The sequence below is a fragment of the Pseudomonas sp. HPB0071 genome, from assembly GCF_000478505.2.
Taxonomy (GTDB): Bacteria; Pseudomonadota; Gammaproteobacteria; order Pseudomonadales; family Pseudomonadaceae; genus Chryseomonas; species Chryseomonas luteola.
In genome coordinates this window covers 1-56,559 of sequence record NZ_KI517369.1, presented here as the reverse complement: position 1 = coordinate 56,559, position 56,559 = coordinate 1, and the positions used below count along the sequence as shown (strand labels likewise).

The following is a 56,559-nucleotide window of genomic DNA, read 5'->3' as shown; positions in this document are numbered from 1 at the left end:
ACTGCTCACTTGGCCGACATCGAGTTCGAGCGCAGCGGCTTTACCGCCGGCTTGCTCGATACTGCCTACGACTTCTGCCGCCGCTTGAGCATTGCTGTTGTAGGTCAGGATGACACCCGTGCCTCGCTGGGCAATGTGCCGTGCCGTAGTGGCACCGATCCCACGGCTGCCGCCGGTGATAACGATAACGCTCATGTGATGCTCCGCTGTCGTTGAAATGAGTCACCACAGTAGCGACGCACCACCACGCTGGCGTAGCCGTTCCTACCTCAAACTTGCCTGTTTCTGCTTTTCCCTTGTGTGGCTCATCGGTTAACGGTCAATATTTCCATCATGAAAAATCAACTGAATGAACTGCGCACCTTAACGGCCAAGGCCGAAAATCGCCGCACCGAGACAGGCATCCCTCGAGTGGCCATGGTTCAGGGCAAGATTCCCGAGCACATGCTGGCAGCCGTCTACGACCCGATGGTCAACCTGATTCTGCAAGGCAGCAAAACGATGACGGTGGGCGACCGCACCCTTCGGTATGACCCTGCGACGTACTTCGTCATGTCTATCGACTTGCCTGCAGTAGGGGCTGTCCACGCCGCTGAAACCGGCGAACCCTATCTAGCCGTTAGCCTAACGCTAGACCCGACAGTGCTCGCTACTTTGCTGGCTGACCTTCCGAAACCTATAGGGCGGTATGAAAACGACCCCGGCTTTTCGGTGGCGGCCGTCACGCCAGAACTGATGGATGCCTGGGTGCGCATGCTTCGGCTCATGGGCAACCCAGATGCTATTGCTGCGCTCGCTCCTGCGTACGAGCGCGAAATACTATTTCGCGTTTTACAAGGCCCGCATGGCTGGATGTTGCGAGAGATCGCCGCACCAGATACCGCTATGGCACGCGTGAACCTGGCCATTCAGTGGATTCGACGCGACTTTGCTGAACCCATCAGAGTGGAAAGCCTGGCGCAAAAAGCGGCCATGAGCGTCTCGGCGTTTCACCGGCATTTCAAAGCCGTCACTACGCTAAGCCCATTGCAGTACCAGAAACGGGTTCGCCTGCTCCAGGCCCGAACGCTCATGGTCGCCAATGCTAAAAGCGTCACGGCCGCCGCGTTTGAGGTGGGCTATGAAAGCGCCACGCAATTCACGCGGGATTATGCACGGGTATTTGGCCTGCCCCCAGCGCGGGATGCTGCGAGAATCCTGAGCGAAACTAGATCCGATAAGTGACGTTGGCGAGATCCGGCACCGGTAAGCGGGCTGTGTACAGCGGTGGTATCGGCGGTCCTCCTTGAGCCCCGACTAAATTACGTGCCAGTGTCCGCTTTTGGCCGGTATCAGCGTAGTTACAGGTTGTCCAAACAAATTAATTGGACACGATCAAGGCTCTACGTAGCGGCTCTTGTGATCACGGCTTTCCTGCCTCAGCTCCCTGAGGGTGAAGTAAAGGCATGGCTGGTTGGCCTATAGCCAAAACATGTAGCCCGCGCAGGGTTGGCTCTGGCAATGACTGAGAAACTTCATCTAGCTCTATCCAATAGCCTTTAGATAAAGGCTCTACTCTTCATCAAACAGCTTGCCTTGGAGATAGATCTTCTCAAGAAACCGAGTCCTCTCGGACGTCATCTCGCCTAGACACACCTCCCGATCTTCATTGCGCGATAGGCCTCCACTCATCAAGGTGTAATAGGCCTCGCAATTGGCGTCTCTAAACTTCAACCATGCTCGTTGGCTTTGCCTTAAACTCTTGCTTAGCTCTTCTCTGGGTACAAGTCCGTCATCAAAGCCGCCTGATTCAATCTTGTGCATGATGTCGAGGTTCTATTGAGTTTCGCGTCAAGGTCAGACGTGACACAGGGCTCCTTGCAGTGCCCCTGCGCTTGAGCCTGAAAGACAATGCCTGCCATAGCGATCATTGCCATAAGGGCCTTCTTTGCCCGTATGGATCGATGCTTTGTTACTTACAGTTTCCTGCCTTACGGTACCCGGCCGCCTGCGCCTCAGCCTCGGAGCTGAACGGTACCTGATTCTTGGTCAAGACCTTGGTATAGCTTGGGCATCCCTGAGGCAGGTGATAGATATGACTGTTCTTGTTACCAATAATGGTTTCAGACGATACAGAGCTGCTAGTAGTAGCCGACTGGGCAGATTTCTGATTTCGTGCCGGAATCGGATTGACGATCCCCTCCCCTACCGGCTTGTACCCCAGGGTTCACTGGCGCTCACCGGTTACGAACGGATTGTGGTGGCCCATCACTGCAGCAATACGGTTGTCCCGCTCCTTTTCCCAGGCGGTAACGGGATACTGCCTGTCCCAGGCCATGAGGAGCTGCTGTTGCTGGCGCGACATGGACAGGTCATCAGTCTTGCGCCAGATACCCCGTACTTCTAGTGCGGGGAGGGATAGCGCGGCGCGCAAAGCGTGCCCTTTTATCGCTTCCTGCTGATGATCAATTTCTATCTCACATCAAGTTTTGTATGTTGTAAAGCATGACTAACGCGCCTACAGATACCGGTTCTACCCAACGCCTGAACAGGCAGAGCTGCTTGCAAAGACGTTTGGCTGCGTACGTTTGGTCTATAACACCCTGCTGCGCTGGCGCACCGATGCGCTCCATAAGGAGCAGCAGAAAATCGGCTACTCTGCGGCTAGTGCCTATCTGACCGCACTCAAGAAACAGCCGGAACTGGCATTCCTGAATGAGGTTTCCTGCGTCCCTCTTCAACAGTCCCTGCGCCACCAGCAGACTGCGTTCAAGAACTTTTTTGAAGGACGAGCCAGGTACCCGGTATTCAAGAAAAAGCGAAACCATCAATCGGCAGAGTTTACGGCATCAGCATTCAAGTATCAGGATGGCAAATTATACTTGGCCAAGAGCACCGAGCCATTGGCGATCAGATGGAGTCGTGCCCTGCCGTCTGCCCCTTCTACCGTGACGGTTTCAAGGGATGCAGCCGGGCGCTACTTCGTCTCGTGCCTGTGTGAATTCGAACCTCAAGCCTTGCCCGTTACGCTGAAAATGATCGGTATCGACATGGGCTTGAAAGAGCTGTTTGTACCCTCCGAAGGCGAGCCGGTTGCCAATGCTCGCCATACCGCTAAATATGCCTCCCGGCTGGCACTGGCACAACGCCGTCTGAGCCGTAAGGAGTTTGGCTCTGCCAATCGAGCCAGGGCCCGCCAGAAGGTTGCGAGGATTCACGCCAGGATCTCCGATTGCCGACTCGACGGCTTGCACAAGCTGTCACGCAGACTGATTAACGAAAACCAAGTGGTCTGTGTTGAAAACCTTACTGTAAAAAACATGATCAGAAATCCCAGACTGAGCAAAGCCATCGCCGACGCGGGTTGGGGTGAACTGGTCCGCCAGCTGCAATACAAGGGCGCCTGGGCAGGCTGGCAAGTGGTCGCCATAGACCGCTGGTTTCCCAGCTCAAAGCGTTGTTCTGGCTGTGGGTTTGTGATGGACCTGATGCCGCTTAGTGTCCGCTCTTGGGTTTGCCCTCAATGCAAGGCAGAGCATGACCGCGACGTGAATGCCGCACTTAATATCAAAGCGGCCGCGGGCTGGCCGTGTTAGCCCCTGGAGCGAATGTAAGCGGCAGAGGTCAAGTACCTGTGTCCTGTTCGCAGTGAATTGGGAATCCTCGTGGAGCAGTCAAGAGTCGTCTTGCAATACAGGCAATCCTCGTGGCTACAAGGGATGTCCCTAAGCTCATGGATAAGCTCACGGACACGAGGAAACTGATGACGTACCCAAGGAGCCAGTGCCGAGTTGCCACCCGACACACGAAGCCAGGCGAGCGCGTAGGCCAAAGGCCAGCGAAGTGTTGGATCCCCAAGCTCTGTACTGATCAAGCGCTTCAGTCGAGTCCCGCAAACCTTGAGGTCGCGCTCAAGCGTTGGATCGTTTTCACGCAGCAGATCTGGAAGTAGCGTTTGAAGTTCGGTAAGGGGTAAAGGCCTATCTCCAGTAATCGCCTGGAAGAGCTGCCCTAAGGCGCCTTGCTCGTCTCCTAGCAGGATCTGATAGCACAGCAGCTCCTTTGGATTTAGAGTTTTGAGACGCTCTAGTGCCTCCTGCTGATCCTGAAACAAGGTCAGAGTTGACCGGCAATCCGAGAGGGGCGAATTCAGGCTATCGCGTACCAGCTTGTAGTCCTTGATCAGCCGGTGATATGGATTTTGCGGAAAGGTAATAGGCGACAGGTGCAATGTGTCTATAGAAGGCAGATCCAGCAGTCTGAGTGAAAGCTGAGTAGCCTTAAGTATGCGGAGATCGTGCTCAACAATGTTGTGACCAAGCACAAATTCGGCGCCATCGCCTAGGACATCAAGCTGCTCTAGTGCAGGGCGTGGATCCTGCCGTACATCCAGCTCAATTGTACTACCGGTATCTGCTCGAAGTGCTCCGAGCTTGTATATCTGCTCAGGCTTTCCATCCTGACTGGGTATGACTTCCAGATCAAAAACTAGGCAACCTGGCTTGGGAAAAAGCACCGCCATCTGTAAAACATCCTTGCCTACATCAAACCAGCGTAATCATAGCTCAGCTTGGCCATGCATTTTTATCCTGCGGCCAAGCTCTAAAGAGGTTTTTCTTTCTGCAGGGCAATCCAGCCGTAAATGTAATCTAAGACCTGTTTAGCCCCTTCCTCAGTATCTACCAGATCTATCGGGCAATTTCCGTCTAGGTATTCATTAGGGCTGTTCATCCACTTGAACGCATTGCCTTCACCTCCCCTGATTGGAATGGCTAAATTCAATACCTGCCGTAACAGGTCAGGACGGGCATACCATGACTCAGGCTTGATGGTAGGTCTACGGCCTTGAATGACCCGAGGTAACTGGCACGCTGCCAGCTCAGCATGCGTAATATGAGTTCTGACCCAGTGCGCTAGCTCTGCCAGACTCGTATTGGGGATTCGCTGATGGTCCGAAGTGGGAACGACGACTCCTATCTTTACGTCGGTATGTTCTCGGATCATTCTTAAGGCAGGGACAATATCCGTGTCGTTGGTGACAATAACCGCATGGTCAATGACGCCTGTCAGTGCATCGTGGTAGGCATGAAGCGCAAGATTCACATCGCTCTGCTTCTCTTCTACTTTCCAGGCCTGGATTTCCTGGCAATGCCGAGGAGGCTGATCAGGATTTTCGGCATCAACAATACGAACCTTCATCTTGTTGACTGCATAGTAGCCTTCTATTACCTCTACCCTCTCCTTATAGTATTTCGCCAGGGCTGTATGATATCTGGCCTGAGAAGAAACAGAGTCTGGCGTCTTGGCAACCTTTTCAAGAATTTTGGCAGTAAAAAATTTAAGGCCTGGGTTAACAAGAAGAGAGCCGTAAGGTGTGTTACCAGACTCATTCTTGAGCAAAGCAGACGGCAAGATTTGCTTTTCGAAAAGGGCAAGCAGGTCAAGCCACTTATAAGCCGTACCCTTCAGGCAGCCATAATAAAAATTATAGCCATCAACATAAACCCGAGTACGTAGAGGCCCTGAGGGAGGAAGCAATCCCGGCATGTTCATACTCCATAAACGAAAAAACCGGCTAAAGCCGGCTTTTTCCCCCTCAAATCAGATGGTCAAGCCACACCGATCATGAGGGTTAGTTGTTAAACTGATTATGCCATTCTGATTACAGAATACAAGGACTTTTTAGGGACTATTTAGGGCCTCGGACTGCCAACGAAGGCAGCGCTCAATTAGAGAAATCCCCCGCTATGGTCAATCTGGTGGCATAACGTACTGTTAAAGTCCAGCTAGATGCTTCGACCTCTAAATGAAGTTTTCATCCCTATTAAGCGTTAGGGCGTCTCATGATGAGACACACCAAAATTTTACCTTTAGCAGCGGCTACTTCTGGTCAAACCTGTGTCAGTAAATGGGCGAAGCGCTGCAGACGCTCGCTGGCCAGCTGCATATCCTATGGTCCATAGCCAGCGGCGGCCAGATTGGCTGTCACCTTGTCGATCTCTGTCTGACTGGCCTTTATGAATCGCCTGGCTCCCTCGGGTCCGAAACTGGCCAGACAAACCTAGCCGCATAAGAAAATCTCGAAGTGGCGCCGGGTACAAAGCACATGCGTCGTAAACAGCTGTAAAGGGGGAATGCCTCATTCTTAACCCATGCCTAGCTTTTGGGACTGCTGGGCAAGTTCGGCCATCGCCTGCTCACTGGCACGCTCACGCGTTTCCTTGTAGTGCATCAGGTCGGCAAACCTCACCCTACGGTGCTTGCCGGTCCGATGATAGGCTAAGACGCCCTCTTCAAGCAGCTTGACTAAATGAGGGCGGGACACATTAAGTAGATCCGCAGCCTCTTGAGTTGTCATTTCCGCATGAACAGGTACCACCTTCACGGCGTTTCCATCAGCGAGTTCTGCCAGAATGTCTACCAGCAGGCGCAGCGCCGAAGTAGGCAGCTCGACCTGATGCGCCTGTTTCTGATCATCAAAGATCTGAATGTGTTGCGTCTCGAACTGGATTGCCAGGTAGGGCGCCAAGGCATGATGACCCTGCACGGCCGCCCTTACCTCGCCCTCGGTGGGCATAGTCATCTTGGATTGAGCTATAGTGACCATAAATGGCTCCTCTACAAAAGCATTCTGCACACTTCAGATTAAACGAGATAATCAAGGCAAAGGATGCGCTTGGGCATATGCCTACTACTTGCATACCTGCAACTACAGGTACGCAACCGACGTGTTGTCGTATAGCACTACTATCCGCTTTACGAGGAGATAACCTCGAGAAGCAGTAGCGAACCTATAAAACCCTCAGCCTAAGATGTTGTGGCCCTTTCCAACTGTCTCTGACCGGTTTTCCAAATGAGCATAGAAACCCATATATTCCCTCAAGCCTGGGAGGAGCACCTAACTGAAGAGGCTCCTGTTAGCAGACAAAACACCACTCTGCCTACCGGCGCACATACGCTGGGCTTCAAAGACATGTCCTTCGAGCAGTTTGAGCAGTTCTGCTGGTGGCTTTTGAGAAGAGATCACGATCTGGTTGGCTGTCAGCGCCTAGGGCCGATGGGAGCTAAATCTCAACAGGGTATTGATCTCTTTGCCTTTGAGCGTAGCCGTCCGGATCAGCTTCATGTTTTTGAATGTAAATGCAGACGTAATTTTTCAGGTAAAGAGCTTCTGTCTGCGGTTGACACTTTTTTAGCAGGCGAGTGGGCGAATCGTGCCCGTAAATATATCCTAATACTGGCGCAAGACGGTCTCCAATCGCTTTCTGATTACTGGCTAGAGGCTAATCGGAAACTTCATGGAAAAGGCATCGAGGGTGATATCTGGACGGCCGAACACCTTACAGAAAGACTTCAGGATGCACCTGACGTACTATTGAAGTTTTTCCCTGGAGCAGATAGTCAGCAATTTGGTAACGCCTGGATGGCAAAGGTGGGCTTCGCAGAAAAACTTCTAAAAGCCATCACAGATCCAAGGCCTGAAATTGCAAATCTGGCAAATGATTATCTAGTTCACGCTAACCTAAAATCGAGCGAGCTTGAGACACACTATTCTGATGAAAAGCACTGGTCTATCAAGCAACCCTTTATAGATCTGTCGTCGTTTCTCCCAGCACCCGATCAGTATCCAGGCTCAGCTGCAGTCTCCATTAAGCTCCCTAGTACCGGAGGCGTGACAGTAGTTCTTGATCAAAAATGGCTTCTTACTCATTTCTTGGGTAACAATGGCGAGCCGGTCTCTACCAAGACGAGACCCTTTTACCGAGGGACCTACGGGCTGGGTCAGTTCAAGCACATTGTTGATCTCAACAATTGTCAGTTTCATGTTTCAGATCAGGTGCTTCAAGAGATAGTAGGGGTAGCTGATCGACTTTCTGATACCTATCTCAATTCTCTTCGCAACCTTGAAGCTGAGTTGAAAGCAAACAATTTCCCCGTGGTGCAAAGACATGGCACCCAGTTTGTACTATGCGTTGTTGAGAAGGACGTATGGGATGTACTCATAAGCTTCGCTAATGCTCATGACACAGACAACGGCAACACCACATGGCATATATTTCACAGGGCCTTTAACCGGATAATGCCCTACTCTCCCTCAGGGTACAGGGCCATGTTATTTGGAGAGTCCGTTGATGAGCTGTGTGATGACCATGAGATAGCGATACTTTGGAACGCGTCCAGCTACCATTCCTCTTCTGACAACGTTACCTGGTCCTGCCAGGAATGCTATCGCTGGTTGACACAGTCTCTGCTTCCCGCTGCAGGGCATTGGCATGCGAAGCGAAGCCTGAAATGGCGAAGAGCCTGTTTTAGCCCAATCAAAACCTATCTGAACTTTAAGGAAACTGTTTCCTATTACAGCGGGCCCGAAGCATTTAAAACGGTGCAGCATACGGCCTTGCTCGACAATCACCGCTATAGAGAGATTGGTCTTGTCGCAACGGTGAGTATCTTGCAGGCGTTTTTTAACAGTAGCTGGGTTAGCGATCGAGCCTATTTCGATGCGGGCCAATTATCTGCCTTGTATGGGACACTACTGATCCTCTTGCCAGCACAGCGTGGACATCCCAGCTATATCTGCGCAAAATTAAATCTCAGCGCAAACTATCCTAATCATCTAGAGCTGGCACAGGCTGTCGAAGCGCTAATGGTTGAAGTCAAACCCTGTACCGATACTCACCTCATCGATAATGTGATGCGCGCTATGCTAGAAACACTTGATGGTGACGCCAGTTGGGTGTCTGCAGCTGATCAAGAACATATCTTTGGAGCTTTGTTTCCCTTCATGATCTTTCATGACCAGAAGCAGTTGATTAATCGCCACAGCCTTTATCTTTAAGCGATACGGCAAATCTCCTTCGATGAATTAAAGTGTCTCATCCTGAGACACTTTTTAGATCAAGTGCTAGCCACCAGCATCTTTCTCACAAATGGCGTTTGGCCTCGCTTTCAAGATGACGCCTAGCCTTCCTACAGTGGTCTCGTCTGCTGCTCACATCATTGCCTTTACTGCTGAAAACCGGCGCCTCCCCAGTGCCTGCAAAATAGCCGAGGCTCCATAGGGCATCATGTTGACAGGCGGTGGCGATTGGCTCAGAGCGCAAGTGCTTAATGTGCCTACTCGAAGTCCCATTTCCGGAGCGTAAAGCGGAGAGAGTGAGCAGGTCAAACACAAAGGCCGCTGTTTCAAGGAGTGGGACAGCCACGGTCTGGCAGGATACAAATTCCGCTCTGCCTCGCTCCTTTAGGACGCCCGCGAACGCTGGTACTTCAATGTAGTGGTTGATGCCGATAGCAAGCCAGGGCTTGGACAGGGTTAGGTAGGCGTCGACCTTGGTCTTAAACAGATTGCGAAAATTCAGCGATGGCAGCAACCTTGAGAATCGGCAGTTCTAGTGTGATCTAGGGCCAAAGCTTGCCTCGCCCAACACAGCCAAAACAGGAAACGTATCCATACTATTCACGCCAGGATCACCACCCGACGCAATAATGCGCTGCACCAGTTCAGCCGCAAGTTGGTAAACAGCTACGGCACCATCATCGTGGGCGACGTAAGCCCTTCGAAACTCGCCAAAACCAAGATGCCAAGTCAGTGCTGGATGCTGGCTGGACAATGCTGGAATGCAAGTGCGCTCACGCAGGTATTGTTTTCAAGGAAATAGCCGAGGCATACACCACTTTACATGCTCAGCTGGCGGCATCCCGACAGGGGTCAAAGAGCGTCTATAAGAGAATAGGTTTGCAGCAAGTACAGTATCGGTTACGACCGCGATATCAACGCAGCCAGGATTATTTCTGCGCTCGGGCAGAAGCGCCTATCAGCGGGATACCTGTCTTTTTAGAGCACCGAGGATACCACCCGACCTATAAGAATCGGACTCATGATAGTCCGTTACTATCATAGCTATGCCCTTCATTTCTTCAACTCAGCAGCGAGACTTCTAAAATCTCACAAGGCTGCCTCAGAAATTTCCAAAAGTATTCTAGTATTGATACCAATAGAAGAATTAAGCATCACATCGTAAGCCTTGTAGTTTTAGCGGCCTTTACACAGAGTGTCTCATCATGAGACACCAACGATGTCATTCCCCTTGAGCATAATTGAGAGCGCAGCCTAGCTACTACATATGTGAGGTTTTCTACAGTCGTTCATGTGTCTCATGATGAGACACTTAGACTTCATATAGACCTGACCCCAGGATGGAAGGAACAGAGCTGCGGTGGCTACGCCAAATACGAGATTAGGCGTAAGGGGACTAGGAACCATGCAAGTGTCTCATCATGAAACACTTGCATGCCAAGGCGGAAAACGATACTCAACCCGCCCGCAATAAACGATCTGCTCTAAAAAATACCACATCGCCTAAATTTTTTAGCTGATCATAAGTATACTTAAGCCGCTTAGGCCTATGAGAAAGGCATAAATGTCTCATCATGAGACACCTATTTTCAGCTTCATTCTGAAGCGAAGGGGGGATGGAAGACGATGGATTCATCAAAAGCGACCGTAATTGCTGTAGCCAATCACAAGGGCGGGTGTGGCAAAACAACGACCTGTATAAACCTGGCCGATAATCTAGCCCAGATGGGTAAGACCGTTCTGGTTATCGACATGGATCCACAGGCCAACTCAAGCCTGCATATCGGAATGAACCACCCAGCCGAGATACGCTATACGGCCGCTGAGATGCTGCTAAATCTTGAGCTCCCACTTCAGGCTTTCATTCATACCGATACTCGCGTTGAAGGCGTAGCGCTGATCTATGGGTCAATGGGATTAGAGACTATTGGGGACACGCTTAAGAATAGTCATCCACGTCCGAATGAGGTGTTGCGGGCCCGGCTTGAGCCGCTGCTGGAGCACGTCGACTACATCATTATCGACTGCCCTCCTTCGCTACAGATTCTCACCATGAATGCGTTGGCTGCATCGACTCATTATCTAGTCCCGCTGGAATCAGGTGCGCCTTATGGAGCCTATGGGCTAAGTGACCTTAACAAGCGGGTAGGGCAGATCAAGCTGATTAATCCCACGCTCGAATTCTTGGGCGCCCTGCTTATCTGGCATGACGACAGGTTAAGCCTGTGTCGCCAGAACGAAGAAGATGCAGCCAAGATGTTTGGCAAAGTCATCCCGATCAAGATCGGGACATCCTCAAAGATCAACCAGTCAGCTGCCGTCAAGGTACCGCTGCGCCTCATCGACAAGAACAACCACATTGCAAAGCAGTACAAGGAACTGGCTGAGCATATTGATAGTGTTGTAACCAAGGAGTATGCATGATGCCCGCACAAAATAAGCAAAAGGAACAGAAGCCGACCGAGGCCAAGGCCGGTAATGCCAAGCCGGGGCGCTTGAATGCTTTCATGGTCCAAAATGCTTTCTCAGCCAATTTCCAGGAGCATCAGCAAAAGCAGCTTGTAGGCAATCCCCTGTCGGGCCGTACTATCAGGTCTATTGAGGTTGATCAGATCACCTCTAGCCCTTATCAGCCCCGCCTGGAATTCGATGAGACCTATATTGAAGAGCTGGCTCGATCCATTGAAGAAAATGGCCTAATCGAGGTCATCAAGGTTCGCCCCGTGCCCACCGGGTACGAGCTGGTTGCAGGTGAGTGCCGGCTTCTCGCCCATAAGAAGCTGGGCCTTAAAACCATTGATGCAGAAATAGTACAGATCTCTGACGCCGAATCTGCTGTCCAGGCACTGGCAGAAAATATCCACCGCAAAAATCTTAGCGACCTGGAAATCTATCTCTCGCTTGATCGCTTTGAAGGCGCCTTTTCTACCGCCAAGCAGGTCGCATCACTGCTTGAAATGAGCCGTGCCCATTTCTATCGGATCAAGGCGTTTGAAAAGCTTCCCAAGCCTGTTATTGATCTTCTCAAGACCAAACCCAGATTAGTCTCTGCGCTTTCGGCTGCCACTGTTGCCAAAACCATCGGTACACTGTCCGACGAAGGTGTGTCCAAGGCTGAAATTGAAAAGGCGCTGATTGTGGGGGTGCGGGACATGATCAGTGATGAAAAGAAAGTACCCAACCTCTCAGCGTTTCTGACCAAAAAACTGGCTCAGAAACCTCAAAAGCCCGCCGCAGAAAAGGAAGAGATCATTGTAGGTCACAAGCCTGTTGCGGTATTCGAGCGCAAGGACAAGTACCTGCAGGTACGCTTGGACAGCCAGACGTACAGTCCCGAGAAGGAAGAAAAGCTTAAGGCATTCCTCGAGCAGCTAGCACTGGAGGCGTAGATGACTGAGGAGGGCAAAAAGCGAGGCAGGGGCCTGGCCAATATCAAGGCCAGAGCTGAGGCGGTCGAGGCACAGAAATCGTTGCAGCTACCGCTTTGGGCAGAGCCCCTACGCAGTGCTCCAAATGAAATCCTACGTACCGCGCTGTTTACTGCGCGCAATAAAAAGCACCCCAGAGTCTATATCTCCAACCAGATTCTCTCCTATGGACAGACGGCTGTGTTCTATAAGGGTGAGGAGCTGCGTCAGGATGATCTGGACGTATGGCTTCAGATCCTGCACATGAGCAGAGGAAAGGAGCTGGGCAAACCGATCGAGTTTACCTTTTCCGAAATCAAGAAGGCGCTTGGCTGGGGATACGGTAAGTACTATACGCAGCGCCTGATCGAAATCCTGGATCGACTCTCCGCTACCACTGTCCGGATCGAATCCACGCGGCTCAAATCAGGTAAAGGGATGTCGCTGGTTAGAAGCTTTATCTATCAGACCCCTGACAACGAGGTTTCAGATGTCTGGTCCGTCGAAATCGAACCGGAGATGGGCGTGCTGTTTGGTATAGACGGTGCCTACAGTACCCGACTGGAATGGCAGCAACGGTTGAACCTGGGGCCATTGGCAAAGTGGCTGCACGGCTTTTACAACTCCCACAGGGACCCGTATCCGCTGCACTTTGAGATGCTGCTTGAGGTATCTGGGAGCAGTGCAGCGCAAAAGTCCAAGGCCAAGCAGATGGTCAAGGATGCCCTTGAGGAACTGATAGAAGTTGGCTTTCTCAAGGAGATGAAGATTGACGCCAAGGGAATGGTCACTGTGGTCAAGGCAAAGGGCGCTGCTACGGTTTAGCTACTTCCCTCGTTGTAGATCAGGCGGCGTTGTAGCCGCTTTTTTGCCTGTGTATCAGCACCTGAAAATGAGGTATAGCCAAAAAGAGCCTCTACCTCATTTTTAGGTTTTGTCGCTTTATCACCGATACCGCTAGCCAACCCTGGGATAGATATCACCAAAGGGCGGGCCCTCCTACCTAAAAATGAGGTATGGACGAGCCGTTTAGAGCAGCTATTAGAAAGACCTTGTGGGGAGACACAACAGCTCTACCTGCTGCACCTGAAAATGAGGTATTTCTCTGCCAATGGTTAAAACAAAAGTTCTCCGCCTAAAAATGAGGTATTGGCTTCGCGCTTATGCGTGGTTGTATTAAAAGCAGCGAAAATCCTTAAAAAGAGGTCTTCGACCTAAAAATGAGGTATGCACGTTTGTAGTGCACCGCCTTCTACCACTGACCTAAAAATGAGGTAGGGAAGAAAACGGATGGAAAAGGGCAAGGTAAGAACAGATTTGAAATCACAGCTCGATGACAGCCTGAAAGGGGAGGGGAGACCTAAGTCGATTTGATTTTCAGGCGTACCTCATTTTTAGGTGCAAGAAGAGGGGCTAGCAAGACGCGAAAATCTACTATGGTCATAAACCAATAAATACATATATATCAGTAACTTAAGTTTGTTTTATACCTCATATTGAGATCAGATACCTCATTTTCAGGTCGTGCTACCTCATTTTCAGGTCTGCTCAAAAGTGGCATTTGGCAGCATTTTTCCTCTCTGTAAGCCTTGAAAATCAAGGATTTAGGAAAAAAGGAGCTAAAACAGGCCCGCCACGTACCTCATTTTGAGGAACAAATACCTCATTTTGAGGCGGATATACCTCATTTTGAGGAATGGATACCTCAAATTGAGGTACAGCCTCATCCAAAAATATTGTTTGAAATCAGTAACTTAAAGCATTTAATCACAGGCCTTAACCGTTCTTTAACCATCTTTAACCGCTCTTTAACCTACAAAGGGTTCTCTAAAGGAAAAGCTTAAAGCAGTACGTACTGTGCTAACACGATCTAACGCCTCCCCCTAAAGCGCCGATGTTTTAGCTATAAAACACCGGCGATCCATTTGAGTGGCACGTTACATCAGCGCCGAGGCTAACCGCTGTTTTAGTTCATCTTCGGAAAATCTGGAGACCACATCGCTTGGAAACAAGATCTGCACGGCTCCCTTGGTTGTTCGCCTGAGCGAAAATATTTTGCTTCCTGTCTCATTAAAAAAAACAGCCGATCCGGTGTTTCGAGTATACGGATTACGGGCTTTGGCAACGGCTCTCACCAGTTTCTTCGCACCCATCTCACCTGAGGCGATTTTTGGGGCAAGCGCAATGAGGGGCTCATAATTGTTCTTGTCTTCTGACAGGCTCAATAGAGCACGAGCTGTATGAATGCCAACCTTTGTAAACGTACCAATGGCCTGGGAGACAGGCTCAGGAATTCGGGTATAGACAAGAATATTGGTGAGTGCCGAACGATCAATCCCCAGATGAATAGCCAGCGAGGCCTGGCTGGGAAAGATACCTCTATCCAATACCTTTTTGTAACTGAGGGCTTTGGCCCAACTGGAGATATCCTGGCGGTGTTCGTTCTCGATCACCATCTGCTGATACGCATCCTGATCATTCAGGTCGCGTACAAAGGCCTTCACCTGTATTCCAAGGTCCTTACATATTTTCAAGCGTCTGCGCCCGTAGATCAGCTCGAAGCGTCCTGCAGGGGCCTGACGAACCAGAATCGGGATGGATTGCCCATGATGGCCGATGCTATTCATGAGTTCGGACAGGTCTCCAAACTCTTCTACTGGTCGATCGACCAGCTCCCATTCATCGATGAGATCCGGATCCAAATCAATGACCTGGTTAAGCGAAATGGAATCTTTCTTTATCTCCAGAAGAGGGGAGGGCGCCTGTGTAGTGCCCAGGTGTTGCTCTCGGCTCTTTGCAAGAAAAGAAACGTGGCCTTCGGATTTCGATGTCATGGTGCCTCCTGGCATGGAGATACAGATCAGCTGTCAGAAACAAGGCCTACAATGAGCGACCCTAAAGCACGAGGATCTCCCACGTCGGCAACTGAAGTTATGTGCCAGAAGACTTTAACGCAGGTTATAGGCGAGCTAGGGCCGTGGTTGCTACCCGCGCGGGTAGGGAGTAGCCGGATTGACCCTACTTATTTGTCTTGACAACGATTGATAGATCTGAATTAAACGCTTGATGCCTCATTTGTTATACTACCTACGATAATCTGGACATCTATCCTGGAGGACGGAAGACACTTTGCGATTTATTGATGCAGTCCTGTCACTGGCACTCATAGCGGAAATACATGGTACAGACCGGGCGGTAGCTGAGGCAGCCAAACGCTTCTCCAAACAACTGCCCAGACGTTACCGGCAGTACATGTTTGAAGTCATGAACAGTCCTTCGCCGCTTCGCCATGTAAGGCTATTCATTTCAACCCTGCCAGAGGATGTCTTTGATTCGCCAAGCCAGATCAGAGGTGAAGAATAAGGAATTAGGTCCGTTACAAACCTGTTGGGAAATTGGCCTGCACATTATTGAATTCGATCCTGGCCAAGTCGCTCCACGCGTATTTGCCAAGGACTTTGACGAGCATAAGCTGCAAGTTTCTTATCAGGAATTTTCAATTTGGAACGCAGTGCGTACCGAATTGAGCTGGACTTATTTTCTGCTTACAAAAAATCGCGTCGGCTGTGAGTTGTCCCATCCTCAATGGGAATGAGCAGCTCTTTGCCAGCAAATACAAATTGTTGCTTCCTAATGAAGATAAATCACGAGCAGAGCTTGACCGGTGTAGCAGTGGTAGTGGGGTTGAAAGGGGGAAAAGGAAGCCTTTCCTTTGCCTTATCTTGATAGGCGGCTTATCTCCATTGGTTTTATATGCAATGGCAGCAGGGGAGTGCATCCTCTATAGACTTCAATATTGCCAATATCTAGGCGACCCTGAACACGTTTTGTAGGGGTAGCGGGTAGGCTGGAGGGAACGAGCGAAGAACCAGACTACGATGTACAGTCTGTACATCGATCGTTCCGATGTCTTTTGAGAAAGTACATTCTGTACATTGTAATACCAGCCCGCATAAACCTATATCTCATTAGCCTCTTTCTGACGCACCCCCTTACGAGCCTTTTTCCTTCCTTTTTTCCTTTTCTTTTCCTTGATCTTTCCTTCTTTAGGGGTGGCTGGTTGGGGAGGGATTTTTTTGATGTATAAGATGTACGGCTGGTATTATGGATGTATAGAATGTACAAAGTGGCCAGACTTCAATACTACTGCCTTACCCGCTATAGATTCTGGTTCATCCTGCACATCCTTTTATACGAGTTTTGAAATAGCTCGCGCGCGGGGGTTTTGTGCTAAACAACAGGTGTTTAAAGTACGAAAATGACCCTACGCATGTCATACCCCACGATAATGCTATTTCATGTGACCTCGATTGAAAGGGCGCGAAGTATTATTGCCTCCCAGCAGTTCAAGCCGGCAGACCATGCACCTCATTTATCCGATTCAGGCTTGAACGCAGGCATTGTTGGCGAACTGCTAGCAAGCCAGCAATACGAGCACTATGGTGCAAAATTGATAATGGAATGGTCAGGCCCCGTTATTAATGGTGCAATCAGTGACAACCCATTCCCTTTGCCTATAGATACCTTGTACAACGCTCTACCATGGCGTGTTGTTGTTTCTCAGGGTACAACTCAATACCTAAGAGCAGTCGACATCCAGTGTTCTGATCAGGCACTGATGGAAGACGCAAGACATCCCTGGTATTGCCTTACCGAGGGGATGCAGGAGCGATGGAGGCTTAGTGAACTCAAAAAGCGCAGAGATAGCATCAAGCGGCTGGTCAAAGATAAACCCAGCATCTGCGTCAAACCCTAGCGCAAAGGATAACGACTTATGGGTCTATCATTAAGCAAGCGTATCGCACTCTCTCGCGACCTACGCAAAGTAGGCGTAGCGGGCATTTCCATTGGCATCATCAGTCCGTTGTTTGCCAGCCAGCTTGCTGAAGTCGGTCTTGGCTCGTATTGGATCTCGGGCCTGGCACTGGCCTTAGGACTGGTGGCATGGATAGCGGGGTTAGCACTCACGCCTTCTACGGAACAGGTCTGAACAGAACGGCTAAAGCTTCGTAAGCGCTCCATGAACCACACATTCAAAGCGGTTAGCTGATCCCCGATGCTGTGCTCCCGATTTATTTCTGGAGCCCGCACGCCATGATGCGTCCCGACGCCAAAGTCGAAAAAGTCTACCTTTACCCCAAGCCAGTCGACTTCCGAAAGTCCATTGACGGTCTGGCCGCGCTGGTCGAACTGGACATCAAAGTGGCGGTGTTCGACCCCGTGCTCTTCGTGTTTCTCAACAAAACGCGCAACCGCGTGAAGATTCTGTACTGGGAGCGAAACGGCTTCTGTCTTTGGCTCAAGCGTCTCGACTCGGAGCGTTTCAAAACATCGCCTGACCCCACTGACGAGGCCATTATCCTGACCGCTCAGGAACTCAATTGGCTACTCGACGGCTTCGACCTCTGGCGCAACCGCCCCCATCAAGTTCTGACGCCTCGCTACGTCGCCTGATTCGGTATAATCCGCGGCATGATTTCCATGCCCGAGACCCTTCCTGACGATCCGGTTTTGCTCAAGCAGCTGCTTGAGCAAATGATCAATGAGCGCGCGTCTGATAAGGGCAAGATCGTTCATCTGGAGGAAGAGGTGGCACTGCTCCGCCAGCGGTTATTTGGCCGCAAGACCGAGCAGACCAAGGATTCGGCTACGCCCCAACTCCCTCTCTTTGACGAAGCAGAAAGCCTGGCAGAGCCGGCGGATGAGGCTTCGGATGAGGAAATAGTTGCACCGAGCAAGCGCCGTGGTAAACGCAAGCCGCTGCCCAGTGATCTACCGCGTGTCGAAGTCATTCATGAACTGCCTGAGCACGAGCTGACGTGTGCGTGCGGCTGCCGCAAGCACGCCATTGGCGAAGAAGTCAGCGAGCAGCTTGAAATCGTCCCGATGCAGATCCGGGTCATCAAGCATATCCGCAAGGTTTATGGCTGCCGCGACTGCGAATCAGCACCGTTGACAGCAGATAAGCCCGCTCAGATGATCGAAAAAAGCATGGCCAGTCCCAGCGTGCTGGCGATGTTGCTGACCACCAAATACGTCGACGGCCTGCCACTTCATCGCTTCGAAAAGTGCTGGGACGTCACGGCATTGATATCTCACGTCAAACCCTGGCACGCTGGGTCATCCAGTGCGGCGAGCACTTCCAACCCCTGCTGAATCTGATGCGCGACAGCCTGTTGAATAGCCGCATCATTCATTGCGATGAAACCCGAGTCCAGGTTCTGAAAGAGCCTGATCGAGAAGCGCATTGGCTGGCACGGAGTATCGAAGATGTCCATGCCGGCCATGCGGCCAAAAACCTGAATCCGGGTGAGAGCGCGACAACAATCTTGCCCGCTTGGGCATTCGACCAGGTTGATAGCCCTAAGACCATGCGAGCGCCCTCGCTCCGGCGGGATCACCTGTAGCGTTCAAGCCAATGGGCATAGGGAGCGGGCAGGGTCCAGGCAGCACGCTCTACACCCAGCGCCTGGGCGGCTGAATAGGACCAGTTAGGATTGCCCAGGTGCGCCCGGCCAATCATCGCCAGGTCCAGTTGACCACTCCTCACCGCCTCTTCGGCGACGCTCGGTGTGCCGAACCCCCATGCCGAGGCCACCGCAATACCCGCCTCGCGCCGTACCCGCTGGGTAACTTCGCCCATGAAACCGGGGGCCCAAGGAATGTTGGATTCAGGGATGGTGAACCCGATACTGACGCTGAGCAAGTCCAATCCACCGTCCTTGAAACGACGCGTCAGTTCGATAGCCTCTGACAAGGTCTGTTCATCCCGACCGTCGTATTCGATGACACCCAGACGAGCGGTCAGCGGCAAGTGCTCTGGCCATACTTCGCGAACCGCCGCCAGTGTTTCTAGCAGAAAGTGGCTACGGTTATCGAAGTTTCCGCCATAGGCGTCGTCACGAAGGTTGGAGTGTTCAGAGAGGAATGTCTGGGCCAGATAGCCATGGGCGAAATGTAACTCTAACCACTCAAAGCCAGCTTCACGTGCACGGCGAGCGGCTGAGACAAAATCCTCGCGCACTCGGGCGATATCTTCCAGCGTCATGGCTTTCGGCTGCTTGGCGAGATGAGCGCCAAAGGCTACAGCCGATGGGGCGATGGTCTGCCAGCCACGCGAATCATCTCCGCCGATATGATCGTCACCTTCCCAGGGACGGTTCGCACTGGCCTTGCGTCCCGCGTGGGCAATTTGGATACCTGGCACTGCGCCGGCAGCCTTGATCGATTGCACCACCGGCACGAACGCAAGAGCGAGCTCATCATTCCAGATACCCGCACAACCAGGCGTGATCCGTCCTTCGGGTGCCACGGCGGTTGCCTCGACGACCACTAGTCCTGCTCCGCCACGCGCGAGGGTGGCATAGTGCACGGTGTGCCAATCGTTGATCAGGCCATCATTAGCCGAGTACATGCACATGGGGGGAATCGCGATCCGGTTGCGAAGGGAGACATCCTTGAGCGTGAAAGGTTGGAACAGCGCAGACATTAGGTTTTTCTCCGAAGGCTAGTATTTCTCTTGTTCGGTAATATTCGAACTATTGGCATAGAGCAAACCCGTGTATGATTCGCTCATGCGCCCCTTCAAACATCTTCCTCTCAGCGAATTCGTTCTTGAGCGTCTGTTTTACGCCTTGAGCGACCCTGTACGCCTGGAGATTGTCCGGCTCCTCGCCGAGCTGGGAGAGGCCAGCTGTGGCGAGCTGGACGGTGGCCGTGCGAAGTCCACCATGTCCCACCATTTTCGGGTGCTGCGAGATGCCGGCCTGGTTCAAACCCAGACCATCGGCACGACCCACATGAACTCGTTGCGTAGGGAAGACTTGAGTAATCGTTTTCCGGGCCTGCTGGAAACGATCCTGTCCCAGCGCGAATAATGTTTCTGCGGGTCATCCAGTGATGCAATCCCGAAGGGACAGCGTAGTACTCCCCCCAAACAAGCCCTTGTTCAGAACTGTTTCAGCGCTTGCTCTGCGCAAAAATACGCGGGTCGGAGAAACAGTTGACCAGGTGGTCGTACACCAGCCTCACTCGCGACGCCACGGGCCCTGATTGCGGACGATACATGATCAGTTCCGAAGGCGGCGGGGCATCGTGTTGCATGACCTCGACCAGTCGCCCTTCAGACAGGTAGGGTTCTGCCAGATAATCGGGCATTTGCCCAAAGGCGATGCCGGCCAGGACAATCTCTCGCTCGGTTTCTGGGTCGTCGCAGGTAAATGCTGGGGAGGCAGGCAGGAACGCTTGCCCCTCGGCAAGCACCCACGGCCAAGGGCGGCCGTTGTTGCGATCAATCAGCATCGACAGGGGCAGACGTTTCAGATCCTCGATGTTGCCAGGGCGCTGTACGGTGTCGAGGAGTGGCGGCGCCGCAACGATTTTCAGGGCGACATGGGCCACCGTTCTGGCGATATAACGCCGATCCTGCACGGCGCCGACACGAATGCCGATGTCGATCTTGTTGGCCACCGCGTCGGTGAGCTGGTCATCCAGACTCAGGTCGATGCTCAGGCCCGGATTCTCCCGCATCAGCGGTTTCAGAAACTCGATCAGATACAGCTTGCCAATGGCGTGCGGCGCCGTAATGCCGACGATGCCTTTTGCCTCCTGTGTACTGTGGGCGATAAACAACTGATCCACCAGCTCCAGGGTTTCCCGGGCTTGCAAAGCGAGTTTGGCACCAAACGCGGTGACATGAATCTGCCGCGTGCTTCGGTGGAACAACAGCTCCCCAAGTGTGCGCTCCAGTTCTTTGATGGCTCGTGTCACGGTCTGCGGAGAGGTGCCGAGGCGGGTGGCGGCATCGCGAAACGTGGTCGATTGCGCTGCCACAGAAAAGATCCGAATCAGTTCCATGCGATTGAGCATTGCCGTCAACTCCCGTTCCAGAAAATGGAATTCTCAAATCCGAACTCTTCCATTTTCTGACAAATAAAACCAGCGCAGACTGCACCCATCAACCCAAGCAGGTCTCAACAGGAGCGCTGAACATGAGTAAAAATATCCAGGGTAAAGTGGTCGTCATCACCGGTGCGAGTAGCGGTCTGGGCGAAGCAACGGCGCGTCATTTGGCTGCGCTCGGCGCCCATGTGGTACTTGGCGCCCGTCGCCAGGATCGTCTGGATGCAATTGTCCGGGAGATCGTCGTAGCAGGCGGCAAGGCGATTGCCCATCCGATCGATGTCACACGCAAAGAGGACTTGTCTGCGCTGGTCGTCAAGGCTGTCGAGGCATTCGGTCGCATCGATGTGATGATCAACAATGCAGGGCTGATGGCGATCTCACCGATTTCGCAGCTGCGCGTCGAAGAGTGGGATCGCATGATCGACATCAACATCAAGGGCGTGTTGTATGGCATCGCGGCCGCGTTGCCGCTTTTCGAACAACAGGCCAGCGGTCACTTCATCAACATCTCGTCGGTTGCCGGCATCAAGGTATTCAGCCCCGGTGGCTCGGTGTACAGCGGCACCAAGTTCGCGGTGCGCGCCATTTCCGATGGCCTGCGTCATGAAGTCGGCGGGAATATTCGCACTACGACCATCGAACCGGGCGCGGTGGATTCCGAGCTCAAGTTCGGCAGCGGGCACCAGCCGAGCGCCGAGGTCGTTGGCGAGTTTTACAAGATGGCCATCCCGGCTGATTCGGTTGCACGGGCCATCGCATACGCGATCGAGCAACCTGCCGATGTCGACATCAACGAAATCGTTCTGCGTCCCACTGCGCAAGACTTCTGATAGGTACCCTTTGCCGTTTGCGCCCTTGCACAAAGGCACGGGCGTGAGCGACTAAGCTTTAGCGCTATTGAAATACTTCAAATGTCTAGCCTGGAGCCAAACTCACACGCAAGCCAACCGATTCGGTGATATCAGCGCGTTTGTCTTTGCTGTGAAGGCGGGAAGCTTTATCGCTGAGGCGACTGCACTGGGCCTGACCCGTTCGGCGGTGGGTAAAAGCGTTGTTTGCCTATAAGACCGGATGGGCGCACGATTGCTCAATCGCACGACGCGCAAACTGAGCCTGACGGACGAGGGGCAGATAGCCTGCGCTTGAAAGGCAAAATGAACTTAAAGTGCCAGTAAGCTGCGTAAACGGCGCGCCATTGCGCAGTGCTCCGGGTTTGCGTTCGAGGAGCGGGATGTAATGCTGTCAGTCATAACTGACCTGGTCTCGATCAAAGTGGCGCTCGTGGCTGGCAGTCATCGTGTCATCGGCGATGACAACCACCCGCGTGGGATACAGACGAATGCTGATCCACTGGCCGACCCGCTCACACGGCACCGAGTAGCGATTTCGCGCCACGCTGATCAGGCAGGTGCTGGAGACCCGCACAGTGCGTTCGACATAGCCATCAAATTCGGTCCGCATCCATTTCGACCCGCTCCAGCGGCACGAAAACATTAACCCGGCGAACCGAGGACATAAAAAATGGCGGTGTTAATTTTTGACAGTTCGGAAAATTCAATAGTCGAAGCCCGTGTTCTGGTCGAGGCGCTGAATGAATGGTTGGCGGAACAGCAGCCCAGTTGCCCGCTAAAGTCCGCCCATGCGCAACTTTGCTATCGGCCCGATGGCACGCTGGATTCTGTATTGACCGTACTAATAGACGTGGCGGTGGACTAATGACAGCCCGGATTGGAGCGGCGCTTCGTGCTGATATGCACTTGACCGTAGAACTCCCGCCGTGACGCGAATTTCGAGTCAGTCATCAAGGTGTTGTGCTGGAAAATTTACTAAATCTAGCGGAGTTTTGCTGTTGATCACCTCGTAGATCAGATCTCTGTAACCTCGTGGCATTATCCAATTGGCTAGCTGCCCTGCAATATTCGCCAGCGATCCTGCGCGCATATGTCCCGCACTCGCCATTCGACCTCATACAGGCCGCCGATCGTTTGCAGCCGAAGTTCGCAGGGTCATCAGCGGTGAAGTCCGGGTAAACCTGCTGGTCTCAGCTGGTAGCTCTCGACCATAAGCAAACGCTCAAGAAGTTAACAGCACAAGATTCGTATTGCGTAGGCTTACGTACGTTTGGACACGTCAATAGGTGCCATATTGAAAACAGGAACCACTGCCCGAGAATCGGGCAATACCTATAGCGGAAATGCCCAAATGAAATTCAACGAAGATTTTCGTTTCAATGCGCACAAACGTTTGCTCGACCTCGACGCGACTACAAATCACCTCATGATGTTGGTAGTCGCCGATGAGTTGTCAGGCTTCCGGTGGGATGAAGCAGTATCTTGTCAAAAACTCGCCAGTGAGGCGTGGACGGTTCTTCTTGCCGAAGTCCAAACTGATCCAATGCCCGCACTTGATGGAAGGCCGCCAGGCGAATCACTATCGATTACTGATTGATAGCTTGGGCTTCGATCATGCAACTCGATATTTTTCAGAATGCCCCACCTGAATGGCATTTGACCTGAGTGATTCCGCCTACTCAAGCAATGACGGGATTTGAGAGCCTCAAGCGTTTACCCATCGACAAGATCAAGATCGACCGCTCGTTCATCCGGGAAATCGCCACCGACCCTCACGATGCAGCGATCACCGAAGGCATTATTTCCATGGCCCATCACCTGCGCCTGACGGTGGCCGTCGAAGGCGTGGAAACGACATCTCAGATGGAATTTCTGAAGGGCAGTCGCTGCGATGTTTTTCAGGGGTATTATTTTGCCAAACCGATGCCCTATGCAGAAATCGAGGCTTTTCCGGAGCCATCCCGCGTCCCATCCCTGACCGGCAACTCTGTCGGGCCCCAGACCTGAAAATCAGACGCTAAGGCAAATTTTCAGACCCCAGCGCAGAACTCCCTTTCTCCAGGCAAGGCGCTCCCTGCGCCTTTCTCACACACTCGGCTCTAACGCTATCGCGCTGCATAACAACAAGAGCCGCGAAAAAAATGACTAGTTTCCAACCTGCTACCGAAAGCCAGACCGGCCACATCGGTGCCCGTCAGACCCGTATCGAGGACGCCGCATTGTTGCGCGGCCTTGGCTGCTATGCCGATGACGCTGCGATCCCTCCTGGAACGCTACACGCGGCGATCATCCGATCACCCCACGCTCATGCCCGGATAACGTCGGTGGATTTTTCCGCAGCGTTGCTGATGAAAGGCGTGCACGGCGTGCTGGTCGGCGAAGACGTCAAACGCTGGGCGCTGCCGTTTCCGGTGGGTGTGCGTCAGCCGATGGAGCACTGGTGCGTTGCCGTCGACAAGGTGCGTTACGTCGGAGAGCCGGTGGCCGTGGTGATCGCTGAGAGTCGCTATCTGGCCGAAGACGCCATCGAAGGTGTGCGCGTTGAATACGAGCCGCTGCCCCCGATCATCGATCCTGAACTGGCCACTGCCGACCAGGCGCCGATCCTGCACGAAGCAGTCGGTAGCAACGTGGTCAACGAACGGCACTTTCGTTATGGCGAACCGGAGCAGGCGTTCGAGCAGGCGCCGCACAAGGTCTCGCTCAAAGTGAAGTTTCCGCGCAGTTCCTGCACACCCATCGAATGCTATGTGGTGCTGGCTCAGTACGAGCGCGCCACTGGCATTTATGACGTGCTGGCAAATTTCCAGGGCCCCTATGCGTTACACACGGTCATGGCCCGGGCACTGAATGTGCCCGGCAACCGCTTGCGTTTGCGCACACCGAAAGATTCCGGTGGCAGCTTTGGCATCAAGCAAGGTGTGTTCCCTTACGTGGTGATGATGGGCCTAGCGTCACGCAAGGTCGGGGCACCGGTGAAGTGGGTCGAGGACCGCCTGGAACATCTTCAGGGGGCTTCTTCGGCGACCAATCGGGTGACCGAAATTGAAGCGGCGGTAGAAGCCGATGGCCGAATCACCGCTTTGCGTTATGACCAGATCGAAGATTGTGGCGCCTACCTGAGAGCGCCGGAGCCGGCGACGTTCTACCGCATGCACGGCAACCTAACGGGCGCCTACGCGATCCGCAATGTACAAGTGCGCAACCGGGTGGTGCTGACCAACAAGACCCCTTCCGGCCTGAACCGTGGTTTCGGTGGCCCGCAGGTGTATTTTGCCCTGGAGCGGTTGCTGCAACATATCGCCGTGCAGTTGAAGCTCGATCCGTTGGACGTGATCCGCCGCAACCTAGTGCCGACCGATGCCTTTCCTTATCAAGCGGCCGCCGGTGCGTTGCTCGATTCCGGCAATTACCAGGCGGGCATTGCCTTGGCGGCGGCTGATGGCGGTCTCGACGATTTGCTCAGACGCCGTAATCAGGCGCGTGCCGAAGGCCGAATCTATGGCATCGGTTATGCCGCAGTCATCGAGCCATCGATTTCCAACATGGGCTACATCACCACCGCGATGACACCCGAAGAACGGCGCAAGGCCGGTCCGAAAAACGGCGCTGTCGCCACCGCTACCATCAACGTCGGCCCGTTGGGTGACGTCAGCGTGCACGTGTCCTCGACACCGCAAGGGCAAGGCCATCAAACCACCGTGGCGCAGGTCGTCGCCGAAGTGCTGGGGGTTGCGCTGGAATCCATCGTGGTCAACGTCGAACTGGACACTCAGAAAGACGCCTGGTCGATTGCCTCGGGCAACTATTCCAGCCGCTTCGCCGGCGCTGTGGCCGGTGCCGTCTACAAGGCCGCGCTGAAGATCCGCGATCGCCTCGCCGCAATTGCCGCCGAGCAGTTGCAGGCCAGTCCCGAAGATATTCGTTTCGCCGGCGGCAAGATTTTTGTGGTCAATGGCGGGGCGGTGGCGCCATTCCATCGGATTGCCGGTGCGACCCACTGGTCGCCGGGCCTGCTGCCGGGAGGTGAAAGCGGCGGCCTGCGCGAAACCGCCTTCTGGAGTCCGCCGCAACTGGTGGCGCCGGACGACCAGGATCAGGTCAATAGCTCACTGTGCTACGGCTTTATCTTCGACATCTGTGGTCTGGAAATCGACCGCATGACCGGCGAGATCCACATCGATCGCTACGTCACCTGCCATGACGCCGGCCGCCTGCTCAACCCGGCACTGGTCGATGGACAGATTCGTGGTGGCTTCACCCAGGGCCTCGGCGCGGCGCTGATGGAAGAGTTCGCCTATGGCGAGGACGGCAGCTTCCTCTCCGGGACCTTCGCCGATTATCTGGTGCCGACCGCACCGGAAGTGATCGAACCGGTGATCCTGCACATGGACACGCCATCGCCATTTACCCCATTGGGCGCCAAGGGGGTGGGCGAGGGCAACAATATGAGCACGCCGGTGTGCATCGCCAACGCGGTGGCCGACGCTCTCGGTCGCTCGGACATCCGTCTGCCACTGACGCCATCGAAAGTACGCACGCTCATTGGCATCGACGAACCGCCACGGCCCGCCGGTATGGAAGCCGATGACAACCTCGACGCAGCCGCCGGTGGACCGGCACTGCGGGCCAACGACTCGGTGGTGATTCCTGCCTCGCCGCAACAGGTGTTCGATACCTTGCTTGACCCGCAGACGCTGGCGGCGATCATTCCCGGTTGCCACGACCTCGTGCTCGACGGCGAAAACCGTTACCGCGCAGACGTCACCGTTGGCGTCGGCATGATCCGCGCGCGCTTCGAGGCCAAGGTTGCCCTGAGTGATCTGGACCCGCCGCATTCGTTGCGTCTGTCGGGATCCGGCAGCAGCTCCATGGGATCGGCCCAAGGCCAGGCCCAGGTGCGTTTCGTTGAACTGGAAAATGGCCACACACGTCTGGAGTACCAATACCAGGTGGCGGTCAGCGGCAAAGTCGCCGCAGTCGGCGGCCGAATGTTGCAAGGGGCCTCGAAAGTGATCATCGGACAAATATTTACTCGCCTTTCGCAACGGGTCAGCGGCCAAGCCATCTCCACCGGCTGGTGGGCGCGACTGCGGGCCTCTCTTGGCGCGTTGTTTGGCAAGGGAGGTGCGCAATGAAACCGGCTGCTTTCGATTACGTTCGGGCTGACACCCGGCGTCAGGTGGTTGAGCTGCTCGCCGAGTACGGCCAGGAAGCTCGCATCATCGCCGGTGGCCAATCGCTGATGGCGGTGCTGAACATGCGCCTGGCTCAACCCAAGTTGCTGATCGATATCAATCATGTGGCCGAGCTGGCCTATATCGAGCTGCGCAAGGATTGCCTGGCGGTAGGTGCCGGGGTGCGACAGGCGCAGTTGCTGGCGCGTTCGACCCTGATGGACGAGGTGCCTTTATTGGCACTGGCGATGCCCTGGATCGGCCACTTCCAGACGCGTAATCGCGGTACGGTCTGCGGTTCGGTGGCTCACGCCGACCCGAGCGCCGAGTTGCCGCTGTGCCTGGTGACACTGGGCGGCGAGATCGTTCTCGAGTCCAAAAAAGGCAAGCGCATCGTCAAGGCCGCCGACTTCTTCCAAGGCATTCTCACCACCGACAAGCGTGCGGATGAACTCGTCGTCGAGGTGCGTTTTCCGCTCAAGCGCGAAGGCATCACCTATCGCTTCCGTGAAATCGCCATGCGCCACGGCGACTTTGCAATTGTCTCCCTGGCCGCGGCCATCGGCACGGACCAGGTCGAACTCGGCATCGGCGGGGTCGCCGACCGTCCGCAACGTCGCAGCCTGCCACGGGGTGCGGCGCTGCCTGACGCGCTCAATCAAACCGCCTGGTCGCTCGATGCACAAGACGACGTGCACGCCAGCGCCGCCTATCGCCGCCAACTGGTTCGCGAGCTGGGTCATCAGCTGATCGAAGGAGTCTGAACATGCGTGTAACTGCCGACCAAACCTTTCCGATTCGCCTGGAACTCAATGGCCGCTCCCGCGAAGCGCTGGCCGAACCGCGGACCCAACTCTGCGACTTCCTGCGCCACGACCTCGGAGCCACCGGTGTCCATGTCGGTTGCGAACACGGCGTCTGCGGCGCCTGCACGGTGCTGGTGGACGGGGTCGCCATGCGTTCCTGCCTGATGCTCGCGGTACAGGGGCACGAGCGGCGTATCGAGACCGTCGAGTCCCTGGCCGACGACGACACACTGAGCGACCTGCAACAAGCCTTTCGCCGTCATCACGCCTTGCAGTGCGGCTTTTGCACTGCGGGCATTCTCATGTCCTGCGTGGATTTCCTCGAACGGGTACCCAACCCGGACGAGACCCAGGTACGCGACATGCTTTCGGGGCATCTATGTCGCTGCACGGGCTACACCGGCATCGTCCAGGCCGTGCTCGAAGTCGCTGCCCAGCGCCAAACGAACAAAGGGGTATAACAATAATGTTCGATCTCGGACGCAGTTTTCTCGCTGCCGTTGAACGCCGACCGCACGCCGTGGCGGTCAGTGACGGTGCGTTGAAGAAAACCTATGAAGACTGGTTCGTCGATATCCAGAGCGCAGCGCGGGGCTTGCAACGCCTCGGACTGCAACGCGGTGACCGACTGCTGGTAGCGATGCAGAACCGCTGGCAGATGGCGACCCTGCATTGGGCCTGTCAGTTTGCGGGCGTCGTCATGACTCCGTTGAACTGGCGTTCGACTGCCGATGAACTGGGCTACTGCATCGAAGATGCGCAAATCCGCGCACTGGCTTACGACGATGCGACCGTGGCCGCGGTGGCCGGTTGCAGCGCCGCCACCAGGCTGCCACGGATCGCCGCCGGTATCCGTGCCGCCGACACCGACCTGAGTTTCGAGGAGCTGTGTTCGCAGATCCCCTCCGACATCATTTTGCAGGCCGATGCCGAAGACTTTTCACTGCTGCTGTACACCTCCGGGACCACCAGCAAGCCCAAGGGCGTGCCCCGTCGGCACCGTAGTGAACGCGCCGCGGCGGTGGCCCACGTCGCGCAAAACCTCTACCGCCAGAGCGAGTGCACGCTGGGTGTCATGCCGCTTTACCACACCATGGGCGTGCGTTCGTTGTTGTCGATGGCGCTGATCGACGGGCATTTCGTCTGTGTGCCGAAGTTCGATGTGGAGGCCACGCTGCAGGCCATCGAGCGGGAAAAGGTCAGCAACCTGTACCTGGTGCCGACGCTCTACCACATGCTCATCGAACACCCGGCCTTTGCCCGCGAGCGAGTCGCCAGTGTCGAGAAAATCGGCTTTGCCGGCGCGCCGATGAGCGACGGCTTGATGCGTCGCGTCGAGCAGGCGTTCCAGCCGCAATTGTTCGTCAACCATTACGGCAGCTCGGAAATCTACACCTTCACCATCGACCAGCAGGCCAGTCGCAAACCCGGCTCCTCAGGGCGCAGTGCAATGAACCAGCGAGTACGCGTGGTGCCGATCGATGCTGAAACGGCGGACGTGCAGGTCAACCCGTTGGAGGAGGGCCAGATCATCGCCGACCTGGCGAGCGACGAGGCGTTCGAAGGCTACCTGAATCGCCCCGAAGCGAACGCCAAGGCGTTGCGTGACGGATGGTATTTCACCGGTGACATCGGCTACTTCGATCTGGAAGGCGATCTGTTCGTCACGGGGCGCGTCGATGACTTGATCATCACCGGCGGCGAAAACGTCAGCCCGGCGGAAATCGAAAACATGCTGTCGCTGCACCCGGCGGTGGAAGAAGTGGTGGTGGTCGGTCTGCCGGACGAGCAGTGGGGCAAGATCATTGCTGCGTTTATCAAGCCGCGCGCCGAGGTGTCGGAATGCGACCTCGATGCCCATTGCATCGCTTCGGGCCTGGCCAAATTCAAGCGGCCACGGCGTTACCAGTTCATCGATCAGATTCCCAAATCTCCAGTTGGCAAGGTGCTGCGGCGCGTGCTGCTGGCCCAATTCCAGGAACAGGTCTTGAAGGCCATCAGCTAATCATCCAGAGGACATTCCCATGCAACAACAAGCGATCCAGCAATTTCTCGACACTCGGTTCGATGGCTTCCAGGTTGAAGTCGACGTGTCCCGCGAGCGCGCCGACATCATCCTCGACCGGGCGCCGTTGAACGTCATTTCCATGGGCCAGCGCGATCAACTGCGCCTGGTCTTCGAAGCCCTCGATGCACACAAGGGTGTGCGCGTCATCGTGCTGCGCTCGGTGGGTGAACACTTCTCCAGCGGCGGCGACATCAAGGGCTTCCTCGAAGCGTCGCCGGAGCACGTTTCGAAGCTGGCCTGGAACGTCGAGGCACCGGCACGTTGCGAAAAACCGGTGATCGTTGCCAACCGCGGCTACACCTTCGGCGTCGGTTTCGAACTGTCCCTGGCCTGCGATTTCCGCATTGCTTCGCAAACCACCCGCTACGCCTTGCCTGAGCAGAACCTGGGCCAGATTCCGGGCTCGGGTGGCTCTGCACGCCTGCAGAAAATCATTGGTATCACCCGCACCAAGCACATGGTGATGCGCGCCAAACGCATCACGGGCGACCAGGCCTATGCCTGGGGTATCGCGACCGAGGTCGTGCCGGATGCCGAACTGGAAAGCACCGTCGATGCGCTGGTCGATGAACTGCGGCGCTTCTCGCCGCTGGCTCAGCGCACGGCGAAAAAACTGATCAATGACAACGAAGACGCGCCGCTGACCGTCGCGATCGAAATGGAAGGTCACTGCTACAGCCGTCTGCGCAGTTCCAAGGACTTCAAGGAAGGCGTCGAAGCGTTTCACAGCAAGCGTGTGGCCGTGTTCACCGGCGAGTAAATGCGTACCGGCGAGCAGGCCCGGGAGCATGTCGGCAACGGCGTGCGCCCTTACGGAGCAGGGCCTGCCGCCCCTTCACTGAGACTGATAGGACGCATCAATATTCGTTAATGGAAAACCTGTTGCGGGGCTCTTAGGGTGAGATCGGCTGCACCGAAATCCGTCCAATAAATATAAAAATCGGAGTTCCTCTTAGTGGCTTCTAGCTGGCTGGTACTAACCATCGTGGCCGCCTACATGGTGGTCTTGGCGTTGATCAGTTTCTGGGTTCGACGCTCTACACAAAGCGCGAAAAACTTCACAACAGGAGGCAAGGACTTTCCGGCGATGCTGATCGGTTTTCTGATGATGTCCGAGTTCATCGGCACTACCGCGAGCATTGGTACGGCCCAGGCGGGTTACACCTATGGCATTTCCGCTGCCTGGAACATCGCCGCCCTGGGCGTCGGGTTCGTGATCTTCTCCATGCTGTTGGCGAAGAAGTACAAGGACCTCGGCGAGAACACCATTTCCGGGGCGCTGGCCCGCACTTACGGCGAGCCGGTACGCTTCGCCACGTCAGTGATCATGATCTGCGCGCTGTCGATCGTTGCGGTCTCGATCTATGCCAGCGGCGGGGCCGTGCTCGCGACCTTGCTGGGCATCGAGCGGACTTCGGCGATCATCATCGTCGGTATTGTTTCGGTGCTGTACGTCGGCATCGGCGGCATGCGTTCGGTGATCTATACCAACGTCTTGCACGCGATAATGATGTACGCCGGGATTATCCTCGCCCTGGGTTTTGCCTTGAGCAAGATTGGCGGCATGGGCGAGTTGGTGGCGCGACTGCCAGCGCCGATGTTCGAAGTCGACAACGTCGGTTGGCCGAAGATTTTCGCCTGGCTGGTGGCCGGTATCGGCGCGACGTTCGCCACCCAGTACGTAGTGCAGGCAGTGAATACCGTCAGTGACGGGCGCAAGGCCCAACATGCGAGTTTCTACTGTGCATTGATGTTGATTCCCTACGGCCTGATCGCTGCGATGGTGGGGATGTGCAGCGCAGTGTTGTTTCCGCAGATTCCCTCGTTGCAGGCCTTTCCGCAAATCCTCGGGCACATGCACGAATGGATGGCCGGGATCGTCGTCGCAGGACTGGCCGGGGCGCTGTTCGGCACCATGGCCGCGCTCACCATGGGCATCGCCACATTGTTGCTCAAGGACTTCTATCAGCCGTTCTTCAACCCCCGAGGGGATGATCGCAAGAATCTCAACTTTGCCCGGACCGCAACCATCGTCGCCGGCCTGCTGCCCATCACACTGGCGCTGTACGCCTCCGACGTTCTGGTGGTGACCTTCCTCGCCAAGGCCTTGCGCGCTTCACTCGCGGTGCTGGTGCTGATGGTGTTTTACGCGCCGACATTCGGCACGCGGCAGGGTGCGCTCAACAGCATCATCGCGTCACTGATCATCACCATCGGCTGGTTCCTGATGGGCAATCCCTATGGCATCGACAACGCCTACATCGCACTGGCCACGCCGCTCGTGATCATGACCCTGAGCCATTTTCTGCGCGGTGGCAAACCCGAACAGGCCGACAGCACCAGGCCCGTCAGTGCGAGCACTACCGGAAACTGAATCCCGACGATTCAAACGGGCATGCCATCGGGGTGACCGGGCATGCCACCAAAACAATAATGACGAGGTAAGGCCATGCAGCCTGTGACTCTTTCCACCCCCGAAGCCGACAGGGCCGGGGACCTGCCAGCAGGCGCCAGCCTGCGTGGCTGGCTCGACCATTTGCAGCGCCGGCAGCGTTTGACAATGATACGTCCCGGCGTGGACCTGCGTTTCGGCGTTGCAGCGATTGCCAATCGTCTGGACGGCAAGAGCGCTTCACTGTTCCCCCAGCCGGGCGGCCATTCGATCGCGGTGGTGTCCGGTCTGTTGTCCGACCGGCAGTGGATGGCCGAGGCCATGGGCGTGGAGTCCGCTGAAGTGTTGGCGCGTTTCGAGGCGGCCAGCCTCAATCCGTTGCCGTGGCGCGAAGTCAGCGATGCAGTTTGTCAGCAAGTGGAGCATCGCGAGATCGACCTGAATCGACTGCTGCCAATTCCCACCCACAACGAGCACGACAGCGGCCCTTACATCACTGCCGGCCTGTTGATTACCCGCAACCCGCGCACCGGGGTGCAGAACGTTTCGATTCACCGCTTGCAGGTGAGCAGCCCAAATCGCCTGGGCGCACTGCTGCTGCCACGCCATGCGCTGGCCTTCTTTCAGGAAGTCGAGGCGCTGGGAGAGGATCTGGACGTGGCGGTGGTCATTGGCGCTGATCCGCTGACCTTGCTGGCGTCCCAGGCCATCGTGCCGATCGATCACGACGAACTGGAAATTGCCGGTGCGCTGCATGGCCGGCCGCTGGCGGTGACGCGCTGTGTCACCAACCAGATTCGCGTGCCTGCCGATGCCGAGATCGTCATCGAAGGCCGGTTGCTGGCCAAGGCGCGGGAAATGGAAGGGCCGTTTGGCGAGTTTCCGCAGTACTACGGCGAGCGCGCCGAGCGCCATGTGATCGAAGTCGACGCCGTGACCCATCGTCACAATCCGATTTTTCACACCATCGTCGGCGGCGGCCTGGAGCACTTGCTGCTCGGTGGTATCCCGCGCGAAGCGACCATGCTCGCGTACTTGCGCCGCAGCTTTCCGTGCGTGCGTGACGTGCACCTGAGCAAGGGCGGGGTGTGTCGTTATCACCTTTATGTGCAGATCGACAAACGCACCGAGGGTGAGGGCAAGAACGTCATCCTCGGCGCGCTGGGCGGTCACTACGACATCAAGCACGTCACCGTGGTGGATCTGGATGTGGACATTCATGACCCCACCGAAGTCGAGTGGGCGATTGCCACCCGTTTCCAGGCCGACCGCGACCTGGTGCTGATCCACGAGTCCCAAGGCTCGAAACTCGACCCCTCCACCCGTGACGGTGTCGGCTCGAAGATGGGCTATGACGCCACGGTGCCGCTGTCGGCACCGACCATGCGCTTCAAACGAATCCAGGTGCCTGGACAACAGGAAGTCGAACTCGACAAGTGGGCGCACGCGGCCCCGCAGGACTGGCAACGCGTGCTCCAGATGCACGATTGAACCGGTGGCTGCTGCTGTCCAGCGGCCTGTTCCCGATAGTTCCAACCAGCTCAAGACACATCTTGTGTGAGGCAACCATGACCACGACAACAACAACAACAACAACAACAACAACTGCACCGCCAACCAACGCCGCTACCGATACACCGCAAATTCCACCGGGCAAGGCTTTGCTCGCGGCATTTGCCTCGACATTCGGCTGGGCGCTGGATTTGTTTGACCTGTTCATTCTGCTCTACGTGACGCCGATCATCGGCCGCATGTTTTTCCCCTCCGACACCCCGACACTGTCGCTGGCCGCGGTATACGCGTCATTCGCCGTGGCCCTACTGGTGCGTCCGCTGGGTTCGGCGATCTTTGGCGCGTATGCCGACAAACACGGCCGCAAGCGTGCGTTGATGGTGTCGATGGTCGGCGTCGGTATTTCCACGGCACTATTTGGCGCCTTGCCGACCATTCACCAGATCGGGGTGTTGGCCCCGATACTGTTTTTGATCTTGCGGATCATTCAGGGCGTTTTCGTTGGCGGCATCGTGGCCTCCACTCACACCATCGGCACCGAATCCATCTCGCCGCGCTATCGCGGCCTGATGTCCGGATTGATCGGTGGTGCCGGTGCCGGCATGGGCGCGCTGTTGGCGTCGTTCACTTACCTGGTGTTGTCGGAAATTTTCCCCGGGGATGAATTTGACGTCTGGGGCTGGCGCTTCATGTTCTTCTGCGGGCTGCTCAGCACGTTTTTCGGGCTGGTGATGTTCCGCTATCTGGAAGAAACCCCGGTCTGGCAGCAACTGCAACAAGCGCGCAAGACCAAGGGGCCGGCGGTAGTGGTCGTGTCGCCGCTCAAGCGTCTGTTTGGTCGCGAGTACCGCGGCGTGATGCTGGTCAATCTGCTGATTACGTTCGGCGGCGGAGCAACGTATTACCTGGCCTGCGGTTATCTGCCGACCTTGCTCAACGTGGTCGCCAAAGTTCCCCATACGCAAACTTCGCAGCTGCTCATGTACGGGTCGGTGGCAACCATTGTCGGAGCACTGGCCTTCGGTTACCTGAGTGACCTGATCGGTCGCAAGAAGACCTTCATGCTACTGGGTGTGATTAACCTGGTGAGCTTGCCGATGATGTTCCTCGGTGTCGCCGAGCCGGGTTCGCTGACCCGCACTGCGCTGTATTGCGTGGGCATCGCCTTCATGGGCGGGGCGATCATCGCGCCGATCCTGATCTTCCTCAACGAACGCTTCAGCACCGAGCTGCGTGCCAGCGGCACCGGGTTGTCCTGGAACATCGGTTTCGCCCTCGGTGGAACCATGCCGACCTTTGTGTCCCTGTTCAGCAGCAGTCCCGCGCAGATCCCGATGGTGCTGGCGATTTTCGCCGCCGGCCTGTCGGTGATCTACCTGATCGGCAGCGTGGTGATTCCGGAAACCCAAGGCAACCTCAAGTAAAGGAAAACGCAATGAGCAGATTGAATGGAAAAGTCGCGATCATTACCGGTGCCGCGCAAGGCATCGGTGCCACTTATGCCCAGGCCCTGGCGGCCGAAGGTGCGACGGTGGTGCTTTGCGATTTGAACGCGCCTGACGAAACCGCCGCCGCGATCCGCAACAAGGGCGGTACGGCCCTGGCAATCGCTTGCGACGTGACCGACGGTGCCGCAGTTCAAGCCATGGTCGAGGAAGCCGTGGCGCAGTTCAGCGGTGTGCACGTACTGATCAACAACGCGGCGTTGTTCGCCACTCTGGAACTCAAACCGTTCGAGCAGACCAGCTCGGCGGAATGGGACCGGATCATGGCGGTCAACGTGCGCGGTTCCTTCGAGTGCGCGAAGGCGGTAATGCCGGTGATGCGCCGTCAGGGCTACGGCAAGATCGTCAACATTGCCTCGGCAACGGTTTTCAAAGGCGCACCGATGATGGCGGCGTATGTCGCGTCGAAGGGCGCGGTGATTGCCCTGACTCGCTCCATAGCGCGCGAAGTCGGCGACGCCGGCATCCGCTGCAACTGCCTGGCCCCCGGCCTGACCATGAGCGCCAACGTCCAGGCCAATGCCGCCTGGGCCGGGGATATCGTGCGCAACAACATTGCCAGCCGCTGCATCAAGCGCGAGGCGGTGCCGCAGGATCTGATCGGTGCCCTGCTGTTTTTGTCCAGCACCGACAGTGATTTCATGAGCGGCCAGACCCTTGTGGTCGACGGCGGTTCGGTGACCCATTGATTCAAGGAGGACTCATGCAAAGCCAACACTTCATCGATGGACAATGGACCGCTACGGATCGTTGGACCGACAGTCTCGACCCGGCAAACGGTGAGCTGATCGGATGCTTTGCCGACGGCGGCGAGGCCGAAGCTGAAGCGGCGGTGGCCGCCGCCGCCCGAGCCTTCAACGACCCGCAGTGGGCGCAGAATCCGCGCCTGCGTCAGCAGCTATTGCTGGAGTGGGCTGCCGGCCTGACAGCGCGTCAGGAACAACTCGCGCAGTTGCTGACTCGCGAGAACGGCAAGGCATTGGCGCAGTCCCGAGGAGAGATCGGCGGGGCGATTTCCGAGATTCTTTATTACGCCGGCCTGGCCCGGCACAACCCGGGGCACATGCTCGAAGTGGCGCCCGGTGAGTTCTCCAGCATGCTGCGCGAACCCGCCGGAGTGGCGGGGCTGATCATTCCGTGGAATGCCCCGGCGGTGCTGCTTGTTCGTGCTCTGGCGCCGGCGATCGCGGCGGGTTGCACGGTGGTGATCAAACCCGCGCCACAAACCGCGCTGTTCAACGCGGCGATGCTCGAACCGCTGTTCGCGTTGCCGGGCCTGCCGGCAGGGGCGGTCAATCTGTTCACCGAGAGCGGGCATGCCGGGGCAGCGCATCTGGTGGCTTCGCCGCGGGTGGATGTGCTCAGCTTCACGGGCTCGACCGCTACCGGCCAGCGCATCATGCGCGACTGCGCGGCGACCATGAAAAAGCTCTCTCTGGAACTGGGTGGGAAGTCCTGCTGCCTGGTCTTTGAAGATGCCGATATTGCCGCCATCGCGCCGAAACTGGCCGCGGCGGCCACCATTATCTCTGGCCAGCAATGCACTGCCGCCCGGCGCGTGCTGGTGCATGCCAGCCGCTTCGCCGAAATGAAAACCGCGCTGAGCGCCGCACTGGGGCGGATCCGCCTGGGCAATGGCCTCGATCCAGCGACGAACATGGGACCGCTGATCGACTGGCAATCCCGGGACAGCGTTGAGCGGCGCATTGGCGAGGCGCTGGACAGCTGTGACGAAGTGCTGCTGGCCGGTGGTCGCCCGCAGGGTGAACTGGGCAATGGTGCATTTCTCGCGCCGTCGCTGATCGCCCATCGCGATAGCAGCGCGTTCTTTTGTCAGGAAGAAATTTTCGGCCCGTTGCTGGTGCTGGAGTCCTTCGAAGATGAAGCCGAGGCAGTAGCGCGCGCCAACCATACCGAGTTCGGTCTGTCCGCGAGTGTCTGGACCGGGCAGGGCGCTCGCGCCTGGCGTGTCGCTCGGGCACTGCGCAACGGTACGGTGTGGCTCAACGACCACAACAAATTGTTCGCCGAGGCGGAAACCGGTGGCTACCGCAAGAGCGGCCTGGGGCGCTTGCATGGCGTCGATGCGCTGCTGGATTTCAGCGAGCTCAAACACATTTATCAGAACGTCGGCACACTCGGTTGAGCGCGCACGCGAGGGTGACTATGGAGCTGCGCCATCTGAAGTATTTCACCTGCCTCTATGAAGAGGGCTCCGTCACCCGGGCTGCACAGCGCTTGAATATCGTGCAACCGGCGTTGTCGATGCAGATCGCCAGGCTTGAGGAAGAGCTCGGGCAGACGTTGTTCGAGCGCAGCTCCAAGGGCATGGCGCCGACCGAGGCCGCAGATCAGGCTTATCGCTTGTTCATGCCGATTCTTGGCCAGCTGCTGGCGGCGCGTCAGGCCCTGATCGACCGTAGCGGCCAGATTGGCGGACGCATCAGCGCCGGGCCGATCGCCTCTGCCGCCAACAACGCGTTGGCCAGCACCCTGGCGCATTTCGTCGAGCATCACCCACAGGTCGAACTGAGTGTCACCTCGGGCTACAGCCAGGAACTTATTGCGAAGGTCCTGACCGGCGCGCTGGATTTCGCGGTCATCAACCAAAGCTTTCAGCATGAGCACCTGGTCGGCCGCGACATCTTCGATGAGGAGCTACTGATCGCCACCCGTGCAGCCAATCGCCTCAACGTAGCGTTGCCTTTGCCGTTGGCCAGTCTGGCGGGATTCAAACTGGTGCTGCCCTCGCGTCGTCACGGCTTGCGCAGGGTGATCGACCAGTACCTTGGCGCCCAGGGTATCGAAGTCACCCCGCAGCTGGAGGTGGACGACCTGGCGGTCATCGAGGACTTCCTGCGTCGCAGCGACTGGATAAGCGTGCTGCCGGCAACCATCCTGCATCGCGGATTGCACGAGGGTGCGTTACGCGCCTATCCGCTGGCCGCGCCAGGAATCAGCCGACGCATGGTCTGTGTGCACGACGCCCGTCGACCCTTGACTCCTGCGGCCATGCTGTTCATCGAGATGATCGGCAAAACCATGACCAGTGCACTGGACTCCATCCACTTCTACAAAGAAGGTCTAATAGAGGAAGGCGATCATGAGCGCGCATAGTAACAGTCGGCCGGAGCGGTTGATCGTAGGCATTTCCGGTGCCTCTGGTGCCGTCTATGGCATGCGTCTGCTGGAGCTGTTGCGAGACACGCCAATTGAAACCCATCTGGTGGTCAGCAAATCGGCGCTGATCACCTTGGCCCATGAAACCGACATGTCCTGGTCGCGGATCAAGACCCTCGCGGACGTCAGCTACGTCAATCAGGACATTGGCGCGGCGATCGCCAGTGGCTCGTTCAAGACCATGGGCATGATCATCGCGCCGTGTTCAATACGCAGCCTGTCGGAGATTGCCAGCGGCGTGACCTCGACACTGCTGACCCGCGCCGCCGACGTGGTGCTCAAGGAACGCCGGCGCCTGGTGCTGATGGTTCGCGAGACGCCACTGCACCGTAATCACCTGCGCAGCATGACCGAGCTGGCCGAGCTCGGTGCAGTGATCGCGCCGCCAGTGCCAGCGTTCTATACCAAGCCGACCAGCCTGGAAGACATGGTCGATCATACCGTTGGCAGGGTGCTGGACATGTTCGATATCGAACTGGGGATCGTGCGTCGCTGGCGTGAACAGCCGGAGCGCGTAGCAACGCTGGATGAGGTGGTCGATGGTTGAATCACGTTCGGTAGGTTCAGGCGGGGAGGCGCTCGAGGAATTCGCAGACCAGCTGCAGGGTCCGCTCGGTCGCTTCGGTCTGGGGAAAGTGTCGGCAGTTATCCAGCAATACACAGCGGCATGGCCCAGGCACCTTTCGCTCGATGACCCGCAGTTGCTCGGGCGTGGCGTAGTGGTCTTCGCGACCCTGAATGACCAGCAGCGGCCTTTCGATAAAAGCCAGCTGCGCTTCGAGATCGTCCAGGGAAAAGTCCGGGTGCAACCAACTGTCGCTCCAACCGTGAAAAGCGCCATCGACATTTGCCCCATGGTGGCGTGCCAGGCGTTCGCGCAATTCACCCTGATGCCAAACCTCGGTGGTATGGCGAATGCCATCGAGGCTCTCGGTCTCGACAATCACGTGAGGCGCCAGTGCAATGCTGCCCAACACGCGTGGATCGTTGGCGGCGGCATAGGCAAGGACGATGGATGCGCCGTCACTGTGACCGAGCAAGACCACTTGTGGCAGTTGCAAGGCATCGAGCAATTGCCGCAGTTCACGAGGGCCGTCGCTGCTCAGGTAGTTCAGCGGACGCGGCAGGGTTACCGGACTCGATTGCCCATAACCCTGACGGCTGTAAGTGACCACACCGCAACCGCTGGCCTGGGCCAGGCGCAGGGGGAAGTCTTTCCATTGGTCGGCGCTGCCGAGGCCTTCGTGCAACAGCACCAGCGTCGGTCGCGACAGGTCAGCCGGAGGCAGTTGGCGATATTCCAGGCGCAGCGGCCCAAGTTGCAAAAATTGTTGTGGCGACATGTTGAATCAACGATTGAACAAGATTGCTCGAAGGTTACCGTAAACGTAACCCTGCATGCAGCACCACGCTTTGCTTGAGGTACAGAAAACATGCGCCATCTCGATGTTCAGGTGATCGACCAGGCACTGCAATGGGCTCGCGCCGGGCGGGCCCAATGGCTGTGCACGGTGCTCTCCACCTATGGCTCCGCACCGCGTGCGCCGGGTGCGATGCTGGTGGCCAATGGCACGGGCGAACACGTTGGCTCGCTGTCGGGTGGCTGCGTCGAAGAGGAGTTTCTCGAAAGCCTGACGCGCGGTGAATTACGCGAACCGGCGCAGATCGTCAGTTATGGCGACAGCGTCGAGCAACGCCACCGTCTACGATTGCCCTGTGGGGGCGTCCTGATCGTGCTGGTCGAGCACCGCGCTGCTAGTCTCGAATGGATCGTACACCTGGAGAGTCTGCAAGCGGCGTTACTCGGCCAGCGCCGTCTGCTGCGTCACGTCGAGCTGAGCAGCGGTGCCTTGCGCCTGGACCCAGACACCGGACACGGCAGCGAGCGGGTGCAAGTCGTCGACGAAAGGGTGCGCATCAGCGTTGGCCCGGCGTTACGACTGATTCTGGCGGGGCTCTCGCCTGTCGCTGAAGTCTGCGCCAGCTTTGCCCGCGCCATCGGCTGCGAAGTCATCGCCTGCGACCCCCGGGAAGAGATGCTGCATGTACATCTCGAAGGTGTGGAGATGCAACGTGTGCTGCCCTCAATGTTCATTGCCGCCGGAGGTTGCCATGCAGCGACCGCGGTGGTGGCGCTGACTCACGATCCGCGAATCGATGATCTGGCACTGATGGAAGCGGTCCACACCCCGGCCTTTTACATCGGTGCCATGGGTTCTCAGGCAACCTCGGCCAAGCGCGCCGAGCGGCTCAAGCGCATCGGTGGTCTGACGGATGAACAGATTGCCCGTTTGCATATGCCCATCGGCCTCGATCTGGGCAGCAAGGCCCCGGCGGAAATCGCTCTGGCGGTGGTGGCCGATATCCTGCGCGTTTATCACGGGAAAGAACGCCATGCCTTGTAAGGCGGTTTTTCCGATGAGCGTGGGGGCTGCGAAAGTCGAGGTTGACGCTCGGTCATTCGCGCGCGATAGTAGCCCGCCAAGTGTTGCTGAACCATTGAGCGATCGCCGGGGTCCAGAACAGATAGAAGCTACGGTGATCCTTCATTATGGCCGATAACAATATCGCTTCAAGCGAACGGAGGAATCTGATGTCGATTGCCCAACGGGTTTTCCACGGCAGGTTTGGTCGGGTCGCCTTGCTGAATATGGATCGTTCGCTGGTCACCCACACCCATTCCGAATGCCATGTGCTGGTCAAGGTGTCCGGTGAAGACACTTACTTCAACGTCAACGGTCGGCGGGTTCCGCTCAGCGATCGCACGGCGGTGTTGGTCAACGCCTGGGAGCCGCATTTCTACGATCCGCAGCCGGGTGTCGGTGCCACCGTAATTCTGGCGCTCTACATCGAGTCCGCCTGGCTGGCCACTGCCCAGCAGTCGCTGGCGCTCAGCGGTCGGCCGGACTTTTTTGCCCAGTCGTGCATCGAGCTGTCGAGTCGTAATCGCACCTTGGCCGACATACTGGTCGCCGAAGCGCATGGCTGCGGGATCGTGCCGAAAGAGCGCATTGAATCCATGCTTTTCGACTTCCTGATCGAACTGATCGAGGACTTTTCCAGCTGGCGGCATTTGTCGCTACTGGGTGCGCCGAACTCAGGTGAGTTCCGGGACGCGCGCGTGCGCCGTGGCACCGCCTGGTTGCTTGAGCACCTCGATGATCCGAACCCGATCGACAATGCCGCGCGGGCTTGTGGGCTGTCGCGGGCGCACTTCTTTACGCTGTTCAAGAAGGATACCGGCATGACGCCGACCCTGTTGCTTAACGATGCGCGCATGCGCCGGGCTTTTGCCTGGCTTGAGCATGAGCGCAGTGGAACCTTGGGCCTGTTGTCGGAGAACCTCGGGTTCTCCGAGCAAGGTCATTTCACGCGGTTTTTCCAGCAACACATCGGCGCCTCTCCCAGCCAGTACCGAAGGGTAGTGGATAGTTATGCGGAGAGTTGAACCGAGAGGAGAGCGGAGGTATAGGGCAATGCGCCCGCCGATGAAGTGAGTCTTTCATCTTGAAAGTTAGCGGCTTGTATAGGCTACGAAAGTTGTAAAGTCTACTCATCGAGGCCGTAGTTCAGTTCGCTGATTTAAAACTTGATCCATAAGTAGGCGATCAGGCATTTCTTCAGGGCGAATTCGGCTCTAAGTTATTTTGTGGTCATGAATGCTTTCTTGTGTCAAACAAGTAGCCGTTTGTTCGAGTTTGGCCCAGAGCTAAATCGGGCTATGTCAATTTCCCGCCATTATCCATCCTCTAACGCCATGAAGTTTACTCAACTCTTTCACGACTCGGGCCGCGTCCTGCTTCTGTTTATACGGGCCGATGACGACAAAGTTGTTTTCTTTACGCGCTACCGGCAACCCCAGCTGCTGAATGGCTTTTCTGGCGCGATGGCGGCTTGGTGTGTTCAACGCAATTTCGATCACCCACAGACCGGATGAAGGCGTTGCTGAAGCGGCTTTTGCAGCGTGGGAAATGAAGCCGCCGCAGGCCAAACACGGGCGTTCTAGCGTGATTAGCGATCCTCGCACGGTGTGAAAGACGTGCCATTGCGGATCAACGGCTTTTTTGCTGGCGAAGAGTGCCAAGAGCAGGCAGAGGTAAAAGTGATCAGACCGCTAAGGATAATCGGCCATTTGTGTGCCTGTATGGGCAATGAAGGCAGCGTAAATACTGATGCTTCGTCTGGCTTTTCGATCGAAAACCGTACGGCGTCAGCCTCCGTTGAATCGGGTATGCGGTATTCGTTTTTCGCAAAAGGCGCGAGCCCGTAGGAATGTTTTGTACTGAGCTCTGTCGCAACTTTATTAGCAGTGTCATCGAGTAGTTGTTCGAACTTTTTCACTTTTTGCTGGATGTATGAATTGTCGACGTTATTTTGACAAATGGGTCCCGTGGACGTGTAGGTCCATAGTAGTGCTGATAGTTGCCCCAAAACGCCAGTAACCAGGAAGCCCAAGCCAAGCTTTCGCACAGCGGCCATCTCCAAATCAAGTGAATAGTTATTTATCCCATTTCTTTCTGATAAGCGGGGTTCTATTGTTGATCCTGGGAGGGTCTGAATTCTCGAGCGCGTCAGTGTGCCCAAGAGCCAAAACTGGTTGGCTGCTATTTTGTTGTTTGAAAGAACATCGAGCATGCACTTTATAGACTGTTGGTTGACGAAAAAGGCTCAGGTGATCGAAAATTTACCATATCAGATGGATTGGTTGGCGACCCCTTAAAACAAAACTTGTATTTAAGCTGGATATCGTGGGCAGAGTGCATTGACCAAGATTCAAGCCATGCCTGCGCGCTCGGTATAAATGAAAGGATTGTTAGGACGCCCTTTACGGTATGGACCGGCAGAAGCTGCTGAATCTTTGGTCACCCTTTCAAACGATGCCGGTGTCCTGAACTACACTTCAGGTGCCACTCTTACCCTGGAGAGTTCCTGGTGAACGCTCAGGATCTTGTGCTACGCCCGCGCCATCATTGTTTGTGTGGACGATAAAAAAACCGCGACACGCATTGTCGAAAGTACGCGGCACTACTGCCCGCAAGTGAAATTGCTGGTGCGCGCTTTTGACCGCGAACATGCGCTGGAACTGGTCAAACACGACGCCGACTATATCGTGCGGGAAACCTCTGAGTCGGCCCTGCTGCTCGGCCGTCAGGCGGTGGTGACTCTGGGGGCGTCGGAGCGCGAAGCCGACGCGGTGATCGACGAAGTGCGCAAACGTGATGCCGAACGTTTTGCCTTGGAAACATCGGGCGGCCTGTTTGCCGGACGAGCGTTGGTACTGGGGAACATCGAGCGCATTGATCCGCCAAACCAAGAAGCGCGGGATGCTCAGTGAGCATCATTAGAGCGGCGCACTCCAGTAACAGCACGGCCGTGAGGCCCGTCTGTTGTAACGCAGCAAACCAACCGGCGTATCAATTCGCTTCAGGACGCGGCTGTACTCCGAATTGCGGAACGATGTGAGTACCCAGCTCCTCAATGACTTCCTCAGCAGGGCGTTTTCCGTATTTGAGATTCAGGATAACGTGGTCCACTCCGATTTCCTCAAGCGACTCGAGCAAAAACCGGAGATGGTAGCGTCCAAGTTTGAACCCCAAATGAATGCGAGTGGGCGGCGTAGACGGGTTCTCATCGAGGTCGATGTAGAGCGACTGAGTGAAGGGCTTATAGACGGGGCCACATTGCTTCATGACCTCCTGCCGCCAATCTTCCACGATCATTCGCTGCATGTTCGGTATACGTGGATAGTTGATCCATCCGACGCTTTCGCGCGCGATCCAATCCAGTGACTGGCGACTATTCCCAGTCACGAGCATTGGAATGACTTGGGTAGTGGGTTTCGGAATGAGGTCTGCGCCCCGCATCTCTCCACCGCTCCAGCGAATGGGCTCAAAGCTGGTGCTGTGGGCTCTGCGAATCACCTCGTAGTGCTCCCGAAAGATTTCTCCGCGCCTTTCGGGATCGACGCCAAAAGCCGAAAACTCCACTGGGCGATCGCCGGAAGCTACCCCCAGTATCAAGCGACCTTCGCTCAACTGATCAACCCTGGCTGATGCCTTGGCCGTGTGCAGAGGATGGTGTATAGGGAGGGCAATGGATGCGGTGCCAAGCGCTATCTCCGACGTATGAGCAGCCATGTAGCCCAGGTAAACCCAAGGGTCGAACAGTTGGCCAACATCGCCGAAGCTAGGGTCCCGAAGAGGCACGTCGCGAAACCAGAGTGCGCAGAAGCCCAGAGCCTCCGCTCGTTTGGCCAATTCGACCTGGTTGAGCATGCTCGGAATGTCCCCACCGAAGGCCTCCAAAGGGAAGAACAATCCCAGGCTCAAATGACCCGGAGTGAAGGTTCGGCTGAACCCTCGATGCTGCTGATAAGGAATCGTGCTCGGCAGATACATTCTAATCTTCCTCAATGGGAGAACCACGCAATAGAAGTGCAACGAGCTGCTGCGAACCATTGCGAACTCGATCGTAAAGCCTGCCCGATTGTAGACCTGCAAGCAGGTTTCTCAGCCATGCTGGTCGCCGGAAACGGGCATCAAACTCGTCTGCGATGGGATGTAGGTTCAATTCCCAAACCCTGAATCGAACCCGTGTCCGCACGGTAGTTCAAACGGTGGGCTCGGCGGCTGCGTCATTGTCGGCGGCGGGGTCGGTGAGCCGCCGAATCGTCAGTGCACAGCGTTGCTCAATCAAGGTATTGATTTGCTCAACCACGACATTGCCAGCAAAACTTTGTCCGGGGTCAAACTGGAGCTTGCGCGCCGTGGCGGGCAGTAGTTTTGTCAGGTCCAAATGCGCCGTTTGGCCTGCGTCAGTTTCTCGGCGGTCTCCAGCCGTGTATACACCAAACGCCTCTGGTCATCCACCGCGTCGCAACTCTCTGACACCCCGGCCCAGCTTGCGGCGCAACAGGGCCCGCAGGCTCACCCCATCCGAGTACCCGACCTGTGCGGCGACTTGGTCGACGCTCGCGTTTCCGGTGCGCAAGAGATGGACGGCATGCTCCACGCGCAGGTCCTGGAAATACGACAACGGTGTCTTGCCCAAAACGCTTTGCAGCCGCCGCGCCAAGGTGCGCTCGCTTGTGCCCGCGGCGCTGGCCGCCTCGGCCAGCGAGAACCCCTTCGCGAGCTGACTTCTGGCCCAGCACTCGAAGCGCTCCACCATCGGGTCGGCATGCGCAAGGTGGTCGGGAATAACGAACTCGGCTTGCGAACTGCGTGCCTCGACCAGCAGATAGCGTGCCACCAGGGCCGCCAGCGCCGGACTGCGCTCCCGGATGATGCGCAAGGCCAGGTCGACGTGGGCCAAAGCGGCACCAGCGGTGGTGAAGCGTGTCGAGTTCACGATCATGCGTGACTCTTCCAGCTTGACGTTCGGATAGCGCTGCCGAAACATCGGCCCCAGCCACCATGACGTCGTCGCACGATGCCCATCAAGCAGGCCGCTCTCTGCAATCAAGAAGCTACCGGAGCAAGCGGCACCTAGGTGCGCGCCAGCGGTGGACCACTGCTGTAGCGCCGCGACCGCGTCGGGCACATCGGGGCGTGTGAGCCGAGCTGAGAGCGTGTCAGGCATCTTGTCGCCAAACGCGGGCACGAGCACGACGTCTGGTTCCGGCACACTACGCGCAGGGACCACGGGGACCGTCAAGCCTTGCGCAGTTCGGATGCGACGCCGCACGCCCACCAGCGTGAGCTCTATGTGCGCGGGAGCCTGTGGCAGCGAGCCCGCCATCGCATTGGCCAAGCCCACTGTGTCGGTGAGCGCCGCAAGCCCCAGATCAAACACGCCATCACAAACAAGGATGTGGAGTTTCATGGCAACAATGATATCAATGTTGTCATTATTGTCTATAGAGATGGCTGTCATGACGACCTAGACTGCAGGCTCGTTGATCCATTCACCTAACCCATTTACCCAAAGGATTACAGTATGACCAAGCTCGCCCTGTTTGTTCGCCTCGAAGCCAAACCCGGCCAGGAGGCTGCGCTTGCCGACTTCCTGGCCAGCGCACTGCCGCTCGCCAACGCCGAGTCCGGCACCACTGCCTGGTTCGCATTGAAGTTTGGCCCTTCGACGTTCGGTGTGTTCGATGCCTTTGCCGATGAGGCAGGTCGCCAAGCACATCTGAACGGCCAGATCGCCGCGGCCTTGATGGCCAACGCCGCGACCTTGCTCAGTTCTCCGCCCAATATCGAGAAGGTCGAACTGCTTGCAGCCAAACTGCCTGCATGACAACCCGGCCTTGACCCAATCAGGTCATGCTGCAGGATGGGGGTCACACGGCCCTACGCAGCGATCCCCCCCCCTCGATTGCACTTGCCCAGGGAGCTACCTTCCACAGCGATTGGGGGGGCAATATTGCAGCCAGAACTTCCAAGCTGCGTCAGCAAGCAGGGGCAACATCAGGGCTAGCTGAGATGTTCCGATTCGTCGGGTAGTTATCGAGAAGTACCGACTGTTTGCAACGTGTCGGTACCGAGAGCCGACTGGGCGAGCCAGATTTCCGGCCCATTGGAAGTCCGCAGTCCGCAAGCGCGGATCGATCGAGCGATTTCTTGAAAATCAACGACCTAGCATCGTGCCGTGCGGGCTAGTGAGGGTTTCTGGGGGGCGTGCGTAACGATTCGAACTCCTGCAGGGGCTCGGTGGGGTGGAACCCTGCGCCAAACCTATGTAACTCAGCGCCTTACGACCGCTGCAAACTCCTGCGGAAAGGTGCGGAATCCGGCCCTTGATGCCCGCAATCCTACCAGTTCTGCTCTGGTCGGATCACCAACCGAGCGCATCAGACAGGACGCCAGTTCTATTCCCGCTTGCGGAATTGAACCCGCGCCCGCATCCACTCATCCGACGTTCGATCAGGCGGTGACGAACCGCTCCCGAAATGCTCGCCGGACCTGGTCGTAAGGCACAGGGCTGGTGGCGTGCGGGACCAGCGCGCTTCTGTCGCCGATGAGGTAGTTGATCCGGTAGGTGCAGTTTCCGGAGGAGTGCAGCATGCCGCCAATCACCCGGTCGGGATTCAGAACCCGCTCCTGGATCAGGCGGTCCAGCACGCTCTGGACCTGCGGCCCCAAGCCAACGAACATGGCATCTTTCAGTTCTTCGACTTCCGCCGCGAAGTGCTACAGCAGGTACTTCCTCAGCAAGGGGTGCTTGGTCATATCCGGTGAGCCACGGTAATCGTCGTCCTTTTACGAATACCGGATAGCGCAGACATTGATTTTCGTGCGTTAGAGAGGGCCTCGCTGCCCAAAAGCCTCACGCGCAAACTCCAAGAAGCTGCGCAGCTTTGGAGTCATTCTTCGGTCAGGGGCATAGAGGATGTGCATTGCGGTATTCGGCACTGGGTACTGCGGCAACAGACGCACCAGTGTCCCATCGCGCAGTGCATCGCTAACCAACTCTATCGGCTGTAGAACCACACCTAGACCAGCTACAGCCGCTGCCAGCAGTGGATCACCTTGATTGATCGTTAATTTGCTTGTAATAGGAACATCTATACGCCCCTCCGGGCTGTCGAAGCTCCAGTGTGAGCGGCCATCAGAATAGGTAAACCCCAGACACTCCTGCTGCTGTAGATCCCACGGATTGATGATGGGAGGGCGACGTGCAAGATAGGACGGCGCAGCGCATAAAACCATCTGATAGGGCTCCAGTGGCACTGCCTTCAACCCACTGCTCACCAGCTCGCCGATGCGAAATACCGCGTCGTAACCATCATCAACGATATCGACCAGTTCGTTCGATAACGTTAGGTCAACAGACACTTGAGGATACCGAACCATGTATTCCAGCAGGCGTGGCGAAAGCGTGCGAATTCCGAACGTGACCGGCGCGTTGATGCGAAGGCGGCCACTTGGTGTGCCCCGAGTGAGGGCCGCCAGGTTCTCGGCAGACTGCATGTCTGCAAGGATCAGTTTTGCTCGCGGGTAGAACGCCCTGCCGAAGTCGGTGAGGCTTTGCCTGCGCGTAGTCCGGTGCAGCAGGGAAACACCCAGATGTTGTTCGAGCATTTTCACCTGTTTCCCTACCAATTGAGGGGACAGATTCAGGTCGTCCGCAGCGGCGCTGAATGAACCCAGCTCAACTGTTTTGACGAACGTGGCCATCTGGGTCAGGCGATCCATTATAAACACTCTGTTTCTAGTAATGCGCCATCGTAGGCCTTTATCTAGCGCCAACCAATGACTAAATTTTCGTCACCTTTCGAGTGCCCGGATACCTTCCGGATGTACGTCGGGGCCCATTGATAAACGAGATATCTATGATGGCACGCATTGTCAGAATTCATGAATACGGTGACGCCAGCGTTCTGAAGCTGGAAGATCTGGAAGTATCGGCACCAGCAGCAAACGAGGTGCAAATTAGTGTTAAAGCCATTGGCTTGAACCGAGCCGAAGTGATGTTCCGCAATCACGCATACCTACAAGAAGCGGAGTTCCCCAGCCGCTTAGGCTACGAGGCCGCAGGCATCGTAACGGCAGTTGGGAGCGACGTAACCGAGATCACGATTGGTGACTCGGTCGCTCTGATCCCACCTCTGGATATTACTCGCTGGGGCACCTACGGCGAGTTGGCCAATGTACCGGCCCACCTGGTGGTAAAGAGCCCTGAGAACTTGTCCTTTGAAGAGGCTGCGGCGTCTTGGATGCAGTACGTCACCGCCTGGGGGGCATTGATTGAACAGGCGAAGCTACGGCAGGGCGATTTTGTCATCGTTACCGCCGCGTCAAGCAGTGTTGGCTTGGCCGCCTTCCAAATGGCTCGTATGGTCGGCGCCACATCGATTGCGATCACTCGAACTCACGCGAAGAAGCAAGCCCTACTTGATGCAGGCGCTGAGCATGTCATCGTCAGCGATGAAGAGGATATCGTCGAGCGTGTTATGACGATAACTGCCGGTCAAGGCGCTCGCGTTGTATTCGATCCTGTAGGCGGGCCGTCCTTTGAACCTCTCACGCAGAGCATGGCGCGAGGCGGAATTTTGCTGGAGTACGGCGCACTTAGCTCTGAACCGACACCATTCCCACTGTTTACCGTGCTGGGCAAAAGCCTGACTTTGAAGGGCTATCTCTACGCAGAGATTGTGGCCGACCCTGAAGCCCTAGAGAGAGCAAAGGCTTTTATTCTGCAAGGGTTGAAGTCCGGTGCGTTGCGCCCGATCATCGCAAAGACATTCACACTTAGCGACATCCAGGATGCCCATCGTTTCCTTGAAACCAATCAGCAGATCGGCAAGATCGTGGTAACTGTCTGACCAGCAATTATGGGGCTGAGAGCGTAATCCTTCGGCCCCGATTCAAGCCAGCCCTGATGACCGCTTTTGGCCCAGGCTGTGTAAAAACGCTGGCATCGACCTTGCTGTGATTTGATGGAGTCAAATCAGCGGGGGATGCCGATGAAGCGTTTTATCCAAGGTGAGCATCGAGGCCAAAGCGTGCTGCTTCCCGAGAGCCTGGATGACTACGTGGCGGACACCAACCCGGTGCGCGTGGTTGATGTGTTCGTCGATGAACTCGACCTTGGTCAACTCGGTTTCGAGGGCGTTGTCCCTGCAGAAACTGGTAGGCCTGCTTATCATCCTGCCGTCCTGCTGAAGATCTACATCTACGGCTACCTCAATCGAATTCAGTCCAGTCGCCGCCTTGAGCGAGAGACCCAGCGCAACGTTGAGCTGATGTGGTTGACCGGGCGCCTGATGCCGGACTTCAAGACCATCGCCAACTTCCGTAAGGACAACGGTAAGGCCATCCGCGGCGTTTGTCGGCAGTTCGTCGTGCTGTGCCAGCAGCTCGGTCTGTTCGCCGAAGCGCTGGTGGCTATCGACGGCAGCAAGTTCAAGGCGGTCAACAATCGTGATCGCAACTTCACCAGCGCCAAGTTGCAACGGCGGATGGAGGAAATCGAATCCAGCATCAGCCGCTACCTCACCGCCCTGGACACTGCCGATCGGCAGGAACCTGCCGTGGCACAAGCCAAGGCCGAGCGACTGCACAGCAAGATCGCGGCGTTAAAAGTGAAGATGCAGGAACTCCAGGCCATCGAGATCCAGCTTCAGACCGCCCCAGACAAGCAGATTTCACTGACCGATCCTGATGCTCGCTCGATGATGACGCGCGGCACCGGGATGGTCGGTTACAACGTCCAAGCTGCGGTCGATACGAAGCATCATCTGATCGTGACGCACGAAGTCACCAACGACGGCGTCGACCGTGATCAACTGAGCAGCATGGCCATGCAGGCGCGGGAAGCGATGGGCGTGGAAGCACTCTCGGTGGTCGCCGACCGAGGCTATTTCAAGAGCGAGGAAATTCTGGCTTGCCATGAAGCCGGCATCACTGCTTTCGTGCCCAAGACGCTGACTTCTGGAGCAACAGCGGCTGGCCGCTTTGGCAAAGGTGACTTCATCTATGACGAAGCAAGGAACGAGTACCGATGCCCTGCTGGGCAAAGCCTGATCTGGCGCTTCTCACGCGTCGAGAAAGGGCTAAAGCTGCACCGTTACTGGAGTTCGCACTGCCAAGGGTGCGCGTTGAAAGATCAGTGCACACCGAGCGCACAGCGCCGTGTGAGTCGCTGGGAGCATGAGTCGGTGCTCGATGCGATGCAGACTCGCCTGGATCAGGCACCGGAGATGATGCGCATCCGCCGTCAGACGGTGGAGCATCCGTTCGGCACGTTGAAGGCCTGGATGGGCGCCACTCATTTCCTCACCCGAACGCTCGACCGGGTGAGCACGGAAATGAGCCTGCACGTGCTCGCCTACAACTTCAAACGAGTGCTGAACCTGCTGGGCAATCGTGTGCTGATGGCGGCAATGAGGGCCTGAAATCCCGTTGGCTGCCCACTTAACTCGCCGCACTACCTCGTGGAGGTCGCACTTGCCCCAAGTCAGCGGGATGCCTCGAATCGACACACCAGGGCCCACGAGGCCGCTGAGCGCCCCTAAAAACGATCCAATATCCAGCTATCCATCACTCGCTGCGTTTTTACACAGCCTGGGCCGTAAACAGCCTGCCGAGACCGTCCGCTTTGGGTCGATAGCAGCCCTGCAAGCTGTCCCCGTGGCTGGAATGCCATTCCTAAGTTGTTCATGGAGATTGTTCAGGCAGTCGCAGCCATTACAAGCAGTCGCAGCCATTACAAGCAGACCCTAGGGCGGCTGGATGAATTGCCGTCTGCAGTCGCAACAATTTCGAAAACCTAAGGAAGGTCTGAAGTTGCAGAAACTGTCCGATATTCCCTCAAAGCTGTTGATGGAACGCGAGCGGTAATTGGCCAGTGCATCAGGGAGCTCATGAGGGACGTGAGGCGCTGATTGACAGGGGTGTCGTAGCCATATTGCTTCTATGGCGTTCAACTGTCTAATTTCGTCACGAGCTGCAAATTCAAGGGCCGCCACGCGCGGGCGACGGCATTACCACTCGTCTGGTCATAGCTCGATTTGTGGAACATACGTTCGTAGAACTAGACAGATGTCCCGTAAGCAGACGAACCCCCCTCATCGTCGCTTGAACAGGAGAGTCTAATGAAGGCCATCGTTTACAACGGGCCACGCGACGTCAGCGTGCAAAATGTCCCAGACGCCAAGATCGAAAAACCTACCGACGCCGTAGTGCGCATCACCACTACCAATATCTGCGGCTCTGACCTGCATATGTACGAGGGCCGCACCTCGATGGAGACGGGACGTGTTTTCGGTCACGAGAACCTCGGAGAAGTCATCGAAGTCGGCGCCGGCGTAGATCGCATCAAGGTAGGTGATCGCGTCTGTTTGCCATTTAATATCGGCTGCGGTTTCTGCGAAAACTGTGAAAAAGGTTTGACCGGTTTCTGCCTCACGGCCAACCCCGGCAGTGTTGGTGCTGCTTACGGGTTTGCCGATATGGGCTCATACCAGGGTGGTCAAGCAGAACTGCTGCGTGTGCCATATGCGGACTTCAATTGCCTGGTGCTGCCAGAGGATGCGCAAGAGAAAGAAAACGACTACGTCATGCTGTCAGACATATTCCCCACCGGATGGCATGCCACTGAACTGGCTGGCCTGATGCCGGGTGAAAGCATCGCCATTTACGGTGCAGGGCCAGTGGGCCTGATGGCAGCTCATGCCGCGATGATCAAAGGCGCCTCGCAAGTGTTCGTGGTCGACAACCATCCGGATCGATTGAAATTGGCCGCGCAGATGGGGGCCACGCCAATCAACTCCCTGGAGAAAGAGGCGGTTGATCAGATCCTCAACCTGACTCACGGCAAAGGCACTGATCGAGGTTGTGAGTGTGTGGGGTACCAGTGCTGTGACAAACACGGCCATGAGGTCAATCACCTGACGATGAACAACCTGGTAGCTTCCACCAAGGCCACGGGTGGCATCGGCGTCGTCGGGGTGTTTGTTCCTCAGGATCCGGGCGCGAAAAATGAACTGGCGAAGGAAGGCAAAATGGCCTTCGATTTCGGCGCGTTCTGGTTCAAGGGCCAGCAGATACGCACCGGGCAAGCCAACGTCAAAGCCTATAACCGCAGGCTTGCGGAGCTGATCCATCACGACCGCGCCAAGCCTTCGCAGATCATCTCTCACAGCCTGAAATTGGCGGAAGGGCCCGATGCGTACAAGCATTTCGATGCGCGAGATGAGGGTTGGACAAAGGTCATTCTGAAGCCGGCAGCCTGATCGAACGGCTGTATGGATCTGACGCCCTGACGATATCGCCGGGCGTCAGCCCAAAGACCCGCCTACTCGCGCTTACAGTATGGCCGCTATGTATTTACCGACCACATACCACCTGTCGTCCGCTCGAAATGCGAGCGCGGTTGTTGCGCAAGATGATCAAGGGAAAAATGGTAAGCGTACTGACTTCGGTGGTCGACCCGCTGCGCTTTCCGGGTGGGGAGATCGTCGACCTTTACAGTCAACGCTGGGAAATTGAGCTGGGCTATCGGGCGATCAAGCAGAGACTGCTGGGCGGCGAATATACCCTGAGAAGCAAGACGCCAGAGATGATCGCTCAAGAGCTATGGGGTGTGCTGCTGGGCTACAACCTTTTGCGCTACCAGATGGTACTGATGTCCAGGCAGTGTTCCGGTGTGTACCCCTGCGAAATGAGTTTCACTGCCTGCAGTTGGGCCATCTTGGGGTTGCTGCATGGCACGTCACTGAACCATCCCGGCAACTTGCCAGGATTTCTGAGAGATTTGCAGGCATCAGCCGCTCGATATGTTTTACCCCATCGGCGACCTGATCGATGGTTCCCACGCGCAGTCGTCGGACATGCTGTCGAAACGACACATAGACGGCACCTCGTGCGAATTGAGACTCGCACGGGTCCCCATGTTCATTGGGGAATCTGCCAGTGATTTACGTTAAATCAATAACCAGGGGTTCACTCGTAGATGAAAGCCCCTCCAGAATGAATGGAGGGGTGGCCTGATCGGCGATAACCGCTTTGAGCAGCTTTCAAACAAGTGTTTCAGTGACGAAGGGCTTGAGCTGGCCAATGAACGTTTTGCCATGTTCGAACCAGGCTTTGCGCACTGCCGACTCGATATATCGTTGGTAGTCCTCCGGGCTTTGGAACCAGCATTCGCCAATCGCGTGAACCGGCCCTACATCCAGGTATGGCACATGGGTATCGGCAGGGTTTTCAGCCACCAACCTAACCTCATATTTATACAGGCTCTAGGGAAGGTCTGAAAAAGACTTCCTGAATCTGGTGAAATACGCCGATCCCGCCAGCCGAGTTTTTCCATGAAGCAGATGACCTTCGCCGACGCCGAGTACGCCGGCAAGCGCAAGCAGACCCGTAAGGAATTGTTCCTGATCGAGATGGATCAGGTGGTGCCGTGGAAGGGATTGATTGCCCTGATCGAGCCACACTACCCAAAGGGTGAAGGTGATCGTCCAGCCTATCCGCTGATGGCCATGTTACGTATCCATCTGATGCAGAACTGGTTCGGCTACAGCGACCCGGCCATGGAAGAAGCGCTCTACGAGACGACCATCCTGCGTCAGTTCGCCGGGCTGAGCCTGGAGCGTATTCCCGACGAAACCACCATCCTCAACTTCCGTCGCTTGCTGGAGAAACATGAGCTGGCAGCCGGCATCCTCGGCGTAATCAATGGCTACCTGGGGGATCGCGGCCTGTCGCTGCGCCAGGGCACTATCGTCGATGCCACACTGATCCACGCGCCCAGCTCGACCAAGAACCAGGACGGCAAGCGCGACCCGGAAATGCGCCAGAGCAAGAAAGGGAACCAGTATTACTTTGGCATGAAGGCGCACATCGGCGTGGATGATGAGTCGGGGCTGGTACACAGCGTGGTAGGCACGGCAGCCAACGTGGCGGATATCACCCAGGTCGACAAACTGCTGCACGGTGACGAGAACGTCGTCTGCGCCGATGCCGGCTACACCGGCGTCGAAAAGCGCCCCGAACATGCTGGCCGCGAAGTGATCTGGCAGGTCGCAGCACGCCGCAGCACCTACAAGAAGCTCGATAAACGCAGCGCCCTGTACAAAGCCAAGCGCAAGATCGAGAAGGCCAAGGCACAAGTGCGAGCGAAGGTCGAGCACCCGTTTCGAGTGATCAAGCGCCAGTTCGGTTACGTGAAGGTGCGCTTCCGTGGCCTGGCCAAGAACACCGCTCAGCTGGTGACGCTGTTCGCGCTGTCAAACCTATGGATGGCGCGCCGACATTTGCTGACTACCGCAGGAAAGGTGCACTTGTAATGCGGAAAATGGCTGCTGCGAGGTGCTCGCGGCGGCCAAAAACGGAGAACTGAGCGGGTTACCTGGTCGATTTTGATCGACGGCCCGCTTTCAAAAGCAGCGAGGGCTGAAGTCGACCGGAAATACAGGGCTACTTCAGACCTTCCTTAGGTCTCTTTGGGGCCTAGCTACATACATACCCATTTTGCCGGCATGGACAGCCTTGGATATAAGTGTACATGTTAACCTTGTACCTGATTGCTATTTCAGGGATGAACATGACTGCGCGTATCCTGGCTGTTTCACTTATCAGCCTCGGCCTCTTGGCTGCCTGCGACTCTGACTCCGCATCGCTTCCCCAAAGCAGCGTTCTGTTACCTGAACAGGTGCAGGCTATTGCTCAGGGGATTGAACAGAAATACCCAAATCTCTCTGGTGCCAAGCAAGGGGAAGTTCTGGCGCTTGCGATACGCTCCCTCGACGAGATGATCTTTGTTGAGGGCGGCGAGTTTGAAATGGGTGACTTTGGCTGGATCTGTGATTTTGACCCCGCTCAGAAATGCGACTGGCCGTGTGGGGAGGAACCAGAGAACCTCTGTCCTATTACACCCGATAGTGATAATCCGCTTCATCAGGTCAAGCTGGACAGCTATTACCTGGCTAGCAAGAAAACGACGTTGAAGGATTTTGATCTCTTCAGAGAGGCACAGGGTCTTGAGGTTTTTAATAGAGAACAGCGTAAACGGGATGATTTGAAACAAAAATACCTCCCTGCTAATCCAGCTCCCACTAAAGACTGGCAACAGGCCAAGGACTACTGCAACTGGATTGGCGAGCTCAGCGGCTACCCAGTGGACTTGCCTACAGAAGCACAGTGGGAATTTGCAGCGCGAGACAGAGGGAAAAAGATTCTTTACCCAACCAATGATGGTACGCTGCAAATCGGAAAGAATTTTCCAGATAGAAATACTCGACCAGGGCGCCCCGCTATGCCAACGGCAGTAGATAGCTATCCGCCAAATTCTCTAGGCCTATATATGGCAGCAGGGAGCGCTACAGAATGGGTCAATGACTGGTACAGCGAGAGTTACTATGGAGAGTCGCCAGTACTAAGAGGGTGTAGACAAAATATACCTGGAGTAAGCTGACCCTCTGGTTCTAAGCCTTTGGGGTCTGTTTATGACTAAGCATAACAGGACTGAAA

53 protein-coding genes and 6 pseudogenes (1 of these 59 only partly in view) are annotated in these 56,559 nt (G+C 56.2%); 41 read left to right on the top strand and 18 right to left on the bottom strand.

Annotated elements, in window-relative coordinates:
• A protein-coding gene (locus HMPREF1487_RS23115) for an SDR family NAD(P)-dependent oxidoreductase (protein WP_010799190.1) crosses the window boundary here: on the bottom strand, window positions 1-195 show its 5' end (the start). The gene continues 549 nt to the left of window position 1, outside the view; 195 of the gene's 744 nt are visible here — the first part of the coding sequence; the start codon lies at window positions 193-195; its stop codon lies beyond the left edge, outside the window.
• 138 nt (window positions 196-333) lie between these two features.
• Between HMPREF1487_RS23115 and HMPREF1487_RS23110 the strand changes: the two genes are divergently transcribed.
• Window positions 334-1,224 carry an AraC family transcriptional regulator gene (locus tag HMPREF1487_RS23110; protein WP_010799189.1) on the top strand — a complete coding sequence of 297 codons (891 nt, stop codon included), beginning with the start codon at window positions 334-336 and terminating at the stop codon, window positions 1,222-1,224.
• Window positions 1,225-1,551: 327 nt separating this feature from the next.
• Here the strand turns inward: HMPREF1487_RS23110 and HMPREF1487_RS28595 are convergent, their stop codons facing one another.
• The gene (locus tag HMPREF1487_RS28595) at window positions 1,552-1,803 is read right to left on the bottom strand and encodes a lysozyme inhibitor LprI family protein (RefSeq protein ID WP_010799188.1); all 252 of its coding nucleotides are present in this window, start codon (window positions 1,801-1,803) and stop codon (window positions 1,552-1,554) included.
• A gap of 148 nt (window positions 1,804-1,951) precedes the next feature.
• Window positions 1,952-2,392: pseudogene (locus HMPREF1487_RS27010) on the bottom strand (endonuclease); the annotation flags it as partial.
• 145 nt (window positions 2,393-2,537) lie between these two features.
• On the opposite strand from HMPREF1487_RS27010, the gene HMPREF1487_RS23095 reads away from it, so the two are divergent.
• Complete coding sequence (locus HMPREF1487_RS23095) at window positions 2,538-3,575, top strand: RNA-guided endonuclease InsQ/TnpB family protein (protein WP_154982409.1); 1,038 nt, start codon at window positions 2,538-2,540, stop codon at window positions 3,573-3,575.
• Here the strand turns inward: HMPREF1487_RS23095 and HMPREF1487_RS23090 are convergent.
• From HMPREF1487_RS23090 to HMPREF1487_RS23080, 4 genes and pseudogenes are all read right to left on the bottom strand, one after another.
• Window positions 3,572-4,501: a 3'-5' exonuclease family protein gene (locus HMPREF1487_RS23090; RefSeq protein ID WP_010799185.1), complete on the bottom strand. Its 930-nt coding sequence runs from the start codon at window positions 4,499-4,501 to the stop codon at window positions 3,572-3,574. The two genes, HMPREF1487_RS23095 and HMPREF1487_RS23090, sit on opposite strands and share 4 nt — an antisense overlap.
• Before the next feature lie 80 nt (window positions 4,502-4,581).
• A complete protein-coding gene (locus HMPREF1487_RS23085; protein WP_010799184.1) occupies window positions 4,582-5,526 on the bottom strand; it encodes an antitoxin Xre/MbcA/ParS toxin-binding domain-containing protein in 945 nt (314 codons plus the stop codon).
• A 467-nt stretch (window positions 5,527-5,993) separates the two neighbouring features.
• A pseudogene (locus HMPREF1487_RS28110) lies at window positions 5,994-6,122 on the bottom strand (PIN domain-containing protein); the annotation flags it as partial.
• 2 nt (window positions 6,123-6,124) lie between these two features.
• On the bottom strand, window positions 6,125-6,586 hold the full coding sequence (locus HMPREF1487_RS23080) for a helix-turn-helix domain-containing protein (RefSeq protein ID WP_010799183.1): 462 nt from the start codon (window positions 6,584-6,586) through the stop codon (window positions 6,125-6,127).
• 246 nt (window positions 6,587-6,832) lie between these two features.
• On the opposite strand from HMPREF1487_RS23080, the gene HMPREF1487_RS23075 reads away from it, so the two are divergent.
• The 5 genes from HMPREF1487_RS23075 to HMPREF1487_RS27495 all read left to right on the top strand — a co-directional run bounded on the left by HMPREF1487_RS23075 (window position 6,833) and on the right by HMPREF1487_RS27495 (window position 14,090).
• A complete protein-coding gene (locus HMPREF1487_RS23075; RefSeq protein ID WP_010799182.1) occupies window positions 6,833-8,818 on the top strand; it encodes a hypothetical protein in 1,986 nt (661 codons plus the stop codon).
• Between the two features lie 1,647 nt (window positions 8,819-10,465).
• Complete coding sequence (locus tag HMPREF1487_RS23065; protein ID WP_010799181.1) at window positions 10,466-11,263, top strand: ParA family protein; 798 nt, start codon at window positions 10,466-10,468, stop codon at window positions 11,261-11,263.
• Entirely contained in the window at window positions 11,260-12,228 is a 969-nt protein-coding gene (locus tag HMPREF1487_RS26440) for a ParB/RepB/Spo0J family partition protein (RefSeq protein WP_010799180.1), read from the top strand. Before HMPREF1487_RS23065 ends, HMPREF1487_RS26440 begins: the two co-directional genes overlap by 4 nt.
• A complete protein-coding gene (gene trfA / locus HMPREF1487_RS23055) occupies window positions 12,229-13,071 on the top strand; it encodes a plasmid replication initiator TrfA (RefSeq protein WP_010799179.1) in 843 nt (280 codons plus the stop codon).
• A gap of 764 nt (window positions 13,072-13,835) precedes the next feature.
• Window positions 13,836-14,090, top strand: a complete 255-nt coding sequence (locus HMPREF1487_RS27495; protein ID WP_154982408.1) for a hypothetical protein — start codon at window positions 13,836-13,838, stop codon at window positions 14,088-14,090.
• A 93-nt stretch (window positions 14,091-14,183) separates the two neighbouring features.
• Here the strand turns inward: HMPREF1487_RS27495 and HMPREF1487_RS23050 are convergent, their stop codons facing one another.
• Window positions 14,184-15,080, bottom strand: coding sequence for a ParB/RepB/Spo0J family partition protein (locus HMPREF1487_RS23050; RefSeq protein WP_010799178.1), 897 nt, complete (start codon window positions 15,078-15,080; stop codon window positions 14,184-14,186).
• 494 nt (window positions 15,081-15,574) lie between these two features.
• On the opposite strand from HMPREF1487_RS23050, the gene HMPREF1487_RS23040 reads away from it, so the two are divergent.
• The 5 genes and pseudogenes from HMPREF1487_RS23040 to HMPREF1487_RS23020 all read left to right on the top strand — a co-directional run.
• Entirely contained in the window at window positions 15,575-15,841 is a 267-nt protein-coding gene (locus HMPREF1487_RS23040; protein ID WP_010799177.1) for a DUF1016 N-terminal domain-containing protein, read from the top strand.
• 705 nt (window positions 15,842-16,546) lie between these two features.
• Window positions 16,547-17,002 (top strand): hypothetical protein, encoded by a 456-nt coding sequence (locus HMPREF1487_RS23035; RefSeq protein WP_154982407.1) that lies wholly within the window; start codon window positions 16,547-16,549, stop codon window positions 17,000-17,002.
• Between the two features lie 18 nt (window positions 17,003-17,020).
• Window positions 17,021-17,236: a hypothetical protein gene (locus HMPREF1487_RS23030; RefSeq protein ID WP_010799175.1), complete on the top strand. Its 216-nt coding sequence runs from the start codon at window positions 17,021-17,023 to the stop codon at window positions 17,234-17,236.
• Between the two features lie 104 nt (window positions 17,237-17,340).
• On the top strand, window positions 17,341-17,700 hold the full coding sequence (tnpB, locus tag HMPREF1487_RS23025; RefSeq protein ID WP_010799174.1) for an IS66 family insertion sequence element accessory protein TnpB: 360 nt from the start codon (window positions 17,341-17,343) through the stop codon (window positions 17,698-17,700).
• Window positions 17,701-17,718: 18 nt separating this feature from the next.
• Window positions 17,719-18,488 (top strand): annotated as a pseudogene (locus HMPREF1487_RS23020) (transposase); the annotation flags it as partial.
• Between the two features lie 155 nt (window positions 18,489-18,643).
• On the opposite strand, the gene HMPREF1487_RS23015 reads toward HMPREF1487_RS23020, so the two are convergent.
• A complete protein-coding gene (locus HMPREF1487_RS23015; RefSeq protein WP_010799171.1) occupies window positions 18,644-19,735 on the bottom strand; it encodes an NADH:flavin oxidoreductase/NADH oxidase in 1,092 nt (363 codons plus the stop codon).
• An 85-nt stretch (window positions 19,736-19,820) separates the two neighbouring features.
• On the opposite strand from HMPREF1487_RS23015, the gene HMPREF1487_RS23010 reads away from it, so the two are divergent.
• Entirely contained in the window at window positions 19,821-20,123 is a 303-nt protein-coding gene (locus HMPREF1487_RS23010; protein WP_010799170.1) for an ArsR/SmtB family transcription factor, read from the top strand.
• A gap of 82 nt (window positions 20,124-20,205) precedes the next feature.
• On the opposite strand, the gene HMPREF1487_RS23005 is transcribed toward HMPREF1487_RS23010, so the two are convergent.
• Window positions 20,206-21,114: a LysR family transcriptional regulator gene (locus HMPREF1487_RS23005; RefSeq protein WP_010799169.1), complete on the bottom strand. Its 909-nt coding sequence runs from the start codon at window positions 21,112-21,114 to the stop codon at window positions 20,206-20,208.
• 122 nt (window positions 21,115-21,236) lie between these two features.
• Here HMPREF1487_RS23005 and HMPREF1487_RS23000 point away from each other — a divergent pair, with 122 nt between their 5' ends.
• The gene (locus HMPREF1487_RS23000) at window positions 21,237-21,980 is read left to right on the top strand and encodes an SDR family oxidoreductase (protein WP_010799168.1); all 744 of its coding nucleotides are present in this window, start codon (window positions 21,237-21,239) and stop codon (window positions 21,978-21,980) included.
• Window positions 21,981-22,047: 67 nt separating this feature from the next.
• Window positions 22,048-22,287 (top strand): annotated as a pseudogene (locus HMPREF1487_RS28105) (LysR family transcriptional regulator); the annotation flags it as partial.
• A 36-nt stretch (window positions 22,288-22,323) separates the two neighbouring features.
• On the opposite strand, the pseudogene HMPREF1487_RS22995 reads toward HMPREF1487_RS28105, so the two are convergent.
• Window positions 22,324-22,611 (bottom strand): annotated as a pseudogene (locus HMPREF1487_RS22995) (IS21 family transposase); the annotation flags it as partial.
• A gap of 60 nt (window positions 22,612-22,671) precedes the next feature.
• On the opposite strand from HMPREF1487_RS22995, the gene HMPREF1487_RS22990 reads away from it, so the two are divergent.
• The 15 genes from HMPREF1487_RS22990 (at window position 22,672) to HMPREF1487_RS22920 (ending at window position 39,188) form a co-directional block, all read left to right on the top strand.
• Window positions 22,672-22,866: a hypothetical protein gene (locus tag HMPREF1487_RS22990; RefSeq protein WP_010799166.1), complete on the top strand. Its 195-nt coding sequence runs from the start codon at window positions 22,672-22,674 to the stop codon at window positions 22,864-22,866.
• 486 nt (window positions 22,867-23,352) lie between these two features.
• Window positions 23,353-23,598, top strand: a complete 246-nt coding sequence (locus HMPREF1487_RS22985; RefSeq protein WP_010799165.1) for a hypothetical protein — start codon at window positions 23,353-23,355, stop codon at window positions 23,596-23,598.
• A gap of 68 nt (window positions 23,599-23,666) precedes the next feature.
• Window positions 23,667-24,008, top strand: coding sequence for an EAL domain-containing protein (locus HMPREF1487_RS22980; protein ID WP_256205769.1), 342 nt, complete (start codon window positions 23,667-23,669; stop codon window positions 24,006-24,008).
• Window positions 24,009-24,142: 134 nt separating this feature from the next.
• Window positions 24,143-27,139 (top strand): xanthine dehydrogenase family protein molybdopterin-binding subunit, encoded by a 2,997-nt coding sequence (locus tag HMPREF1487_RS22975; protein ID WP_010799163.1) that lies wholly within the window; start codon window positions 24,143-24,145, stop codon window positions 27,137-27,139.
• Complete coding sequence (locus HMPREF1487_RS22970) at window positions 27,136-27,942, top strand: FAD binding domain-containing protein (protein ID WP_010799162.1); 807 nt, start codon at window positions 27,136-27,138, stop codon at window positions 27,940-27,942. Before HMPREF1487_RS22975 ends, HMPREF1487_RS22970 begins: the two co-directional genes overlap by 4 nt.
• Before the next feature lie 2 nt (window positions 27,943-27,944).
• The gene (locus tag HMPREF1487_RS22965) at window positions 27,945-28,445 is read left to right on the top strand and encodes a (2Fe-2S)-binding protein (RefSeq protein WP_008060977.1); all 501 of its coding nucleotides are present in this window, start codon (window positions 27,945-27,947) and stop codon (window positions 28,443-28,445) included.
• 5 nt (window positions 28,446-28,450) lie between these two features.
• Complete coding sequence (locus HMPREF1487_RS22960) at window positions 28,451-29,989, top strand: AMP-binding protein (protein WP_010799161.1); 1,539 nt, start codon at window positions 28,451-28,453, stop codon at window positions 29,987-29,989.
• A gap of 19 nt (window positions 29,990-30,008) precedes the next feature.
• Window positions 30,009-30,812, top strand: a complete 804-nt coding sequence (locus tag HMPREF1487_RS22955; protein ID WP_010799160.1) for an enoyl-CoA hydratase/isomerase family protein — start codon at window positions 30,009-30,011, stop codon at window positions 30,810-30,812.
• A gap of 195 nt (window positions 30,813-31,007) precedes the next feature.
• Window positions 31,008-32,426, top strand: a complete 1,419-nt coding sequence (locus HMPREF1487_RS22950) for a sodium:solute symporter family protein (RefSeq protein WP_010799159.1) — start codon at window positions 31,008-31,010, stop codon at window positions 32,424-32,426.
• A 75-nt stretch (window positions 32,427-32,501) separates the two neighbouring features.
• Window positions 32,502-33,935, top strand: coding sequence for a UbiD family decarboxylase (locus tag HMPREF1487_RS22945; protein ID WP_010799158.1), 1,434 nt, complete (start codon window positions 32,502-32,504; stop codon window positions 33,933-33,935).
• 77 nt (window positions 33,936-34,012) lie between these two features.
• Window positions 34,013-35,380, top strand: coding sequence for an MFS transporter (locus tag HMPREF1487_RS22940; RefSeq protein WP_010799157.1), 1,368 nt, complete (start codon window positions 34,013-34,015; stop codon window positions 35,378-35,380).
• An 11-nt stretch (window positions 35,381-35,391) separates the two neighbouring features.
• On the top strand, window positions 35,392-36,150 hold the full coding sequence (locus HMPREF1487_RS22935; protein ID WP_010799156.1) for an SDR family NAD(P)-dependent oxidoreductase: 759 nt from the start codon (window positions 35,392-35,394) through the stop codon (window positions 36,148-36,150).
• Between the two features lie 14 nt (window positions 36,151-36,164).
• Window positions 36,165-37,607: an aldehyde dehydrogenase family protein gene (locus HMPREF1487_RS22930; RefSeq protein ID WP_010799155.1), complete on the top strand. Its 1,443-nt coding sequence runs from the start codon at window positions 36,165-36,167 to the stop codon at window positions 37,605-37,607.
• A gap of 20 nt (window positions 37,608-37,627) precedes the next feature.
• Window positions 37,628-38,578, top strand: coding sequence for a LysR family transcriptional regulator (locus HMPREF1487_RS22925; protein WP_010799154.1), 951 nt, complete (start codon window positions 37,628-37,630; stop codon window positions 38,576-38,578).
• Window positions 38,565-39,188: a UbiX family flavin prenyltransferase gene (locus tag HMPREF1487_RS22920; protein WP_010799153.1), complete on the top strand. Its 624-nt coding sequence runs from the start codon at window positions 38,565-38,567 to the stop codon at window positions 39,186-39,188. Before HMPREF1487_RS22925 ends, HMPREF1487_RS22920 begins: the two co-directional genes overlap by 14 nt.
• Before the next feature lie 16 nt (window positions 39,189-39,204).
• Here HMPREF1487_RS22920 and HMPREF1487_RS22915 read toward each other — a convergent pair whose 3' ends face one another.
• On the bottom strand, window positions 39,205-39,984 hold the full coding sequence (locus tag HMPREF1487_RS22915) for an alpha/beta fold hydrolase (protein WP_010799152.1): 780 nt from the start codon (window positions 39,982-39,984) through the stop codon (window positions 39,205-39,207).
• Window positions 39,985-40,074: 90 nt separating this feature from the next.
• Here HMPREF1487_RS22915 and HMPREF1487_RS22910 point away from each other — a divergent pair, with 90 nt between their 5' ends.
• Window positions 40,075-41,046 carry an XdhC family protein gene (locus HMPREF1487_RS22910; RefSeq protein ID WP_010799151.1) on the top strand — a complete coding sequence of 324 codons (972 nt, stop codon included), beginning with the start codon at window positions 40,075-40,077 and terminating at the stop codon, window positions 41,044-41,046.
• 188 nt (window positions 41,047-41,234) lie between these two features.
• Complete coding sequence (locus tag HMPREF1487_RS22905) at window positions 41,235-42,089, top strand: helix-turn-helix transcriptional regulator (protein WP_010799150.1); 855 nt, start codon at window positions 41,235-41,237, stop codon at window positions 42,087-42,089.
• A gap of 276 nt (window positions 42,090-42,365) precedes the next feature.
• Here the strand turns inward: HMPREF1487_RS22905 and HMPREF1487_RS28100 are convergent, their stop codons facing one another.
• Window positions 42,366-42,725, bottom strand: coding sequence for an SPOR domain-containing protein (locus HMPREF1487_RS28100; RefSeq protein ID WP_230382341.1), 360 nt, complete (start codon window positions 42,723-42,725; stop codon window positions 42,366-42,368).
• An 873-nt stretch (window positions 42,726-43,598) separates the two neighbouring features.
• Between HMPREF1487_RS28100 and HMPREF1487_RS22895 the strand changes: the two are divergent.
• Window positions 43,599-43,976, top strand: a pseudogene (locus tag HMPREF1487_RS22895) (potassium transporter); the annotation flags it as partial.
• A gap of 79 nt (window positions 43,977-44,055) precedes the next feature.
• On the opposite strand, the gene HMPREF1487_RS22890 reads toward HMPREF1487_RS22895, so the two are convergent.
• The 3 genes from HMPREF1487_RS22890 to HMPREF1487_RS28590 form a co-directional block, all read right to left on the bottom strand.
• Window positions 44,056-45,039 carry an LLM class oxidoreductase gene (locus HMPREF1487_RS22890; protein ID WP_010799147.1) on the bottom strand — a complete coding sequence of 328 codons (984 nt, stop codon included), beginning with the start codon at window positions 45,037-45,039 and terminating at the stop codon, window positions 44,056-44,058.
• Between the two features lie 211 nt (window positions 45,040-45,250).
• The gene (locus HMPREF1487_RS22885) at window positions 45,251-45,436 is read right to left on the bottom strand and encodes a hypothetical protein (protein ID WP_037031229.1); all 186 of its coding nucleotides are present in this window, start codon (window positions 45,434-45,436) and stop codon (window positions 45,251-45,253) included.
• A gap of 66 nt (window positions 45,437-45,502) precedes the next feature.
• Complete coding sequence (locus HMPREF1487_RS28590) at window positions 45,503-45,811, bottom strand: helix-turn-helix domain-containing protein (protein WP_371106407.1); 309 nt, start codon at window positions 45,809-45,811, stop codon at window positions 45,503-45,505.
• A 768-nt stretch (window positions 45,812-46,579) separates the two neighbouring features.
• Between HMPREF1487_RS28590 and HMPREF1487_RS22875 the strand changes: the two genes are divergently transcribed.
• Together HMPREF1487_RS22875 and HMPREF1487_RS27490 are read left to right on the top strand one after the other, a co-directional pair.
• A complete protein-coding gene (locus tag HMPREF1487_RS22875; RefSeq protein WP_007182542.1) occupies window positions 46,580-46,882 on the top strand; it encodes a putative quinol monooxygenase in 303 nt (100 codons plus the stop codon).
• A 692-nt stretch (window positions 46,883-47,574) separates the two neighbouring features.
• Window positions 47,575-47,823, top strand: coding sequence for a hypothetical protein (locus HMPREF1487_RS27490; RefSeq protein WP_010799145.1), 249 nt, complete (start codon window positions 47,575-47,577; stop codon window positions 47,821-47,823).
• Window positions 47,824-47,883: 60 nt separating this feature from the next.
• Here the strand turns inward: HMPREF1487_RS27490 and HMPREF1487_RS22865 are convergent, their stop codons facing one another.
• Window positions 47,884-48,780: a LysR family transcriptional regulator gene (locus HMPREF1487_RS22865; protein WP_010799144.1), complete on the bottom strand. Its 897-nt coding sequence runs from the start codon at window positions 48,778-48,780 to the stop codon at window positions 47,884-47,886.
• Between the two features lie 140 nt (window positions 48,781-48,920).
• Here HMPREF1487_RS22865 and HMPREF1487_RS22860 point away from each other — a divergent pair, with 140 nt between their 5' ends.
• From HMPREF1487_RS22860 to HMPREF1487_RS27825, 4 genes are all read left to right on the top strand, one after another.
• The gene (locus tag HMPREF1487_RS22860) at window positions 48,921-49,910 is read left to right on the top strand and encodes a zinc-dependent alcohol dehydrogenase family protein (protein ID WP_037031264.1); all 990 of its coding nucleotides are present in this window, start codon (window positions 48,921-48,923) and stop codon (window positions 49,908-49,910) included.
• Between the two features lie 141 nt (window positions 49,911-50,051).
• Window positions 50,052-51,482, top strand: a complete 1,431-nt coding sequence (locus tag HMPREF1487_RS22855; RefSeq protein ID WP_010799142.1) for an IS1182 family transposase — start codon at window positions 50,052-50,054, stop codon at window positions 51,480-51,482.
• A gap of 699 nt (window positions 51,483-52,181) precedes the next feature.
• On the top strand, window positions 52,182-53,321 hold the full coding sequence (locus tag HMPREF1487_RS22850; protein ID WP_010799141.1) for a glutathione-independent formaldehyde dehydrogenase: 1,140 nt from the start codon (window positions 52,182-52,184) through the stop codon (window positions 53,319-53,321).
• A complete protein-coding gene (locus HMPREF1487_RS27825) occupies window positions 53,288-54,004 on the top strand; it encodes a transposase (protein ID WP_218186950.1) in 717 nt (238 codons plus the stop codon). Before HMPREF1487_RS22850 ends, HMPREF1487_RS27825 begins: the two co-directional genes overlap by 34 nt.
• A 100-nt stretch (window positions 54,005-54,104) precedes the next feature.
• Here the strand turns inward: HMPREF1487_RS27825 and HMPREF1487_RS22840 are convergent, their stop codons facing one another.
• The gene (locus tag HMPREF1487_RS22840) at window positions 54,105-54,323 is read right to left on the bottom strand and encodes an EthD domain-containing protein (protein ID WP_084213921.1); all 219 of its coding nucleotides are present in this window, start codon (window positions 54,321-54,323) and stop codon (window positions 54,105-54,107) included.
• Window positions 54,324-54,395: 72 nt separating this feature from the next.
• On the opposite strand from HMPREF1487_RS22840, the gene HMPREF1487_RS22835 reads away from it, so the two are divergent.
• Both HMPREF1487_RS22835 and HMPREF1487_RS22830 read left to right on the top strand, forming a co-directional pair.
• Window positions 54,396-55,376 (top strand): IS5-like element ISPa16 family transposase, encoded by a 981-nt coding sequence (locus HMPREF1487_RS22835; protein ID WP_010799138.1) that lies wholly within the window; start codon window positions 54,396-54,398, stop codon window positions 55,374-55,376.
• A 218-nt stretch (window positions 55,377-55,594) separates the two neighbouring features.
• Window positions 55,595-56,503, top strand: a complete 909-nt coding sequence (locus tag HMPREF1487_RS22830) for a formylglycine-generating enzyme family protein (RefSeq protein WP_010799137.1) — start codon at window positions 55,595-55,597, stop codon at window positions 56,501-56,503.
• Window positions 56,504-56,559: the final 56 nt, after the last annotated feature.

Coding starts and splice junctions, on each gene's coding strand:
- HMPREF1487_RS22915 (WP_010799152.1), bottom strand. CDS start 39,984: ATGTCGCCACAACAATTTTTGCAACTTGGGCCGCTGCGCCTGGAATAT.
- HMPREF1487_RS22975 (WP_010799163.1), top strand. CDS start 24,143: ATGACTAGTTTCCAACCTGCTACCGAAAGCCAGACCGGCCACATCGGT.
- HMPREF1487_RS22970 (WP_010799162.1), top strand. CDS start 27,136: ATGAAACCGGCTGCTTTCGATTACGTTCGGGCTGACACCCGGCGTCAG.
- HMPREF1487_RS23030 (WP_010799175.1), top strand. CDS start 17,021: ATGGGTCTATCATTAAGCAAGCGTATCGCACTCTCTCGCGACCTACGC.
- HMPREF1487_RS22945 (WP_010799158.1), top strand. CDS start 32,502: ATGCAGCCTGTGACTCTTTCCACCCCCGAAGCCGACAGGGCCGGGGAC.
- HMPREF1487_RS23090 (WP_010799185.1), bottom strand. CDS start 4,501: ATGGCGGTGCTTTTTCCCAAGCCAGGTTGCCTAGTTTTTGATCTGGAA.
- HMPREF1487_RS23015 (WP_010799171.1), bottom strand. CDS start 19,735: ATGTCTGCGCTGTTCCAACCTTTCACGCTCAAGGATGTCTCCCTTCGC.
- HMPREF1487_RS23000 (WP_010799168.1), top strand. CDS start 21,237: ATGAGTAAAAATATCCAGGGTAAAGTGGTCGTCATCACCGGTGCGAGT.
- HMPREF1487_RS23010 (WP_010799170.1), top strand. CDS start 19,821: ATGCGCCCCTTCAAACATCTTCCTCTCAGCGAATTCGTTCTTGAGCGT.
- HMPREF1487_RS22855 (WP_010799142.1), top strand. CDS start 50,052: ATGAAGCGTTTTATCCAAGGTGAGCATCGAGGCCAAAGCGTGCTGCTT.
- HMPREF1487_RS22905 (WP_010799150.1), top strand. CDS start 41,235: ATGTCGATTGCCCAACGGGTTTTCCACGGCAGGTTTGGTCGGGTCGCC.
- HMPREF1487_RS22930 (WP_010799155.1), top strand. CDS start 36,165: ATGCAAAGCCAACACTTCATCGATGGACAATGGACCGCTACGGATCGT.
- HMPREF1487_RS22875 (WP_007182542.1), top strand. CDS start 46,580: ATGACCAAGCTCGCCCTGTTTGTTCGCCTCGAAGCCAAACCCGGCCAG.
- HMPREF1487_RS23065 (WP_010799181.1), top strand. CDS start 10,466: ATGGATTCATCAAAAGCGACCGTAATTGCTGTAGCCAATCACAAGGGC.
- HMPREF1487_RS22860 (WP_037031264.1), top strand. CDS start 48,921: ATGGCACGCATTGTCAGAATTCATGAATACGGTGACGCCAGCGTTCTG.
- HMPREF1487_RS22940 (WP_010799157.1), top strand. CDS start 34,013: ATGACCACGACAACAACAACAACAACAACAACAACAACTGCACCGCCA.
- HMPREF1487_RS22890 (WP_010799147.1), bottom strand. CDS start 45,039: ATGTATCTGCCGAGCACGATTCCTTATCAGCAGCATCGAGGGTTCAGC.
- HMPREF1487_RS22865 (WP_010799144.1), bottom strand. CDS start 48,780: ATGGATCGCCTGACCCAGATGGCCACGTTCGTCAAAACAGTTGAGCTG.
- HMPREF1487_RS22920 (WP_010799153.1), top strand. CDS start 38,565: ATGAGCGCGCATAGTAACAGTCGGCCGGAGCGGTTGATCGTAGGCATT.
- HMPREF1487_RS22935 (WP_010799156.1), top strand. CDS start 35,392: ATGAGCAGATTGAATGGAAAAGTCGCGATCATTACCGGTGCCGCGCAA.
- HMPREF1487_RS23075 (WP_010799182.1), top strand. CDS start 6,833: ATGAGCATAGAAACCCATATATTCCCTCAAGCCTGGGAGGAGCACCTA.
- HMPREF1487_RS22925 (WP_010799154.1), top strand. CDS start 37,628: ATGGAGCTGCGCCATCTGAAGTATTTCACCTGCCTCTATGAAGAGGGC.
- HMPREF1487_RS23050 (WP_010799178.1), bottom strand. CDS start 15,080: ATGACATCGAAATCCGAAGGCCACGTTTCTTTTCTTGCAAAGAGCCGA.
- HMPREF1487_RS23080 (WP_010799183.1), bottom strand. CDS start 6,586: ATGGTCACTATAGCTCAATCCAAGATGACTATGCCCACCGAGGGCGAG.
- HMPREF1487_RS28595 (WP_010799188.1), bottom strand. CDS start 1,803: ATGCACAAGATTGAATCAGGCGGCTTTGATGACGGACTTGTACCCAGA.
- HMPREF1487_RS28590 (WP_371106407.1), bottom strand. CDS start 45,811: ATGGTGGAGCGCTTCGAGTGCTGGGCCAGAAGTCAGCTCGCGAAGGGG.
- HMPREF1487_RS22835 (WP_010799138.1), top strand. CDS start 54,396: ATGAAGCAGATGACCTTCGCCGACGCCGAGTACGCCGGCAAGCGCAAG.
- trfA (WP_010799179.1), top strand. CDS start 12,229: ATGACTGAGGAGGGCAAAAAGCGAGGCAGGGGCCTGGCCAATATCAAG.
- HMPREF1487_RS22830 (WP_010799137.1), top strand. CDS start 55,595: ATGTTAACCTTGTACCTGATTGCTATTTCAGGGATGAACATGACTGCG.
- HMPREF1487_RS22955 (WP_010799160.1), top strand. CDS start 30,009: ATGCAACAACAAGCGATCCAGCAATTTCTCGACACTCGGTTCGATGGC.
- HMPREF1487_RS22990 (WP_010799166.1), top strand. CDS start 22,672: ATGGCGGTGTTAATTTTTGACAGTTCGGAAAATTCAATAGTCGAAGCC.
- HMPREF1487_RS22850 (WP_010799141.1), top strand. CDS start 52,182: ATGAAGGCCATCGTTTACAACGGGCCACGCGACGTCAGCGTGCAAAAT.
- HMPREF1487_RS23005 (WP_010799169.1), bottom strand. CDS start 21,114: ATGCTCAATCGCATGGAACTGATTCGGATCTTTTCTGTGGCAGCGCAA.
- HMPREF1487_RS26440 (WP_010799180.1), top strand. CDS start 11,260: ATGATGCCCGCACAAAATAAGCAAAAGGAACAGAAGCCGACCGAGGCC.
- HMPREF1487_RS22965 (WP_008060977.1), top strand. CDS start 27,945: ATGCGTGTAACTGCCGACCAAACCTTTCCGATTCGCCTGGAACTCAAT.
- HMPREF1487_RS22985 (WP_010799165.1), top strand. CDS start 23,353: ATGAAATTCAACGAAGATTTTCGTTTCAATGCGCACAAACGTTTGCTC.
- HMPREF1487_RS23085 (WP_010799184.1), bottom strand. CDS start 5,526: ATGCCGGGATTGCTTCCTCCCTCAGGGCCTCTACGTACTCGGGTTTAT.
- HMPREF1487_RS22910 (WP_010799151.1), top strand. CDS start 40,075: ATGCGCCATCTCGATGTTCAGGTGATCGACCAGGCACTGCAATGGGCT.
- HMPREF1487_RS22960 (WP_010799161.1), top strand. CDS start 28,451: ATGTTCGATCTCGGACGCAGTTTTCTCGCTGCCGTTGAACGCCGACCG.
- tnpB (WP_010799174.1), top strand. CDS start 17,341: ATGATGCGTCCCGACGCCAAAGTCGAAAAAGTCTACCTTTACCCCAAG.
- HMPREF1487_RS23110 (WP_010799189.1), top strand. CDS start 334: ATGAAAAATCAACTGAATGAACTGCGCACCTTAACGGCCAAGGCCGAA.